This window comes from Arcticibacter eurypsychrophilus (assembly GCF_001730525.1).
Taxonomy (GTDB): domain Bacteria; phylum Bacteroidota; class Bacteroidia; order Sphingobacteriales; family Sphingobacteriaceae; genus Arcticibacter; species Arcticibacter eurypsychrophilus.
Genome location: NZ_MDFN01000028.1, coordinates 1 through 57,671 on the forward strand (window position 1 = coordinate 1; position 57,671 = coordinate 57,671).

Sequence of the window (57,671 nt, forward strand, 5' to 3'; positions counted from 1 at the left end):
AACGGCAAGGATGCTGCTTCGATGGTTGTTCCTTGCTCCTCGCTTCGTGGACGCTTGGTGGTCCGAGTCTAAGCGAACGAGCAAGGGAGATGGGACGACTATGGGTGCTAAATACCTCCTACATTATATATAAGAGAGTTGAACGTGACTCCTAACTTACTATTACAATGTTGTATAAAAATCAACCAAGCAATGCTGTGATGCATCTGCATGAAAGTACATATTCCATCCAATTAATAGCGTTGAAGGAAAAACAACCTACGCTTTTCAAGGTACGGGTTTAATACGAAATAATTTGTAAATTTACTAGTATGTTAATAGAACGCATAGAGAACAATCAGATCAAGATCACGCTTTCTTCAGGCATTGAACCTTTTGGATTTCAGCGCCTTATCGAGTATGTTAATTATTTGGAAGCTACCGAGGAAAGCAAAGCAACACAAGCGGATGTGGATCAGCTTGCCGATGAGGTAAATGAATCCTGGTGGAGCAAGAATAAAAGCCGCTTTACTAAATGAACATTATTGTTGATGCAAATATTATTTTTAGTGGCATTCTGAACACTAATGGAAAGATTGGGGATTTACTCATGAACTCTACATCACAATTAAATTTTATATCACCTGACTTTTTAAGGAGGGAGATTAGACAACACTACCCTAAGCTTATAAAGATATCTAAATTGTCACTTGAACAAGTACAGGAAGCAGAATTTCAAATCTACAGACACATCACATTTATTTCTGAAGAACAGATAAAGCTTTCCTCCTGGTTGCAGGCTGAAAAATTAGTGCATGATGTTGACCCTAAAGACATCTCTTATATTGCGTATTCCATTAATTTTGGCTATAAAGTATGGAGCGGTGACAAAGCTTTAATTAATGGCCTATTAAAAAAGGCTTTATTGAAATTACAGACACGGAAACGATATATAATCTAAGAGAATCCTTGAGGTAAAATCAAATTTTACTAATCTGAATTTTACACTATTACTTTTAAATTTATTCAATTAAACCGCTAAACTCAATCATGATTCTTAAAAAAGCAACTATATTAATTGTTGACGACGATCCGGATGTGCTTACCGCCGTAAAACTTTTGCTTAAAAAAGAAGTGCATGAAGTTATAACAGAAAAGAATCCGGAGAACCTGCATGCTTTATTACAGCGTAACGCGATTGACCTGGTATTGCTGGACATGAATTACAACAGTGCGATCAATACAGGAAATGAGGGGATCTATTGGTTGCGCAAAATAAAAGAATGGAAACCTACTGCCTGTGTGGTTATGATAACGGCTTATGGCGACATTGATATCGCAGTACGGTCTCTAAAGGAAGGGGCAAATGATTTTATCGTTAAACCATGGCATAATGAAAAGCTGATTGATACCATTAAAGACCTGCTGGATAAAAGGGAAGGGCCTAAAAATACTGTTGCCGCTTTGAAAGGAAAAGCTGGTACCACTTCCATTCTTGGGGAGTCGGATGTGATGCTGGATATTTTTCATAAAGTAAAAAAAATTGCCCCTACTGATGCGAATATATTACTCTTGGGAGAAAATGGAACAGGTAAAGACCTGATGGCGAAAGCGATCCATGAACAATCTTTGAGAGCAAAGTTTCCTTTCATAAAAGTAGATGTCGGGGCATTGACCGATACACTGTTTGAAAGTGAGTTATTCGGACATAAAAAAGGCGCCTTTACCGATGCGCGCGAAGACCGGCAGGGACGCTTTGAGGAGGCGCAAGGAGGCACCTTATTTTTGGATGAAATTGGTAATATCTCCTTGCAGCAACAAGCTAAATTATTGACGGTATTACAAAACAGACAAGTCACCCGGCTGGGGACAAACAAAGCGGCAGATATAGACATTCGTCTGATCTGTGCCACCAACTTACCTCTTCATGAACTGGCAAACGAAACGAGGTTTAGGAAAGATTTAATCTACCGGATCAATACGGTAGAAATCACGATGCCGCCACTTCGGAAACGGAAGGAAGATATAGCGGTTTTGGCCCACCATTTTGCCAATTTATATGCGGACAAATACATGAAGCCGGCTGTAGATTTTGATTCGGCAGCCTTACAAAAGCTAATTGCGTATGCTTATCCCGGAAATGTGCGTGAGCTGCAGTATGCGATTGAAAGAGCGGTTATTATGGCCGATGAGCCTATAATTAAAGCAGAGGATCTCCTGTTCTCCATATTGGAAAGCCATCCTGACGTGAGTATAGATCAGGATAATGTACCCCTCAGCGCAATGGAGAAAAATGCGATTCTAAGAGTAATAGAAAAGCATAGCGGAAACATCACCAAGGCGGCAAAAGAACTAGGATTAACGCGAACCGCATTATATCGCAGACTGAGTAAGTATGATATTTAAAAGATATGAATGGCGACTGTTGCTGCGGGTTGCCCTGCTATTGGGAGCATTAGCGGCCACCTCTTTCGCGTTTGTTAAGGGCATGCATTTGTATCTACTGATTACACTGCCCCTGGTAGCGTATATAGTTGTTGACATGATACGCTTTCAGCGGAGGGTTTTGCAGGAGGTAAGCCAATTTATAGAATCAGTAAGTTATCGGGATTTTTCGCGTCATTTTAATGTACTCAAAGCGCCTGCAGAACTCAAATTGATTCGACAGGGGTTTAATGATATTAACGCAACTTTCAAGTTAATCAGCCGGGAAAGGGAGACGCAATACCAGTATCTGCAAAAGATCCTTGAACTTGTTGACACAGGAATTTTGTCTTACGAGATTGAATCAGGAGCGGTCAGTTGGGTAAATGAATCTTTTAAAAGACTGGTTGATATTCCCTATATAAAAACAATTCATTCTTTAGAGAAGCGGGAAACGGCTTTTTACAAAGAGATCATTCAACTTAAACCGGGAGAAAGTAATGTGATCAGCTTGACCCGCAACCAGCAGGTTATTAAGATCCTGGTATCGGCCAGTATCATGCGTACGGACCAGCAGGTGAATAAACTGATTGCATTTCAAAATGTTAGTGAGGCCATTGACGAGACGGAATCAAAAGCATGGCAGAAGCTGCTAAATGTAATGACGCATGAAATTATGAATTCGGTAGCACCTATATCTTCTCTTGCCGATACGCTTAAAAAGCGATTACAGAGTCCCGATTTAGTAAATAGTACGCTTACCGAAGAGTTGGAAGATATTGAACTTGGGATTGACACGATAAAAAAGCGTAGTGATGGTTTGCTTAAGTTCACTGAAAGCTACCGAAACCTGAACAAAATTACTAAACCTGATGTAACCAGGATAAGATTGCGCAACTTGTTTGAGGACTTAAACAATCTGATGCGTCCTACACTTGAAAAGAAGGGAATTGAGCTGGAGATCATACTCCGCGATCCGGGTTTGACGGTCGAGGCGGATGTGCATCTGATCGAGCAGGTGCTGATCAACTTGCTGGTCAATGCCATAGAAGCTGTTAAAGATAGCGAACAGCCTCGAATTACCCTTTCGGCTGAAATACAAAAAAACAAAACGCTTGTCAAAATAACGGACAATGGTTCTGGAATTCCTATGGAATTACTGGATAAGATCTTTATTCCTTTTTTTAGCACCCGCAAAACAGGTAGTGGTATTGGGTTGAGTTTATGCAAGCAGATTATGCTGTTGCATAAAGGAAATATTCAGGTACAATCGGCTAAAAATCAGGGGACGGCTTTTATATTGCAGTTTGCAGGGGTGGTTGCAGGGGCGGTTGCAGGGTAAGGGGGGGTATTTATTGAACTTAGGTTTTAATTATCGTAAATGGATACCTTATTCATTTCTTGGGCAAGTTGATGAAAAACATCTTAATTCATTTTTTCCTGTTTCATATGAACGTCGTGGTTGGATCACTCCTAATGTCGACTAATAACCTGAATTAAAAAAGCAAATTAAAGCCTGTCCCTTTAGAAGGTTTGTCCATTGCTTTAAATCGTTCAATTTCTTTTTTTAGCAGGGCCGCATACTCTTCAACCATAAAGTTTCTGAATCGTTGAATGTCTGCATTCTCTCTGGTATCGATCAGCGCCTGAATATATCCGACTTTATTTTCACTATGAACAATAGCCAAAGGCAAATCATAATAGGTTTGTAAGTAATTCATTAACAGTCTTGAAGTTCTACCATTTCCATCGTAGAAAGGATGGATACTTACCAGGTTAAAATGAGCATCAAAAGACAGGTTTAACTGCTCATCCAATGAGAGGGGTTTACTCATGCGCTCATTAAGTTGATTGACTAGTTCCAATGTTAGTCGTTCTACTTTATCAAAGTTTGGGAAATAAGAACTTCCAGCGGTTACATTGCCCTTACGAAATGCGCCAGTTGTTGAATCCACAGTTCCTAGCATTGTATTATACACTTTGCCAGTACTTTTCATCACCAACGAATTGATTTTTTGTAGTACTGGAACCGTTAAGATTTTCTTTCCTTTAGCCTGCTCTATTGTGAAAAGAAGAGCGGCGTGATGATCCGTAAGCATTAAGCTTTCCTCAAGTGGTTTTCCTTTAGGAGTGAGGCCTTCATTAATCAAGACCTGAGCTTCAACTTCAGTAAGCGTAGAACCTTCAATACGAGTAGAGTGATGATCAATAGCGATCAGATTGAATTTTGTATAATCAATCACTTGCTCTATGCGAAGACGTTTATATGCTGCTACTAGTTCGTTAATATCCATCTCGTTTAATGATCAAAAATAGGTAACAATTACCGGATTATGGATATTACGGCCTTGTGTTTTCTTTATTTCTTACCAGTTCACAATAAAAGGAAGCGTAGCATTTCTATATTTTGGATGCGTTAATTGGCCTTTCATATTCCTGAAACTTTGAAGTGGTCCCTGAGCGGCAAAGGTATTGACCATCCAGGCGGGGATAATACCTCCGGGATCTACCTGCAGACTGTATTCTACCTTAACCAGGTTTTGGTCTAAGGGTATGATTTTCCAGAATCCCTTCGAGTGACTAATTCGTACAATTCCTTTTTTAACAGGTACAATGTCGGATACTGACGGAGCATCAATTGTGACAATCTTTGTTTGAGGATTTTGAAAAACACGTATATGGACCACAAAATCACGGTTTTCCATAGGCCATGGCAAGCTAACCTCTGCATAGTAATAAATATCTGAAGGCGAAACTTTACGTACTAAAACACAAGTCTTGGTATGATATACCCATTGATCCGTTTCATTTACATCCAACAGTAAAGTGACTAATTGAGAAAGAGTCGTTTTTAACACACATTCTATTTTAAGCGCTTTGACTTTTGAGTCGGGAACAGTACGGGAGAATACTCGAATGCCATCCTTTTCCGTGTTTAATTTCCAGGGTGATTGTGCAAAAGCATCTGCAATCGGTAAAAGAAGAAGTAGAAAAATCACCAGGTTTCTATACTTGTAATCATAAATAGGTACCATCATATTAACATTGCATTACCAGTCATAAATGCAATATTATAATTAATATGGCTAAAATCAATGATTTATGGTCTAAATATAATTAACGAGTAACGTAATAGATGGTTACAGTTCAACCTCTAAACTTAGCATTCCTGCTTGTAATGAAGCAGACTCAGCCTTTACGGTCACTTTCCCGCTTCCTTTCTTAGCTTCAATAATTGCGATTACCTTTCCATTGTAAGCGAAACGTTGAGATGCCTGGTACAATTCATGACTTAAAATATCACCATTGTCAACGGCTTTAATTATTGCTGGTCCGGAAATATCAAACTTAATCAGGTTAATCGCATTTGGACATGGAATACCTTTTGCATCCACCAAAGTAGCATAAACAAAGGTAACATCGCCCTTGCCGGAAGAAAGCGTAGTATGGTCGGTTGTCAATATGATTTTTGCTGCTGCGCCTGCTGATTTAAATTCCTCAAAGGCCACTTCTTTCCCTTTATTTTTACCTACCACTTTAATGGTTCCTTCTTCAAATGTAACATCGTACTCTCTGGGAGAGTCGTTTGCTGGTTTAGGCAAAACACCCAGTGTTTTTCCATTTAGAAAGAGCTCTACTTCTTCGCAGTTACTGTAAACCTGAACTTTTGCATTGTCATAGGTATCAAAATCTGTTGGCGTCCAATTGGCTACCCAGGTACCTGCTCCTGCATTATCTGATTTTCTAACGAGATGTACTACCGGTTTGTCACTCCACCAGCTTTGTCTTTGAAGACCTGCTGGTTTCCAATTACCGGCACGGTCAAATAATCCCTGATTGTTGGTTATTTCTGGCCAGTCAGCCTCTCCTAAATAATCAAATCCTGTCCATAAAAACTGACCCGACATGTAAGGATGATCCCTTAAAGCCAGCCACATACTTAATACATGTGTATTTTCAGTACCAATCACTTTCCAGTCCGGATGAGCCTCATGCGCTGCAAGAAGTTCATTTTCCCGATAATTCTGACCTACCACATCCATGGTTTCAGCAAAGCCATTCGTGTAAACCTTGGAAACTGCGGGACGGAAAAGAGCCATTGTAACAGGACGACTTGGGTCAAGTTTGTGTACCAGATCTTGCTGATCTTTATACATCTTAAACCCCTTAGGATCATTCAGGTTGTCATGAATTTCGTTTCCGATGCTATAAATGATGACAGAAGGGTGATTACGGTCGCGCATAACCATATCACGTGTATCCTGTTCCCACCATTTTGCCCAGTACTGGTTGTAACCCATCTCACCGTTATGCTTCGCCTCCGTCCAGGTATCAAAAGTTTCATTCATGACGACAAAACCCATGCGATCGCAAAGGTCAAGAAATTCAGGAGCTACCGGGTTATGTGAGGTACGGATACCATTCACGCCGACCTGTTTTAATAATTTGAAACGTTGCTCCCACACACGAATAGGTACTGCTGCTCCTACAGCACCACCATCATGGTGCAAGCAAACACCTTTAATTTTATAGTGTTTACCGTTTAACAGGAAGCCTTCTGCTGAATCAAATTTGGCATCCCTTATTCCAAAGGAAAGTGTCTGATCGTCCAGAACGGTTCCTACTGATAGTACCTTAGTTACAGCCTGATATAAATAAGGAACCTCAATATCCCATAACTGAGGGTTATTAAGCGTGATTTCCTGAACAAACTGAACGGTTGCACCTGCAGCTATATTTTGTTTACTCTCCTGCGTTTTAACCGTTTTTCCTGCAGCATCCAGAAGGGTTGTTGAGACTATGTATTCTTTACTTTGAGTGCCAGAATTGACTACTTCAGCTTTTAAATTGACCGTTGCTTTTTGAGCAGTGGCGAGTGGTGTCGTGATGTAGGTTCCCCATTGTGAAAAGTGAACAGCATTTACAGAGACAAGACGTACATGACGATAAATCCCTGCGCCGGTATAATAGCGGGATGCAGGCTGAATGGTATTATCAGCCTTTACTGCAATTGTATTTATTTTGCCTTTACCATAATTGAGGTGCTTGGTTAAATCGTAGCTAAAGCTGCTATAACCGTAAGGCCTTTTTCCTAAATGAAAGCCGTTGATCCATACGTCACTATTGGCCATCACACCATCAAACTCAATGGAATGAAGCCTTCCGGCATCGGATTCATTCAAGCTAAAAGATTTACGATACCAGCCTATACCCGAAGGTAAATAACCTCCACCCCTGGCTGTCAGGTTCGTTTGATTGTAAGGTCCTTCAATGCTCCAGTCATGCGGTACATTTAAGATCCGCCATTTACTATCATTATAAACAGGCTTTTCTGCTCCGCTAATATCTTCCTTTATAAAGTGCCAATCACTGTCAAAATTAGTCATCGCACGAACCTGAGCTTTTAAGGCACTGGCAGCAAGGATAAAAAACAGAAGCAAAACAAATGGTTTTATTCCTTCAAAGAAAGCGTTCCTGCTACTTCTTGCCATGTGTGTCATAAAACTGATTGTATTTTTCTTGGATGTTAAATTCACGTTATTCTGGTTTTTTAGGGACAATTAGTACAGCAACCTAAAAATTCAAATTCCGGATATGCTGAAATAGGTCTTAATTGTCTGCATAAAGGTAGTATAATAGTGCATCCAACCTTCAGAAAGAAGGTAACAATCTCACTGTGGAAGTATAAATGTGGTTTGTTATTTTAACCGGCACAATTCTCTACAGCTTTGTGCCGGTTTCTTTATGCAGTAACAGTTAATGCACTTCCGGTAATGGTCACGGTATATTTTTTCAGTGCTGTAACCGCCGGGCCTTTTAGCACAGCACCCGCGGTACTGAATTCACTCAAATGGTTGGGACAAATAAATTTTCCCTGAGCTGTATTGTAATTGATGGATGTTCCCTGATGGGTACAGGCAACCTGTACGGCAGTAAATGAATCTGCCGCATTGGCTTGTGCTAAGCGAACTAGTATTACACCTCCAGCTACTTTAAAATCGCCTATGTTTTTTATTTCGGTATCCAGATTTACACTAATCATCGGACCGGTTCCAGGATCAGGGGTAGGTGTAGGGTCATCACTCTTGGCATCACTGCCGCATGAAGCGAGATTGCAGCCAACGCATACTGCAGCAAGGCTAATTCCTAATTTGGTTAAAAATTCTTGTCTTTCCATGATAATTTGATTTATTTATAAATACTTTTATGCTTACGGTTGAAGTCGAATACACGCGTAACGGTAAACCCAAAACGGTATTGACCTTTTGTCCATTTTGATTCGGTATCACTCAGGTAATTAATAGGCGAAATAGCCTGTGCGTTGGTAAAATTCATAGTAAAAATATGTCCCCCCGTTTCAATCTCTACGGCAATACCAGATGGATCATAAAACTTAGGGCTCTCATTATCACTTCTGAAAGAAGAAAAGGGATGGGCATAATCCAGTACAATACCCATTCGTTTGGTCACTTTTAAACGCCCGGCAGCAGATAAGGCGAAAAAGTCTTTCTCATTTCCAGTCAGATAGGGAAAAGGCAGATTGGTACGCAAAAAAGAAGGAGCTATCTGCAGGGAAAGTCGTGAGGAGAACTTACGGGCGATAACGGCTTGTACAAAGTAATTCAGCCTGTTGGTGTAATCGTCAAATATATTCGTGCTGACTTCATAAGGTTTTAATCCTGTTTTTCCAATCAGAGTTACGGCTACGGGCATGGCATCGTCCACTGTTTGTTGCAGTAAACTGTATTTCAGGCCCAGTTCCAGCAACTGTTCATATTTACTGCGGCCAAAATCTATATCCAGTTTATTGGTCAAACCGAATTCAAACCCAATATAAATGTCGGATGAGTTATCAAAGCCCCAAAGAGTTTTGCCTCCCCCATCGGTCCCTGCAATGTCACCAAAGCGATGTATGACCACGAAATTGAAGTTATTTTTCTTATTGGTTACTGCCGTTTCTGATAAAATGAGACGCGTAGATTTAAAGGAGGCCATCACAGGTTCTGATGTCGAACTGTCAGTCAGGCTGTTTAGCAAAGAGTCTGTTCCTGAATTATTTACTGCGGAGGTATCCTGTGCTCTAATGGCACCCGCAATAAAAACCAACAGTATAAGTATGACCTGATTTTTCATAAATTCTGAATTGAAAGGTTTTTATTTAGTGTAGGTTGAGTACGTTGCAGCCACCTTTATCTGGATGGATTCCGCAATTTTTTTGAATACAAGTTGTGGAATTTTAATTTGGTGATCCTTACATAATACCATGAATTCGGAGGCCATACTTACACTCCCTTTGTTTACCCTGATGTTTCCTTTTATCGTGCGGTTCTGCTTAACCCCATGTACATCCAAAATACCTTTTACGGTAATCGGGTAAGTGCCATCTTTCTGTTCATCCACCTGCTCCTGTATCCTCCCTTTAAATGAGGCTCGTGGGAACTTGTCGCTTTCTAAAAAATTTTCATTAAAATGTTCCTGCATCAGCGATTTCTCGAACTGGAAAGACCTGATGGGTACCTGAAAAGCCAACTCACCTGTTGTTGCATTAAATACGGAAGTTCCCTTAGTAGAAGTGGCATCAATATTTTCCAATGGAGCTTCTGAATAAAGGCTAATTCTGGCATTTTTACAGACATAAGTGTCCTGTCCTGCATAGTTACTACTGAACCAGGCAAGTAAAACAAAAGCGATATATTTCATAAGCTTATTTGGATTTCTGTTTTAAATTTAAGTTCCAGTTTACTCCTAAACCAATACCTGTGGATTGCAAGTCTACACGTCCATTACCGATACCGGTTAATGGCAATTTGATGTAAGGTTGAGCTATGATGCTGAATTTAGAATTCACCCGCCTCATATAGGTAGTATTCAGGTTCAGCACACCCATAATATGCTGATTCCTATTTTTAATCTGAACCGTGCTGTACTCTGGTCCATAGTCATACCGGTAGGTTTCCCTCAGCATAAAATAGGATGATAATCCGGTACCCACAACAAGGGTATTTTTGCCCTTGTTGTATAGCCGGTAATTGAGGTTGAGAGGTATATCCAGAACGCTGCAGTTTGCATCAATATAATTTAGTGGTTGTGCATAAGTTCCATTAGCCGTATAATTCGTGGTATTGGTATTAATATTGATTCCATATGGCTTAACTGCATAAACAGCCCCAGTACTGATACTCCATTTTTGTGACAGCTTAATACCCAATTGGAATCCCAGGTTCCCTCCTATTTGCCCATTATTGAGGGAATTAACCCCATTTATATCGGGTGCTGCCAGTAAACTTAAAGTAAAAACAGGGCTTATTTTAATGAAGGGCTTCTTTGGTTGTGCTTTCTCCCTTTCAACAGGAAGAGAAGGATCTTCCGATGCTATAGGTTCAGGAATAACATTTAGTTTACTCAGCATATTAGGTAATTCTTTACCCTGATTGCTCTTACTGAACAAATCTGCATTTACACCGATCTGCTGAAGCTTTTTAAGGATGTCCTGATTGTAGTAACTACTTGAATTACCGAGAATTAATATAGATTGTACATATTCGTTCTTCGGATTATTCAGCAGCTTACTATCCGATTTCTTTTTACCCACTGGTAAACTAGCTCTAGAATTCTGATCTAAATTATTTTTCAGGTGATCCTGTTGTGATTTAATGACCCGTTTAGTGAATTTATCATTAGGGAGATTGCCTGTATGTTGTTGATCTAGCAAAAACAATCCTATTGTGAGTAATAATATTGCAGCAATACCAGAAGCATAATAAACAAATGGATAGATGGCGCTTATTTGACTGGAGTTTTTTTTAAGTAATTTACGCATCTCCACCCAATCATGCTCCCAAAAAGCAATAGGATTATCAGAGGCGGCTAAGCCGGCTTTGAATAACTGATCCAATTTATTTTCGTTGGGCGCTCTCATTTGACTATAGTATTGATTAAAAAAGACATGCTGATACAAACAGCACCGATGGAGATTATTTTCTGCTGATTTGCTCCGGATTTATAATCTGTAACGTAATCTGCATGGAGAATCATTGTCTTTAATTTTTCCCTGGCTTTAAACAGGTTTGACTTCGACGTTCCGACACTAATATTCAATGTTTTTGCAATTTCCTCATGCGAATAACCCTCAACAGCAAATAAATTGAATACGGTTCGGTATGCATTGGGTAATCGCTGAATCATGGTTAACAAATCATTATAGTTCAACTGCCTGTCCGGAAGATCATCATGCCCAATATCCATTGCCATTTCAATATCTTCAGTAAATGCTAGCTTCATATTACTCCTGTAATAATCCACAGATTTGTTCATCATAATTCGTCCAACCCAGGCAATAAAGGGGCGATCCTGATTATACTGATGCAGATTAGTAAACACCTTTAAAAACCCCTGATTCATAATTTCAGCTGCTTCATAGCGGTTGCCCGCGTAACGAAGGCATATACCCATAGCAAAACCGTAAAGTGCCTTATACAGCATTTTCTGATCTTTTCTGCTTTGCTGTAAACAGCCTGCAATCAGTTGATTTAGTTCTGCCTCTCCCATACGGGCTTCTGCTGTTTTATTTAACGTTAATTTATAGTATCACGTAACATTATTGTTGAAGGTTGCTTTTACCTCAAAATATTTTTTCATGAATTTACAGATTAAAATTGCAGGTTTGTTAGTTGGTCAAATTATGTTATTGAAACATCTTTATTGTGAAATAAATTTCATGTTGAGCAGGAGATAGATAATTAAGCCTATTTTATAAATAAGCAAAAAGCAGAAGATGCCGTAATCAAAATTTGTAAATCCACTAAACAATCCCAGTTGGCTCATCTTTTCAATTAATGGTTTGAAATTAATCCAGCACCCCCTACTTATTAACCGTTTGTATCTATCACGGATGAAAGTTGAAAAAGGTTGCTTAGTTAACTGATTTTTTTTGATAAAAATCATCTTGACGATTTTATGATATCATTACCCCATCCGCAATATAAGTTAACCTCCCATCTGGATGCGTAATTCTTAAATGGGGTCTGCTATCTATAACAATCGGGGACATGACAACTATAAATTCTGCCTCAATTATTTCATAGGCACTAAAAGTAGATAGATCTCCAAAATCAGCTATGGTATGTAGATATTCCTTTGTAGCCAATTGTTCAGTATAATTTAAGCCTATATCCCCGTTTATTACTCCACCCAGGGTTTCTATTTTACTATTTTTGATTAGTAGATGGAAGATTTCTTCAATATTGAAGGGTATATGTAGGTAGTCAATAGGATTTTCATTCAGGTATTCTGAGGAAGCAATCCTGAAAGCAATTATCTTGATATAAGGAGTGGTCAATTGAAAGAATATTCAGCATTCTGATAGGTATTTGAAAAAATCCAGCAATCATCCTTTAAAAAATAGAGTCAATTCAAAAGATGTTGAGTATTTTTCGAAAGTATAACAGTAACGCTTCAAAGATCAAATAAATCAATGAATACAAGAACAACAATCATCATTATTACGCTGTTCGTTTGCACTCTTGCAGCTACAAGTTGTCGGGTTCAGCAGGTCAGCAAAAGTAAAATCCGTAATCTAATCAACCATTCGTCCATCAACACTGACCATTTTACCGGATTTGCCTTATATGACATGAAAAATGGGAAGATGATTTATGATTTAAATGGCGATAAGTACTTTACTCCTGCATCAAACACCAAGCTTTTTACCTTTTATACAGCCCTGAATATGTTGGGCGATTCTATCCCCGGATTACGTTATATAACCAAAGGAGACTCACTTATTTTTTGGGGAACGGGAGACCCATCCTTCCTTCATACCGCATTAAAATCTACTAAAGCGTATGAACTGCTAAAAAACAGCAAGCAAAAGCTTTATTATTCCCGGGGAAACTATTCCGGAAATTTCTATGGAACGGGCTGGCCTTACGGAGACTACGACGCTTATTATCAAGCTGAAATTAATGCTTTACCACTTGAAGACAATGTAGCTGTACTTTCGGCTGATAAAAAAGGCAGGCTCCAGATCTCCCCTTCCTTTTTAAAAATTTATTTGAAGGCAGACAGCTCTTTTCATCCCAAGTCATTTGCAGTAGAAAGAGATTTGATGAGTAATACATTCAGGTATCCTTTAGGGACTGTGCCACTTGATTATAATCAGGAAATTCCATGGAAAACAAGTGATAAACTCACGCTAGCCTTATTGCAGGACACGTTAAAAAAACCATTGGAACTGATTAGCATGAATATGCCTGAAACGGCTAGCACGCTATACAGCATCTCTGCTGATTCTGTATATAAAAGAATGTTATGGCCAAGTGATAATTTCATAGCGGAACAACTCTTACTGGTATGCTCTTCCACCCTACCCGGGCCATTAAATACCGGTAAAATAATTGAATATAGCAAAAAAAACTTGCTGAACGACCTCCCCCAGGAACCGCAATGGGCAGATGGCTCTGGACTCTCCAGACATAATCTCTTTACGCCCTTTACTATGGTTGCTCTTTTGCAAAAGATCTGGAATAAAGTAGGTGATGAAAATAGACTCCTAGGCATGCTTCCTGCCGGCGGGGTTTCGGGTACGCTTAAGTCCGCTTATAAAACAGATAACGGCAAAGCTTTTATATGGGCCAAAACAGGATCTTTGTCTAATAATCATAATCAAAGCGGCTACCTGGTGACACGAAAGGGAAAAAAATATATATTTTCTTATATGAATAACAATTTTACCAGGTCAACAGCTGAGATACGGGCAGAAATGGTTCGAATTATGACTGAGATTCACAACCGGTTTTAAACAAGTACAGGCATCTAATAGAGCCATTCAAGCATGACTAATAATAAATCAATATCATTTAAGGAGCATTTTGCTATCATAAAACATCTGGTTAGATGGACCCTATTTGTAGTACCCATTGCCTTAGTTATAGGAAGCATAGTCGCTTTATTTCTTTGGCTACTTACTACTGCCATTCATTTTCGATTTGAACATAAATGGATTCTCTTTTTGCTTCCTTTAGCTGGTTTGCTAATTCACTTTATCTATCAGTATGTTGGAAAATCTTCCGAAAAAGGAAGTAACCTGATCATGGAAGAGATCCATCAGGAGGGGGGTGGTGTTCCTAAGCGAATGACGCCTGTCATCCTGATCACAACAGTAATTACACATTTATTTGGGGGTTCAGCAGGAAGAGAAGGAACGGCAGTTCAGATTGGGGGAAGTATTGCGGCCATGTTTGGCGGTTGGTTTAAACTAAAAGGTCTGGATATGCGTATGATCCTGACAGCTGGTGTAGCCGCAGGTTTTGGAGCTGTATTTGGCACCCCGGTAACAGGAGCTATTTTTGCCATGGAGGTGTTAGCTATTGGCAGGATTCAGTACGACGCGTTGATTCCTGCCCTAATTGGTGCCGTTGTCGGTGATATGACAGTTGGAGCCTGGCATGTATCGCATGTGCACTATCATATCGAGGCCTTGCCGGACAGCCCTTATCTTCTTTCCAATATCATTCGTCCGGATCTCTTATTGATGGGAAAAGTTATCGTCGCTTCTGCAGTATTTGGTCTGGCTAGCTTTCTTTTCGCGGGGATGGTAAATGAAATCAAAACGATCTGTTTGAAGGTATTCAAATTTAAATGGATGATCCCTGTATTTGGAGGTCTGGTTATTATCGGATTAACGATGCTGATCGGGAAACCGGATTATCTAAGTCTTGGCGTTGATGCCGAATATCCAGGTGCCATTACTCTAACTTCTGCATTTCAGGCAGGCGGATCAGACACCTGGAGCTGGTTATGGAAGACCATCTATACCACTGTAACATTAGGAACAGGTTTTAAAGGTGGAGAAGTGACCCCACTGTTTTACATTGGCGCGACGTTGGGAAATACGCTATCCGGTATACTTAATGCACCTGTGAGTCTTTTTGCCGCTCTGGGCTTTATTGCCGTGTTTTCAGGGGCAACAAATACCCCATTAGCTTGCACCTTTATGGGCGTAGAATTGTTTGGTGGTCAGCATGCCTTATTGTTCGCCATAGCTTGTTTTACAGCGTACATTTTTAGTGGACATTCGGGCATTTACAGTGCACAGCGTATTGCTGTTCCTAAAGTTTCTGATGATTATTTTAGCAATGAGGTTTCTCTAACGGAAGCGATGAAACGAAGGGGTTATGTGTACCGGAAACTAGCAAAATACCATTTATTTAAAAAAAGGAATAAGGAAGGGAACAACACTTAATGAGCAGTCTTTAGCATTCAAATATTCGATTGGTACTATTTTTTTCTAATCGATAATTAGATGGATCTAGTTTTAACCGATGTTAAAATTAAGATTGCAAAATGCAGCTATTTAAAAAATAAGCACTAAAGTTCCAGCGATAATAAGGATCGCACCTACCGCCATTTTTATCGTGAGGGCTTCTTTTAAAATGACCACAGATAATAAGATTGTTAAGGCAACACTTAGCTTATCTACCGGTGCTACCTGCGATACCTTACCTATTTGCAGTGCTTTGAAATAAAAGATCCAGGAAAGGCCTGTTGCTACGCCTGACAAGATCAGAAACAGTACATTTGTTTTTGAAAGATCGGCTATTCCTTTTAGTTCTCCCCTAGATAGTGCAATACCCCATGCCACAAAAAGGATAACTACTGTACGAATCGCTGTAGCCAGATCTGAATTGACTCCGCTTATACCAATCTTAGCAAAGATGGCTGTAAGCGAAGCAAAAACAGCTGATAATAAAGCATATATCCACCACATATTTATTTGTTTTTAACTGTCGGCTCATTAGAAGCAGGATACTTTTTATGCATTTCCTCCAATTTTACTTTTAATTTCGCTTGAAAAGACGGCATGTCATTCGCCATGAATGAAGTCATAAATTCTTTTTGAATGGTAGGTGTCAGTTCAAGCATCTTTTTCCCTGCTGGAGTAGCATAAAAATCAATATAGTATTGTATTTCATCATTTGTAAAATATTTAGAATATAAAGTTACCATGTCTTCATTCATTATTTTTTTCATTAATAACTTTCCCTCTTGAGTAACATAGTTCATGTATTCAGTAAACGCCTTGTTATCTTCGTTATTTTTCAACATACCACCTTGTTGTCCCATTATTGCCATCATGTTGTCCATCATGCCATTCATCATTTTATCTGATTTCATAATCTGAAAAAGCTCAACAACTTTTTCATTGCTTGCTTGAGCAAAGGAGCTGAAAGAGAGACTTCCTAACAAAATAGCTAGTAATATGGTTTTTTTCATAATTTGGTTATTTTTTCGAAAGGTAATATTATTTATACCCCTGGTAGAAAGAAAAATGAAGTATTTTATGGAATCAAAATTAAATGCATTAGGTAGACCCCTAAACGGTATCCTATCCCATTTTAAAGCCTAAGCCAATAAAATTGAATAAATATACCATTTGGTATTTTATTCCTATCTTTGCTTGATATTGAATTTAATTAATTAAAATATAAATGTTAAATAGAGTTGTGGTAACTGGCCTTGGCGCCCTAACACCTTTAGGAAATAATATCGCTACTTTCTGGAAGAACATCATCGCTGGAAAAAATGGAGCGGCAAGGATTACACGTTTTGACCCTTCTCTATTCAGAACACAATTTGCATGTGAACTTAAGGATTTTAATGTAGCAGATTTCCTTGACAGGACAGAAATAAAACGGACTGATCCTTTTACACAGTACGCGCTGGTTGCTTCAGATGAAGCCATAAAAGACTCAGGTTTTGACCTGAATAAAATGGACCCATTTGACGTTGGCGTTATCTGGGGAACTGGACAAGGTGGTATGGAGACATTTGAAGAACAGGTAGAAGGATATGCTTTAGGCGATGGACACCCCCGTTTCAGTCCATTCTTTGTTCCTAAGCTAATCGCTAATATGTCATCCGGAATGATTTCCATCCGCAATGGGTATATGGGTATTAATTATACTACCGTATCAGCTTGTGCTACTTCAAACACTGCTATAATGGATGCTTTTAACTATATCAGGCTGGGAAAAGCAAAAATCATTATAACCGGTGGATCAGAAGCACCCATCACTGCGGCTTCCGTAGGTGGCTTTAGTTCCATGAAAGCGATGTCTACTAAAAACGATGCCCCTGAACAAGCATCCAGACCATTTGATGTAGACCGCGATGGTTTCGTAATGGCTGAAGGCGCAGGAGCGTTAATACTGGAAGATTATGAACATGCAATTAGTAGAGGAGCTCATATTTACGGCGAACTAACCGGGGCTGCCATGACTTCAGATGCGTATCATATGACTTCCACTCATCCAGAAGGTATTGGTGCAGCTAAGGCTATGCAACTAGCCTTACAGGAAGCAGGGATCTCTATTAACGAGGTCGATTACCTGAATATGCATGCAACTTCTACTCATGTAGGTGATCTCTCTGAAATCAAAGCATTGCTTTCTTTAACTGGAAATAATAAGACAAACATGATGATCAGCGCGACAAAATCGATGACGGGACATTTATTAGGTGCCGCAGGAGCTATTGAAGCTATTATCTGCCTGCTCTCTATTCAAGACCAGGTCATTCCTCCAACCATCAATACAGAGAACCTTGATCCGATTATCCCAGAGAGTCTGAATATCGTATTAAAAGAAACCATAGACCATAAAGTGAAGGTGGCAATGAGTAATACCTTCGGTTTTGGAGGACATAATGGGATTGTCTTATTTAAAGCCCTGTAATTCTTATATATTAGCACAATCCTAATGGGGTTGTGCTAATTTTATTTAACCGTCATCTGATCGATCAGCATTTTTACTGTTTTTAAAACTTCATCCAGATTTTTCTGACTATCGGTCACCTTAGCAATCATAACCCCTCCTTCAATTAATGCAATAATGGACAAGGCCATTTGAGCCTCATCTATTACAGGTTTAAATTCTCCAGCTAGAGATCCTTCCTGAATTAACTTCACAATATTTTCCTTCCATTTAAAGATCGCTTCAGCGGCTCTATTTTTTAGCAAACGATTGGTGTCGTCTGCTTCAATTGCGGTATTTAAAATAGGGCATCCTCCTTGCGGAAATGAGCTTTCCATAAAATCATGGTAAACGCTGGAATAGATAAGCAACTTCTCCCGATAAGTGCCAGCCAGATTAATTAATTCACGACTGATGCGAAGAATCGTGGTATAATTATAGTCAAAAACTGCTAAAGCAACTTGCTCCTTATTTTCGAAATTTCCGTAAATACTACCTTTGGTTAAACCTGTTGCTTGTGTTAAATCGGATAGAGAGGTACCCGCATAACCTTGTGTATTAAAAATACTGGCTGTCTTTTCTATAATAAATTTTCTGGTACGCTCTGCCTTTGATAACGTCTCATCCATGATCCAAATATACCAATTGGTATTGTTATATTACTGCCTAAAAAGAATCTCCATCTAACATTTTTGATGGTGCTTTGTATTTACTAAGAACATCAATTATCTTACATTCAATCTTATTATGAAATTCATAACTTCCAAACAGAATGATGGAACCGGGGTGAAATTATTCTATCACGACATAGGGCAAGGTAAGCCTGTTGTTTTCATCCATGGTTGGCCCGTGAACAGTCACATGTGGGAATACCAGTTGGCTGAATTACCGAAATATGGCTTACGCTGTATCGCTTATGACCGCAGAGGATTCGGTAAATCCGACCAGCCCTTTACAGGATATGACTATGATACGCTGACTGATGACCTCAAGGCATTACTTGAAGAACTCGATCTTAATGACGTCACCTTAGTTGGATTTTCAATGGCTGGTGGCGAAGTGGTGCGTTATTGCAGTAAATATGATAGTGCAAGAGTGTCCAAAATTGTTTTGGTTAGTTCGGTAGTACCTTATATGCTGCTAACAGAAGACAATCCTGATGGGATTCCAAGTGAAATGGTGCATCAAATTACAGACGGGTTAAATAAAGACCATCCTGGATTTTTAATGGAATTCTTTAAACAATTCTTCGGCGTCAGTTTGTTAAGTCATCCCGCAAGTCAGGGAATCCTTGATTCTTCTTTGATGTTAGCAATGCAAGCTTTGCTAAAGGGCACTATTGACTGTGTGCACAGTTTTGCTGAAACAGATTTCAGAGAAGAAATTAAGCATATCAGCACTCCGGCCTTGATTATTCATGGAAATGCAGATCAGATTGTTCCAATCAAAGTGACAAGTGATGAAACTGCTAAGTTATTACCTAATGCGCAATATATCGTATACGAAAGTGAACCTCACGGATTATATTACACGTCCAAAGATCGACTTAATAAAGATTTGATTGAATTCATTAACGGAATAAGCTCATCTGAAAATTTGTAATAAAAGCAATAAAAGTAAAGGCCGAATAAATCATGTGGCCTTTACTTTTCTATATCCGACCAGTCAAACTCTTTATGTTCTGGCAAAGTTTTAGACTGTTTCATTATTACCTTAAGTTGATCAGCAATCTTAGAATGAAACGAGATCAGATTCTTTTTTTCACCTATATCATTCTTTAGATTATACAATTCGTAAACCTCAGGCTGAGACTTTCTTTTAAAACGCAAAAGCTTCCAGTCACCTTTTATGAGTGCTTCCTGGAGGTATTTTTCATTAAATTGCCAATAAAAATGGTCATGTTGATTAACCTGTTTTTTACCTTCCAAAGATGCTACATACGAAAGACCATTTATATCCGGTAAAGATTTGGATTGGGTTAATTCTGAAAAGGTAGGAAGAACATCCCAAAAGGCCCATGGGGTATCATTTACTTTTCCTGCAGGTATATTTTTAGGGGACCATGCAATCAATGGAACCCTGATTCCTCCTTCGTAAAGATCTCGTTTAACTCCCCTTAGAGGGCCGGCACTATTGAAATACACCGGATCAGCACCTCCTTCTTCATGTGGACCGTTATCACTAGTAAAAAAAATATAGGTATTATCATCCAATCCAAGCTGTTTAACCATAGCCACTATGCGCCCTACATCCGAATCCAGCTTAGTGATCATTGCAGCGAAAGCAGCATGTGGTTGTTTTTGACTGGCGTAAGTACTACCCCCTTGTTCATAGGGTGTTTCAGGGGGAAACTTACTACTTCCATCTGCATTTTGAAATACCTTCATATCCTCCAGGGGAACCGCAAGTTCAGCATGAGGGATGGTGACAGGCAAGTATAGAAAAAAGGGTTTGTCTTTGTTCTCTTCTATGAAACGGATGGCATGTTGTACAATTAAATCATGACTGTATTGTGTACTGCCAACAGGCATAGGTTTAATCACTCCTTTTTCTACTTCAAACAATTCTTTAACATAATAATGGTGTGCTTTCTGCTGGTTGAGGTAACCATAAAAGGTATCAAAACCTTTTACTTCTGGTGATCCGGTAGTACCCATTTCTCCTAATCCCCATTTACCAAACATCCCTGTGGCATAACCATTTTGTTGAAGAAGCTGAGCCATGGTTGAATCCTGGGGACGTAAAGGAATGCGGGTATTTCCGCGCATGTAAGCACGGCCCATATCCTTTCCCGTCATTAACGCACACCTGGATGGGGCACATACTGTATTACCAGCATAAAATCGGGTAAAACTTGTACCTTGCCTGGCGAGCTCATCAATATGGGGAGTAGGAATCAAGCTCTTAGGATTAAAACTTTTCACATTCCCATAACCGAGGTCATCTGCCAGAATAAAAATAATATTGGGCTTGCGGGTTTGATGCACATTCTGTGCGCTTAATTGTTGCGTAGATTCAAAAACCAGTATACTAAAAAAGATTATGGACCATCTTTTCCTTAACGTTTTCATTATACTACTTTTCATGCTTTGGATTTAGAGTTAAAAAATATTGGTCATAAAGAACCGCACATAACCATCATTAGCTGCGTTAAATATACGTGTACCAATTCAATGTCTCTTATAATAATCTATTTCTTCTCCTCCGCAAGGTTACCATAAGCCGATTTACCATTTTCGCCTACTGCTCTTACCCGGTAAAAACAGGTTTCCTCAGACGTTTTTCTATCCAGAAACATTGTTTTATTTGCTGGCAACCGGGCTATTAATGTAAAATTACTTAATGAATCAGTAGATCGTTCCACTTCATAACCGGTTTCAGAGGGCGAAAGGTCATCCCAACTAATCGTTATGTTTCCTGCTGAATTTATTGCTTTTACTAGTGCAGGTGCATCCGGAGGCATTCCATATTTTAAACGCTCTTTTAATTGAGCCGCGTATAAAGATGGGATCAATGGAAGCTCACCGGTCCCTTCAATATATCCGGCAGGTTGCTTAAAAGGCCCGTCTCCCGAAATAATTCCCTCACTCATAAAGCAATAATTTTGTCCTGTAGGCGGTTTCTGTACGATTATCTTTTTCCCAGGAGCCTTCACATTCCATATTACAGCATGTACGGCTGCCCAACCATGACCGGTACCAAATGATCCCCGGTTATATAGCGCCAATACAGGTTCCGGTGCAGTACCCTTAGCAAACGTAATATTATCATAAAGCAAACCCTGACTCCATCGTCTGTGCCCTTCAGATGTATTCTTTGTAAATTGTGAAAGGCAGTTAACGAAAACCACTCCAGATGCAGTACTTGCACCATTGGCAACGAAGTCATGTCGTGCATTCGTTGCTTCGCAATTTTCAAATAAGATATTATTGGATGCCTCATCGGCATTAAAATTATACCTTCTTCCTCCCGTAACCGCAGAATTTGGATAGAGCGCCTTACAATTTTGTACGGTAATAAATGTGGCATTCTGAGTAATAAATCCAGACTGCCTAAAATGAAGAGCAGTAACACTCTTCGCCCATGCATTTTCTACTACATTAAAGGCTACTGCATTGTTAGCATGCTTCTCACTTTTCGAATCGGAAGATTCAATATCAATTCTTAAATTTTCAACCCCTACATTGGTTACCAATCCGGTACGGTCGTATTTATAAATAAAAGATTGTGAAAGACTACGATTAAGGTGATTATAAACAGGAGCGTCTATAGTGATCATATTACCGTTTATCTCTGTAATATGACGATTATATAAAATATCTAGTTTCCCTGATATCCAAACTTTATCTGCATCAGTTCCCCCACCCTGCACGGCGTCAACCCATGCTTGCGTACTTGGATGTTTTATAATGATATTATCAGCAACCTTAAATAAACGAGCATCGCTTACAGTAAAACTTCGCGAACCTACAGGTAAAAATTCAGTCACAATGTCGGTACGTGTTCCAGTGACTGAGTCAGCCCATTCCCTTTCTTTCTTTCCTCCAATAACTAGTATATTACGTTGATGCGGAACATCTCCTTTACCTATCAATATAGTGTTAGTTGACGAATCACCATTATCTCCAGCACCTCTGAGTACCACACCGCTGGCATTTATATAAAGAGTTCCCTGGATATCATATTTACCTGCTTTTAAAAAGACGGCTCCACGAAATCCATCTGACCCTAAATGAAGGGCCGCCACTTTATCCAGGGCACTTTGGATATGAACGGTATTGTCACCTTCAATCGCTGAAACAGTTTCCATTATTTTTACAGTTGGAATAGGTACTCCACCCCCTTTGTAACCAGCATAACTGAAATCAGGAACCCTATTCCCATCACGGTCGCCAACATAAGTTAGCCTTCCACTCTCCATGTAAACTATTTTAGAAGCAGTCTGACTAAACACCTGTTCAGTGCCCAAAAGCAAAAGAAAGAATAGGAAATAGGATCTATGTGACAAATATACAAGGTCGCTCATTTTTATAATATCGTTATGTGTTAGATAATGATTGAAGCTAATAATTGTTTATTAAGATTTTTGTTAATAAAGTTAATTCAGGTAACAGTTCTATTTCATTTAAGAAGAAATGGAGTATTGTTAATTCTAACACCATTTGTAATCACCTGATCGGTGAAACTTATTTCAGGCGCTTTGATGGCCATATCAATACGAACCTTATTTAAGAACACTTTCGTAATATGCTTATCCGAAACACCAGATATGTGAATACTTTTATCCAATGCTTTCCGGCAAGTAATGTCAGATAAGTAAAATCCGGAAAAGTCTGGCGGAAAATTTCCACCCCTCCAGCTATGGTAGTCCATTTGAAAAAGAATCACATTACCTGAACACACATTTAAATCATAATTCCTGATGTACACCTCTTTAATATAACCCCCACGGTCTAAATTGCATTTAAAGTTGATTCCATTTTCGGATTTCAATGATTGGCAGTTTTCAAAGAAAACATTTTTAACACCTCCCGACATTTCTGAACCAATACAAAATGCATTGGCTATCTCAGAGTTCAACATGCAATTTCTAACAACGATATTTTTTGTTCCCTTTCGCTTCCAGGCATCCTGATCGCGACCAGCCTTAACAGAGATAGCATCGTCATTGGTTGAAATAGTGCAATGTTCAATTAATACATTACTGGATGATTCGGGATCTATACCATCATCGTTAGTCGTTCCCTTAAGAATGGTTAAGTTTTTGATCGTAACATTATTACAAAAAACAGGGTGCACTGTCCAGAAAGGGCTACTCTTTAAAGTAAGACTATCCAGTACGATATTCCTGCATTCGTAAAACTGGACCATATCCGGTCGCAGGTAATGTGGTTTTCCATCTCCAAATGCCGACATAAATTGATCAGAGCCTATTTTACCATTTCCGAAAATCCTTTTATCTTCAGGAACGCCATCGTTACCCATCTGCCGAAGTACAACCTTGTCACTGTCCTGGTTTTTACCACCATTGCCACTTTTCCATAAACTCCAAGTTCCCTCTGTACCGCCATCTATTGTTCCACTCCCCGTTATGGCTATATTTTTCTGTTTATACGCATAGATCAGTGGCGAATAATTATAACACACAACCCCTTCCCAGCGCACTTTAACTAATGGCGTAAAATAAGCTGGATGAGTTCCAAATTTCAGTATAGCGTCCTTCTCTAAATGCAAATTAACATTGCTGAGGAGATGAACGGGGCCGTTTATAAGATAGATCCCTGCAGGAACGATTACTTTCCCCCCACCATTTATTGCGCATTTTTGAATGGCCTTTTTAAAAGCGGCATGACAATCAGTAGTCCCATCGCCTATTGCACCAAAGGAAAGAATCATATACCTCTGCTCTTTAAATGTGGGTTCTTTAATATGCCTTAATATTCCTGGAACTTTTTTCCACGCTTTAGATTCCTTTTTTAAAGCTATTTCAACAGTAAAGGTCTTGTTTTCCTGTGCTTGAATTCCTTCATATGCAACAAAGAATAACACGATCAGAACAAAACCTATTTTTCTGATTTCCATATCAATAAATTAAACAGACACCAACAGCGCATTTAAATTCCTAAGATTAATTCTGAAAAATAACGCAACCATAACCACTGCGAAATCTTAAGCTAATTTAAAAATTTGGTCTAATCTACACTATACTCAATGAAGCTAATTTATCAATTAAAACGTATATCGCTTTATACTTATTTTAGCACTTTTCGTGGAGTTAGTTACTGAATTGATGTATATATAGGCCCGATATTTACCATCACTAGTTTCTACCCATGCTCCTGCCTCTGCCTTTAAATTTAAAGCAAAATTCGGCGCCTCAGAAATATTTAATTGCTGAAAATCCAAATCATCAATATAGACCCCGTATTGCAATCTGGCAAGATTAAAATCGCGAAGATTCCAAGCTTTACTAATTTTTGTATTTCTGGTTACTCCGGCTGGAAGAGTGACGCCTGGAAGGTAGATAGGATCTGCTACCGGTGAAACAAGCGCATGACTAAAGGAGGCTGGGGTTGCCCGATACAGATAAACAAGATCAATCTTATCCGGAATTGAAGCCGCCGCGCTGGCAGCATAGACCGCCATGTCCGCGATAGAAATATAACAGGCAGCCCCATCTACAACATTCAGATCAAGCACCATATCCATACTAGAAACAGTATAAGGCCCCAGGGCATAGGTCACTTTCCCACCATCACTACTATTTGCTGAAAAGGTAAAACTAACGGACTGACCACGCGCTGTTTCGGGAATAACATAATAGTAGCGCAATGTAGCTGCACTGGTATCCTTGTTAAAGGTAACTGTTGTAATCGCCCCATTAGTTATCGAGGGGCTTCCAATAGGAATTCCAACATCAATACCACTACCATTTGTATAATAGGAATTATTTTCCAGATAAGTACCTGTTGCTCCTGCAATTGATGCTTCTACCTGTGCAGAGGTAATTTTACCTTTACCAGCAGGAATAGCCATAGCGTAAGCAAACTCTATTTTAGAGCCTACAAGATTCGGCCCTATTGTTCGTTTAATACCATCATTCGACAGTTCAGATCCAGCCGCAGGGACGCTGTATTGATCATCCTTACAGGCTACTACAAAAAGAAGACTTGTACATAAAAGCGTTATATATAAAAAACAGATCCTTTTCATAATCAATACATTTATTATTGTTGAATTGTAATATAAACAGTATATGGTTTTCTTACTTTCCGGTTGCCTGAAATTACCGTAAAGACGCGGGGATTGCTTAAGTCCGAAAAATTAACAGTACCCGTAACTTTGGGCTCCAGCTTTGCATCGGTTACCAAAGAAAATTGCGGATATAGTTTTTTTAGGTCTGTTCCAAAAAAAACTTCCACATTGATCGTACCAGCAGTGGTATCAATTACCGCATTTTTGGTCCGCACAGTCTGAAAGTCCACTCCTAATAACTCAAAATTACTTACATAACACGACGTTCTTTTTGTAATGAGTAATCCATCCTCATCAACTGGCAAATCTTTAGAACATCCTAATCCTGCAATAATCAGAATTGAAATTGCGAATATCCTTTTTATATATATTTTCATCTTATTTACATTTATAGCCATGGTGTATTCTGTGTCAGATTTGGATTACGGTCACGCTCTCCAGGAGGGATTCTGAAAATATAGTCCTGCTGATATTCCCTTTCTATAGTGTTTTGAAAAAAGCGTTGTTTATTAACGCCATAAGTATCAATTCGCCAAACACCAGCACTTCCGGGCGCACCCCAGACTCTTTCGATTGCTCTCCATCTGCGTAAATCAAAAGAACGTTGACCTTCCCCTACCAGCTCAATGATTCGTTCCTGTTCTATTGCGTTAAAGAAAACTATACTATTGGCATACTTATCTGCTTTTAAAGCAGGTAGATTTCCTCTGCGACGAATCTTATTCAGCAAGTTTATTGCGTCAGCCTGAGGGCCAATAGTTGCATTTGTTGCCTCAGCATACATGAGATATACATCAGCTAAACGCATAATCGGATACGTATAATCACCATCATTTCGAGCTAATCCTGGTGTGTTCCGTACAAACTTACGGAACACATAACCGGAATTATTAGTTGTATTATCCGAACCATAGGTGGTATAGGTTACTCCGTTAATGACAATTGGTTGTGTCCATATCTGGTAAACGTAAGGCACCCAACCGGTAGATTTTAAACCACTAAAACCAATACTTACTTCAAAATCCCACATAATGGAGGCCTTCATACGGTAATCACGGTTGGCATAACTTGCCGGATTAACCGCTGAGTTGAGGGTAGTCCGCGCACTTGGTGTCGTACCCGGATTCAAGGGAATGAGCTTGTTAGCAAAATCACCAGTAGTAATTAACTGATACCTATCGGCGATTTCATAGCGGGGCATTACCCTTAGTTGTGAACTTTCATGAGAACGATTTGCAAAATCGAGTAACATGGCTTCACCCTGACCTGTTCCTGTACCTCCATGGGTAAAACCCATAAGTATTTCAGAATCTGCATTCGCTGCCGAAGTAAACAAGTAATAGTAATTCGGAAGAATATCTGCTTTACCTAAAGCATCTATGTTACCAGGTTCACCACCTCTAAAAAGAGCTAAGCCATAATCAGATATGACCGATTTAAAATCAGCAGCTGCAGCTGTATATGCTGCTGTAGCTGCTGCTGCATCAGGTACAAACCCGGCTAACTCAGGCCAGCCAAATCTGTTCCAGGATGCCCAATAAAGTTGAAGCTTCCCTCTAAACGCAAGGGCTGAAGGTTTTGAAGCACGTCCGATAGCTGATGCTTTAACAGGAAGCTTTTCAAAAGCGTAGGTAAAGTCTGCCATAATGGAATCTTTTACCTGCGCAATGGGAGTACGGGCCAAAGTGGACACTTCTGAATTATCTAACACCACCTTACTGATATAAGGCACATCGCCCCACATCGTAATCAGGCGAAAGTATACGATTCCACGAAGCAAACGAGCTTCACCAATAACCCTTTCCAAGCCCTCAACAGAAGAAGGTGTTGCTACTGCAAGTGCTTTCTGTCCATTTTCAATCACATAGTTTGCCCGGTTAACACCACCGTATAAATAGCGATACATATTATCAAAACTACCAGCATAACCTGTAGGATTCCAACTTGCACCCTGGTAGGCATCACCACCACTAATACTTCTGGTTCTTACATATTCCCCTTGTCCATCGAAATAATAATCACGATCAAAACAAGGCCTGACAGCTGAATAGGCACCCATTAAAGCATAAGTAGCATCTGCCTCAGTTTTCCAGAAATTAGAAGCGTTAACTTCTGTTGTATGTTCCTGATCAAGAAGATCTTTTGTACATGATCCGCTGAAAATCAGTATTCCTGTCCAAACCGATATAAATCCTATTTTTATAATTAAACTTTTCATAGCTACAGACATTAGAGACTCATATTAACACCAATGGAATAAGATTTGACCAGCGGATAAAGATTATTCCTACTACCGGTTTTTTCTGGATCAAGACCACGAAAGGAAGTGAATGTAGCCAGGTTCTCTGCAGAAACAAAAATCCGGAAGCCCCTCACACCTACTTTTTTCAAATAGGATGGTGATACCGTATAACCCATTTGAAGGTTCTTTAAACGAATGTAACTCAGATCATCTATCCAAAAACTGGTCTCTAACCGGTTATTTGAACTTCCCCCTAATCTGGGCCATTCTCCTTCCCGGTTTTCTAAAGTCCACGGATTATTCCAATGATCCCAGGTTGAGGCATAACGCGCTGTAGGAAAGTTTACGTTATTTGAGTTATTCAACCAGTAATCCTTACGACCTGTTGATCCCTGAAATAATACAGCGAGGTCAATACCCTTCCAGGCAAAGTTGGTGTTCAATCCAAAATATGTTGTTGGTTGATCTCGCTGTGTTTCTGAATAAGCCTTCCGGTCGTTACTATTGATTAACCCATCTCCATTCAAATCCTTTATTAAAAGATCTCCTGGTGATGCGCCTTGTGGTGTTGCATCGTAAACATCTTGCCAGGTCTGAGCAATACCGGCATCTTCATATGTATATAAAAAATGGTAGGGCATGTCTAAAAACACATACCCTTTATCAAGGAATTGATTCCATTTTTCAAGTGTAGTGGTGTTGTAAGAGGCATTCAGATTGATGCTGTAATTGAAGTCTCTCGATTTGTCATTCCAGGTAAAGTTCCCTTCAATGCCCCGATTACGGAGATTACCCAAATTTAAACGTGGAGCAGAATACGCTCCGGAAACAAGTATAGATAGATCTGACGGCCGGTTCATACCAGTAGTCAGACGATCATAATAATCAATCTCAGCAGTTAACCTGTTATTTAGAAATCCTAAATCCAAACCTGCATTAAATACAGTAGTTGATTCCCACGAAAGAGCTGGATTAACTATTTTCTGATTGATTACTCCTTTAGCAATTGCCCCATCTATCATATAAGAACTTCCACGAAGAGTAGGTTGCTGTTCATACCGGCCCACACCACTATTATTTCCCAATGATCCATAAGACAACCTCAATTTACCGCTACTCATAAAGTGACTGGAAAATGGCTTAATAAAACCTTCTTCTGTAAAACGCCATCCTAGCGCCACAGAGGGAAAGAAACCATACTGATTCCCCGGTAAAAACTTCGATGAGCCATCATACCGGAAGTTAGCTTCCACCAGGTATTTATTAAAGGCCGAATAATTTAAACGTCCAATATAGGAACGCAGACCTTCCTTACTTGAATTTCCTTCAGTTGTTTGAGTTCCTGGCAAAGCAGCATCAATTTCATGAAGTGTTGGATGTAGACGATCAAGCCGTCCACTCATCTGGTAACGATCATACCAAAATTCTTCATTATAAATCAGCATGCCTTTTATTTCATGATTTTTAGCAATAATGGTGTGATAATTTAACCCTCCATTAAAGAGCGTTTTGTATCCTGTGTTTGTAAAATTTGTGATCCCGGCATTATCTTGTACGTAAACCCTGCTGCCAAAGGCTCCGGTTTGGAAGTTATATGCCCGGTTAGGAATACTAGCTGCATAGCGAAACTGGTTATAATAATTCAGTGCATAGTCTACACGGGCTGTTAATCCTTTAATCGGCGACCAGTCCCAATAAATACTGGGATTCGCTTCCTGTCTGTTCTGATTGTTCAAGTTGTTGACATAAACAGTATAAGGATTATAGGCCAAAATATCTTCATTATAGGCCATAACCCCTCCATAATTTCCCGTAACAGGGTCATAAGGGACTATACCTGCAACAGCATATTGCATATCAAATCCTGCTGAATTATCAGGGTCATCATCAGTGTAACCGTCTTGCAGCGAATAAACAAACTTGGACCAGTTTCCATTAAATTTAACCCCCACATTCATATTCTCCTTCAATTTATAATCATAGTTGAAACGAGCGTTGTACTGTTTGTAATCATTATTAATCTGAAGGCCATTTTCATTCCTAATACCTGCGGAAATAAAGAAGTTTGATTTGTCGCTACCTCCACTTGCTGAAAGATTATAATTCTGGAAAGCTCCATTTCGTGTCACCACATCCCACCAATCTGTATTTGGATACTTCAGAGGATCAATCATTCCCAAGGCTAGCCACTGATCGATGGTGCCATTTTTATACGTTTGATTGGCATCAAGCGTATTAACAGCAGCAGCACGTTGTTGAACCGTTAAAGCACGTGGATAATCGGCCATAAAATCAACCGACTTAACAGGAACCTGTGTGGCTAGCGTACTCGTAAAATTAATACTTGTCCCTTTATTTCCTTTACCAGATTTAGTTGTAATTAAAATTACGCCATTCGCTGCACGCGATCCGTAAACAGATGATGATGTGGCATCTTTTAGAACGGAAATACTTTCAATATCATTCACATTAACTCTATTGATATCCACATCGGGCATCCCATCAACCACGACAAGTGGACTACTATTATTTACAGTACCCAGTCCCCTGATGATTAAACTGGCTGAATTTCTGCCAGCCATACCGGTAGCCTGAGTGGCAGCCAAACCAGGAACAAGACCCGACAATCCAGATGAAATATTTGAAATTGCACGACTGGTTATCTTTTCATCCACTTTTACTGAAGCTACAGATCCGGTCAGATTAACTTTCTTCTGCGTTCCATAACCGATCACGACCACTTCATTTAAAGCATTCGATTCCTCAACAAGCTTGACATTGATAACTTTCCGTCCATTTAAAGGAAATTCCTGAGGAGTAAACCCTATTGAAGTGAATACCAGTATTCCAACATCCACACTTAAATTCAGTGTATATTTTCCATCTACATTTGTTGTTGCTCCCTGTGAGGTTCCTTTAAGCTTAACGCTAACACCAGGAAGAGGGTCCCCATTTGTGTCTGTCACACTCCCAGTAATCAGGGCTGGTGGAAATGCTAACTTATGCTTGTCAGATGCATAGACTTTACCTACTTGAAAAAGAGTTATAATAAATAAAGTAATACTTAATACCTTAAACATATTATCCTTGATCAAGGTTATAATTGAAAATTTAGAATTCGCAACTAACAAATACCTGTTAGGGACACATGCAGAAAGCCTGCATCTTGCCGGAGTAATAAATTTCATAAATTTGAATTTTATAAATTGATATCCCTGTTAATTTTCTTCTTTAACACAACCTGCAAATCACAACCTGAGTTATGATTGCCGGTATTTAGGGAAAATTCCTTTTAAGAATACCGACTATTTGAAAGGAAATACAGCGATTTGTTATGGGTATGCTTTTCATCATATATTGAAGACGAAGCAGTAAATAAAAAGAACCCCTCTTTTGTAAATAATTATAAATCAGATACGCCTTTGAAAAAAACAAATCAAACAGGAATAGTAGCAATATATTAATTAAGTCCGTTCAACTCAGCACGCTTGAGTAAATATGTCCTTATTAATTTCATTCCTTTATATAGTTGTTTTTTGACTACAAATTTAGATATAGCTAATTTTTCGGCAATTTCATCAAGAGTTAGCTCTTCTATAATGCGAAAATTTACAATCTGTTTCCTTTTTTTGGGCAGCAGATTGATCGCATCATAAAGCAATTTATTATTCTGATCGCAGATTATTTTTGTATCTGAGTGCTCATCACTTTCTACATGACCAGGATGAATGAGAATAAAGACTTTTGTCTCCACTTTATTTCTTCTCATCTTATCTAGAAAACAGTTTTTAGACGACCTAAACACATACGCTTTTAAAGAAGCTATGTCTTCTAATGTCTCTCTTCGCTCCCATATTTTCATAAACACATGCTGTATTGTTTCTTCTACTGCTTCTTTAGATTTGGTATATAAATGCAAATAGCGGTGCAAATTGTCGACATTTTGTTTATAAAAAACTGTAAATGCCCGCTGATCTCCGTTTGCAATTCCTCTTGTTAGTTCCTTTTCACTATATATCATTATGTAATTTAAATTTGCTGAAATAGGCTAATACATTACTCACTATCTACGTAAAAATGTGTAAATAAATTTACATATTTTCACGCTATTGATGACATAAAACGACCAATTAAACAAATAAAAAAAGACTATTAAAAAAGCAATGACTTGATAAACAAGACGATGTATTTCAAAATATCAAAAATGCAGACCCTTCTGCTTACTTGATTTAGATATCACAAATAGCTAAGCATAGTAAATATGAAACTTTTCAACAGTACGTCTAAAAACAAGATATAAAATGTTAGAAATACAATTACAATATGTGGCTAAGAAACACATAATTGCTGGATAAGGGAATCCAATTTCGCTTCAATAAGGCAAAATAAGCAGGTCGCTGAAAGCTGTCAACCTGCTTATTTTAATTTATGGATTGGTAGACCACATTGCAGCGTCTTTAATAAAGACCCGCCTGTTTAATTTCAATTGTGCTATAATCAGTTCTGCAAGATCCTCAGGATGCATAACCCGCTCTTCATTGTTATTAATCAGATTGGCACTTTTAGCCAAATCAGTCACAACCGTACTTGGCGTTATAGCTGTAACCCGGATATTATGTTTACGCACTTCCTGCATCAGAGACTCTGTTAATCCCATAACTGCAAACTTCGAAGCACTATAGGCGCTTGTAGTAGCTGCTCCTCTTAAACCGGAAGTAGAAGAAATATTTATGATATCGCCTGTTTGTCTTTCAATCATTTCTGGAAGTACAGCCCGGGTCACATAATACACACCAAATAAATTAACCTTGATTTGATTTTCCCACTCAGCCGGCTCTAGTTCAAGAAACTTGCCAAATGTTGCTGTACCTGCATTGTTAACCAGGATATCGATATTGCCTAACTCCTTTTGGATACTATCGACTGCTGCGTTTACTGATCCAATGCTACTTACATCCGCAATAGCCATAGATACATGTACCCCTAAAGCCTCAACTTCCTTAGATAAATTCTGAAGGTCGTTTTCTGTACGGGCTACTAAACCGACATGAACACCTTCTTTGGCCAGTGCCAATACAATCGCACGGCCAATACCTTTTCCTGCTCCTGTTACTAGAGCAATTTTTCCTTTTAATGATTCCATATGTCAGACTAAATTACAAGAAATTTTAGCTTTTTTAAAATGCCGCCACCCCCTCTTCCGCAACGGTATGATCCTGTTCACCAGATCCGCCACTTACCCCAATTGCACCAGCAAGATGTTCATCCCTTTTCAGTGGTATCCCTCAGGCAAATATCATGATCTTGCTATCATTGGAGGCATGAATTCCATAAAACTGCTGACCAGGCTCCGTCCATCCGCACATGCACTATCAAATTCCCACCGGCATCTGCTATGGTAATATGCATAGGCTGTCCAATTTATTTTGCTTTTACTTCAGCTGCTTCAATTATTTTTTTTCATCTTCTAATCTGATCATTTCAATTTACTTTTATCTCGGTTATATAATTGCTACTTTTGTTTTCATTCAAGGTCAGCCATTTACATGACAGCTACCTCTTTATGTATAAGTTAAAATCAATTTAAAAGTTTTAGCAATTACCTAATATTCGGAATAAACTGCAGCACTTTATAAAGCAAACCCGTCTTAAACCAATAGTTTCATGTTCTCGTAAGTTCAAGCCTAATAGACCTATTTTGATATATCTAAATGAAAAATATAATAAAGAAAACGATCATTTTCCTATGCCTTGCATCAATTACTAGTACAAATTATGCCAGTCCATTTAATGCAATCTTAAGACCAGACTCTAATGATCTTTCTCTTATAAAAAAAAGGCTCTACAACAGGTATTTAAAAAAGCCAAATATGAACAATGAGCCTGTAGCCGCTCTTTTAAAATCAATACAGAAGGATGGAAGTTGGTTAGAATACAATTATAATGAACACCCTAAACTGGGATTGAAGGCAATTGGCCACCTTCAAAAATTAGTTAGCATGTGTATTGCCTATCGTTCAAAAGACAGTACTTTATATAACAACAGTAACCTGAGGGAAAACATCCATACCGCATTAAATCTCTGGTATGATAAGGACCCTGAAACTGATCACCATTGGTTTAACGAAATTGGTGTCCCCAGAGAATTCTCCAAGATCTTAATCCTGATGGAAAATGAACTGTCGCCCACTGAATTAACCAAAGGTATAAGAATTCTAAAAAAAGCCAACATCAAGGGCATACTTCAATATGGGAAAACTAAGGCAACAGGTCAGAATATGATATGGATCGCGCGGATTCAAATGGAAGCCGGATGTTTAGAACAATCTCCGGAATACGTTACCTCCTCGGTTAAGACATTTGAAGAGGAAATTATAGTTACCAATGAAGAGGGCATCCAGGTAGATTGGAGCTTTCATCAACATGGCCCTCAATTATATTCAGGAGGTTATGGATTAAGCTTCACTGTTGATTGCGCAGAATTTGCATCTTTAGTAAATAGCACCAAATATGAATTAGGTCATGAGCAAATCGACATCTTATCTCATTATATACTGGATGGTCAGCAATGGATGACCAGAGGGAGTTTACTGGATTACGGCACAATGGGACGAGAGATTGCCCGCTTGGATAAAGACGCCCTTCCTATTGCTCTTGCTTGCGATGATATGGCTTCCATCAATACCAGCAGAAGACAGGAATTTATTAATTTCAGTACCAGAATTAAGGGTTTGCAATCCATCAGCACAGGACCATCAGGCAACCGTCATTTCTGGAGATCCGATTTCATGGTGCATCAAAGACCACTATTTTATACTTCCGTAAAAATGGTCTCTAACCGGGTTAATGGTACAGAGTCAGGCAACGGAGAAGCTAACTTTAATTATCACCTTCCTGATGGCTGTACATACCTGATTAAAACAGGAAAAGAATACCGCAACATTTTCCCTTTATGGGATTGGCAAAAAATCCCAGGAGTGACAGCTCGCCTATCCAAACAACCCTTACCCATTCTAAATTTCGGTAAACAATCAGCAGGGAAAACAAGCTTTGTAGGCGGAGTTTCTAATGGACAACAGGGTATGTCCGCTTTCGATTTTGACAAAGATTCAGTAAAAGCAAAAAAGGCATGGTTCTATTTCGACAATGAATATGTTTGTTTAGGCTCTGGGATCAACTCAAACACAAATGAAAATGTCATCACATCCGTAAATCAATGTTTCAGCAAAGGGGAGATAACGGTATCCGACAAACAGCTAAAAGGTAAAACTGTAAAAAAGGTATTTGCCTTCAAAGGCAAGGGCTGGGTATACCAGGATGGCACTGCTTATATATTTCCCAATTATACAGACGCGCAATTAAGCGTTGAATTCCGTTCTGCCGATTGGAAAGGAATCAACACCTTTATCGATGAGAACAGATCAGAAAAAGGAAAGGTATTTACCTTATGGATAAATCATGGCATAAAACCAATCAATCAGTCTTATAGTTACATCGTGATTCCCAATATAGGGTTAACTCATATTCCTGCTGAAATTTCGAATAAAAACATTTCGATTCTTTCCAATAATTCAAAGATTCAAGCCGTCAGGAGTCAAACGTTAAACTTAACTCAAATTGCTTTTTATGAAGCTGGAAATATTAAATTGGATGATAAAACTTCCGTTGAGGTCAATCAGCCTTGCCTGCTTATGATTCATCAAACACAACAAGCTACGAGTATTACACTGAGTAACCCCGAAAACAAACCATTATCTGTTAAAGTGAAGCTTATAAGGAAGGAAAGTACGATTCAAAAAAAGCCAGGCAATGAAGTTCAGGTACTATTCGAATTGCCAGATGGTGCTTATGCCGGACAAAGCATTACAAAGTATTTACAACCCTGAGAATATCTTTCTTAAATGAAATTATTCGCCCTTCCTTTGTTGATCATTTCAACCTTTAATAACAGAAGAAATAATAAAGCCGTATAAAAAGTAATTTCTACTATCGATACAGCCTTTACGATTATTCATATTTACAAATAATTAATGAGTTGAAGACTCTAATACCAAATTCTGAGCATCCACTTTTTCAATCGTGTAGTAACTGCTGTTCAAATTAATATTACTTTTTTCAGCTCGTTCAATCATACCAAAATCAGTTAGAAGTTCAGGTTTGCCTTTCTTTACACACACATTGTGTTCAAAATGAACTGCTAAAGATCCATCGTCAGTAACAATCGTCCAGCCATCTTTTAAGACATAAACATCAGGACTTTTCATGGTAATCATTGGCTCTATAGCCAAAACCATATTCTCAACCAGCTTTTTTCCATTACCCCTTCTACCGTAGTTAGGAACTTCCGGTTCTTCATGCATCTGTCTTCCAACACCATGCCCTATCATGTCCTTTACCACCCCATATCCATGGTTACCATTGGTATATTTTTCAATAGCATAGCCAATGTCACCATTCCTATTCCCAACTATAGCCTGTTGAATCCCAACATAAAGAGACTCTTTAGTGATTCTAACCAGATCAAGGATTTCTGGAGTGGTGTCCCCTAAAATAAAAGTATAAGCACTATCCCCATGAAAACCATTTTTATAAAATACAGTATCAATAGATACTAAATCACCCTCTTTTAAAACATACTGGCTAGGGAAGCCATGAACCACTTGTTCATTTACAGATATACAGAGCGAATAAGGATAACCATGGTACCCTTTACAAGAAGAAACACCGCCGTTGTCCTTCATAAAAGTTTCCGCCATAACATCAAGCGACAATGTCGTGATCCCAGGTTTCAATATTTTAGCAACTTCAGCAATCGTAGCATCAACCAACAAACAACTTTCCCGTTGTATGTCTACCTCTTCATTTGTTTTATAAAATTTCATTTCAAAATTTTTTAACAGCATCCAAGTGCAAATTTAACATTTAATTAGGGCTTAGGAAGCTAAAATACAAAATGAACGTGGATTTCAGCACTATATGGCTACTACTCCATTCAGTTTACGAATCACTTTTGCAGGATTTCCAAGGGCAAGCGAATCATCCGGAATATCTTTTACAACCACAGAACCCGCACCAATAACACAACGATCACCAATCGTTACCCCCGGACATATCGTAACACGTCCACCTATCCAGCAGCGCTCCCCAATTGTAACCGGCTTACAATCTTCCCACACATCACGTTCATCAGCATCCAGCGGATGTCCCGCCGTATAAATATGAACCCCCGGCGCAAGCATCGTATGTGCCCCGATTGTTACCTTTGCACCGTCCAAAATAACAGCACCAAAGTTAATAAACACTTTCTCTCCCGCATAAATATGATCCCCATAGTCGCAATAAAAAGGCGGCTCCAAGTGGATGTTCTTAGCTGAATTTGGACAAAGTTCATTCATCACCTCTTGTGACTTTTCTGTATAATATTCAGTCACATTCAATTTATGTAGAATCCGCTTCACTTTAGTACGAATGACAATCATTTCATCACTATGCGCATCATAAGGCTCACCATCAAACATTTTTTCCTTCTCAGTTTTCATTTATCTTCAATTTAAATCATTTTTTTTTACTACCGCAATTTAACAATCCTTAATGAAGCAGCGTTTTATTTTATTGTATCAGGAAGGAATAGAATTACTACTTCTAAATTATGGGTAATTTAGCACCATAAATAAGTGCACATGTCAGCCAATACCAACCGCAATAACGAAATCAAAAACCAGCTTCATCAACGAAACAAACATAAATTTCGGTATAACTTTCCTGAACTGATTGCATCTTGTCCTGACTTATTAAAATTCGTTTCCCTGAATCCATTCAATGACCTTTCTATCGACTTTAAAAACCCTGATGCCGTAAAAACGCTTAATAAAGCATTACTCAATCATTTTTATGGCATCTCCTTATGGGATATCCCAGCAGGTTATTTATGCCCCCCTATTCCCGGACGAGCCGATTATATTCACTATATAGCCGATTTGCTGGCCTCAACTCATGAGGGCGTCATTCCTCTAGGCAATACGGTTAAAGTTTTAGACATAGGTGTAGGAGCCAATTGCATCTATCCATTGATAGGCAACCGTGAATATGGATGGACCTTTGTAGGCTCAGAAACTGATCCTCTTGCAATCCGTTCAGCAAAGAATATAATTGATGCCAACTCTTTGTCCACGTACATCACCATCAGGAAGCAAAGTTCTACGGCTCACATTTTTACCGGACTAATTAAACCGGGCGAACTTTTTACCATCACCATGTGTAACCCTCCCTTTCATGCATCCCTAAAAGAAGCCACTGCAGGAACTGAACGTAAATGGGAAAACCTCGGACAGAAAAGCAAAGCCGGAGGAACACTAAACTTTGGTGGCACAAATGCAGAACTCTGGTGTGAAGGAGGCGAAGAACGTTTTGTCATTCAAATGATTAAGGAAAGTGCAGACTTTGCGCAATCCTGTCAATGGTTTACCTCCCTGATCTCCAAAAAAGATACTTTACAAGGATGTTATCGTACATTAGATCGAGTTAAAGTGAAAGACGTCAAAGTTATAAACATGGCACAGGGACAAAAGATAAGCCGGATCTTAGCTTGGACGTTTACAGAACCGATTCCTTCTTAATAGCCAATTCTTTTCTTATCACGGGTGCTACCTGTGTACCATATAATTCAATAGCCTTAAGCACATCCTTATGCTCGGTAAAACCTGTTACAAGCTGAGCTAAAAAACGTGTATTATGGAACAATTCATACTGACCCATGATCTTATCTATCGCCTGCTGTACGTTACCCACAATTAATGGCCCATCATTCCGAAGAAATTCAAATTGATTTCTATTCATTGGCGACCAGCCTCTATCTTTACCCACCCTGTTCATCAACGCCTCATATGAAGGATAAAAATTATTTGCAGCCTGACCGGAATCCTCTGCTACATAAAACTGCGAACTGATGCCAAGCTGTAATTTGCTCACATCGTGACCAGCCTTACGTGCCGACTCCCGGTAAAGCTCCACAAAAGATAAAAACTGTCTGGGTGGACTTCCTAAAATAGCGATCACCATAGGAAGATTAAGTTTACCTGCCCGAACCGCAGAAGCAGGAGTACCACCAACACCTAACCAAATTGGTATAGCCGACTGCAAAGGCCTGGGATAAACCCCTTTACCTGAGATTTCCATTCTATGTTTACCCTTCCAGGAAACGACTTCCTGTTCATTAATGCGCATCAACAACTCCAGTTTTTCTGTAAAAAGAGTATCATAATCACCTAAATCATAACCAAACAAAGGGAAAGATTCAATAAACGATCCCCTGCCGGCTATAATTTCCGCTCTTCCGCTTGAGATTAAATCAACAGTAGCAAAATTTTGAAACACACGCACCGGATCAGCAGAACTCAACACGGTAACAGAACTGGATAACCTGATATTTTTAGTAATAGCAGCCGCTGCCGCCATTAAAATTTCAGGCGCAGAGATCACAAAGTCGGGTCGATGATGTTCTCCAAAAGCAAATACATCCAATCCAACCTCATCAGCAAGTTTTACTTCTTCCAATAACTCCTGTATTCTTTGATGTGCATTTACGGCCTTTCCTGCAACACCATCCGGTTGAACCTCCCCGAATGTACTTATCCCTAATTCCATGTAAAGTAAATTTATAAAAAATAATGAGTTTCTATTTACCTTGATCTACTTTGTGGATTTAATTGGTGAATTACGTTTTTCTTTAAGGGTTTAGCCGATTTAGCATTTCCATTATGCCAACTGCTAAGAAGGAATTATTGGAAACACCTATTATTATTGAATTCCGCAATAGACATCCTCGTTTTGATATGGCTTACGTATAGCTGAAACTGTCGTTTTATAACTGATCTTATGTTAAATAGCCACAAAGATTTAAAACTTCGGATGTACTCACTATAGAAGAGAAATCTTTGTTTTCTGAAACAAAACCCTTTATGTGATAATTCTAGTGGCATCACATAAACCATCGTATTAGCAGGTTATTCTTTCGTTTTTACTTGATTATCTGATATATACTTTATTATGAAGTCCTTAACTATTGCCTTTTTAGCGTTATCGACAATTAAGTCATATAATGGAATCAATCCATCTTGGTCAAAGTCAATAAATCTGTAGTTCGATTCATTTGCGCTTTTGTTCCAATCGTCAACCATGATTCTTCTAATTCCTGAGACATCCAGCTCTTTTATTTCACGAGGTTCTCCGCCTATAACCTCATACCGTAATTTAACCGATGAGTTGGTATTTAGAGCTTCAACATTATAAGGGCCATCATTGAATGGAAGAACCCCGAATACATTGTATATAACATAGGTAAAGCCTTCTTTGACGGCCAATTGTCTTTCTTCATTCTCCGGTACTTCCGCCTGGTAAATGGCATTGATTCTTGTTCCTATATGAATCCGTTGCATAATATGTGTTCCATACTTTTTTACAAGCTGTTCTGCACTTAATGTTGCCACATCCAATGTAAATGTATTAGTTAGACTATTGCTTCCTTTAGCAGCCTCTATTCTTAACTTTCTACGTATAAAGATTTCCGAAAAATAGCCATAACCATACTTCTTTGATAGGGCATCATTTTCTGGAAAAGAAGATACTATAGTCGATTTAAAAACATTCAGACCGCCAGATACGTCATATTTTTCGGACAATCTGGCCGAAAGAGCAGATGCACTAATTCCATTTAAGCTCATTGAGAAGCATTCTGTACTATTACTTTTGCTAAATGCTTCGCTGTCATTATTTGCAACGAATAAAGGAACATCAATTACCCGTTCCCTAACTGCCATTCTACTGGCATATTTATCTGTAATATCGTACCCATAACCTAATAAATTATAAGTGGCATCACCCTCAGGATTAGTGTTGTTTGGTGTAGTTTTAAGAGCGGATACGGAAATCTCAAGATTAGGAACATCATTATCTTGTATTTTGTTCTCGTTGTTTTTTTTGCACGCACTTAGCGCGACAAGCAGCATCAATACTAGAAGTAGTTTGTTCATTATTGTGTTTAGTGTACGTTCAAACTTAACGAAAAACTTGCAAAGATATGCAGGCAATGTGTCAGCAGCACTTAACACTAACCACTGGATATTTATACGTGTGCGTTAAATTTGGTTAAATAGTAACCAAATACATCATCATATCTATTATTTCCATTACATTTAAATCCTTATTGAAATAGCAACTAACATATGAAACCATTTACTACACTTACCATTCTCGTTTTTTATTTTTTTGCAAATACAGCTGTTGCGAATAACAAAGATACCGAGCAAACGGCGACTTTTATTAAAATTTGGGGCTTCCTTAAATATTATCATCCGACAATTGCTAAAGGCAAAATTGATTGGGACGAGGCATTTAGGACAGGTATCAAGGCGGTAAGATTGTTAGAATCTAAAGAAGAGGTTAATAATTATTATAAGAACTGGATTATAAAACTTGGCAAGATTGAAAGGTGTCAATCTTGTCAAGTTGAGGTAGATAGCAACCGAAAGTATAATCTTAATATGGGGTGGTTGAAGGACTCTGTGAATTTTGACAAAGAGCTAATTATTCAGCTTATTTACATTCAGAAAAACAGAAATCAAGGGCAAAACTATTATGTAAGCCAAGTTAAGGGAGTTGGAAATACAGAATTCAAAAACGAGAAAGTCTATCGAGACTCGATTTACCCCTCTCCTGAACTACGCCTATTAACTCTCGCCCGTTATTGGAACATCGTGGAGTATTTCTATCCTTACAGATATAAGACAGATCAGAATTGGGAAACAGTACTTACGGAAATGGTCCCAAAGTTTGCAACGGCTCCTGATACCACGACCTATCACCTTGCGATTCTTGAATTGACAGCCAAAGTGGACGACAGTCATGCGAAGTTTTCAACTAGAAATACCAATAAGTATTTTGGTTTTAAGTGGGCTCCCTTCAGCTTTAAGATAATTGATAACAAAGCTGTTGTAACTGGATTTTATAATGATAGTCTTAGCGTAAAGGACGATGTGAGAATCGGAGATGTGTTCTTAAAAGTTAACGGTATGCCTATTGCAGCAATCCTAAAAGAAAACTCAAGATATATTGGGGCATCAAATGAAGCAGTAAAAAAAAGAGATATGCACAATATTCTCTTTAATGGTAAATCAGAGACGGTTGAAACGGAATTTGAACGGAATGGAGTAGTTAGCAAGAAAAGAATTTCTAGAATTGGTTATGATAAGCTCAATTATAAATCGAACAGCGATATTATCAAGGATTGCGTTAAAGTTTTTGAAGGAAACGTGGGTTATATTAACCTAGGGAATCTTCAACAGAATCAGGTTAAGTCTGCCCTTGCAGCGGTGAAGAATACAAAAGCCATCATATTTGATATAAGAAATTACCCAAATCAAACCATGTATTTACTGGCAGATTTTTTAAACGATGATCGGAAAGCCTTTGTTAAGGCTACTGTTCCTGACATAAATTATCCAGGGACATTTAACTTTTCTAAAGAAATATATTGCGGACGAAAAAATCTGAACTATTACTCTGGAAAAGTAATACTACTATGTAATGAAACCACGCAAAGCCACGCAGAGTTTACTATGATGGCTTTGCAAACAGCGCCCAACGTTACCATAGTGGGAAGTCAGACCTCCGGAGCCGATGGTAATGTCTCATTAATTACATTACCAGGAGCATTTAAGACTTGGATTACAGGCATTGGTATCTATTATCCCAACGAAAGGGAAACCCAAAGAATAGGTATTATTCCAGACGTGATTGTACGACCAACAATCGCAGGAATTAGACTTAGAAAAGATGAAGTAATGGAAAAAGCTATGGAGATTGTTACCAAAAATTAACAGAACGAGAATTATAAAATAAACCTTCATATAAACGATAATTATAATTAGATGAAATCAACATATATTTCATAATAATAATTATAATAAAAAGCCAAATTCAGGTTTTCTTCTAATCGTTTCATATCTGAATCTTTTATCCTATTTGTATAGCCACGAATACAATCGAACAGGCAGCAGAACACAAAAAAACGCCATTTGATTATTAAAGACCTACTTAAACATAGCTAATCAGGTCATTGTTCATCGAACCGCAGCCAGCAAATTTTCCAAACTTCCGGCTTAAAACTAAAAGCCAATGATAGCTAAAAAAGTTAGAAACACATTTTTAAAATCAATTACAACAAAGCAAGCATAATTTTATTATTACACCTAAAAGCTTGCATTTCATAAATGTTATAAATATCTTTAATTACCAACAGAAGACCTTTATTAATTTTAAACCCAGACCCAATGGCTGCCCAATCAAAGCAAATCCCTGAACAACAAAAAGAAATCTGGAAGAAATCTTCATCCGGATGGGATAAATGTAACACAAAGTAAATGCTGCATTACCTTATAGGGATCGATATTGGCACCGGTAGCACAAAATGTGTTGCTATGGACATAAACGGAGATGTGATTGGCACCTCCCAACAGCATTATACCATCTCCCATCCGGAGCATGGCTATAGCGAACAGGACCCTGAACTCATATGGCAGGCCTTTGTTAAATGCCTCCAGGAGTTATTAGCCAACCTAAAAGAGGACCCTTTGGCCATAAGCCTGAGTAGTGCCATGCATAGTGTAATCCCTACAGATGAAAGTGGAGTGGCACTCTCCAATATGATCACCTGGGCAGATATCCGAAGCGAAAGTATAGCCACTAAACTTCGAAACTCTGCTGAAGGTGAAACCTTTTACCATTTAACCGGCACACCTATCCATCCAATGTCGCCTTTATGTAAACTGATATGGCTTAAGGAAAACAACACCACGTTATTTAAAATTACCAGCCGGTTTATTTCCATCAAAGAGTACATCTGGCATAAACTCTTTCATGAATTTCAAATCGATTATTCCATTGCATCTGCTACAGGCCTGTTTGATATTAGGAATTTAAAATGGAGCGAAGAAGTTTGCTCCTATGCTGGCATCACTCCTCAGAAACTATCCACACCCGTTAATACAAGTTATAGCAGGAAAGATCTTGACCCTCAAATAGTCGCCCTATTCGGTTTATCGAAAAATATTCCCTTTGTGATTGGTGCCAGCGATGGTTGTTCTGCTAACCTGGGAAGTTTTACCACTGAACCAGGAACAGCAGCCCTCACCATTGGTACCAGTGGTGCTGTTCGAATCACAGGTACCGACCCCGTTCATAATTATAACGCCATGATCTTTAATTACCTGCTTGATGAAAAAACATTTGTAAGCGGCGGCGCGGTAAATAACGGAGGCAATGCCGTAAACTGGTTGCTGGAAAACTTTCTTAAAAAAGCCCCTTTGAACGATCAGGATTATGCCAACCTGTTTGATACCATTGAAAAGGTACCAGTCGGAAGCAACGGTTTACTATTCCTACCCTATTTATATGGCGAACGCGCCCCTATCTGGAATGCCAGTAGTAGTGGTGCTTTCTTAAACATTCGTCCAGAACACGATCAATCCCACTTTTCAAGGGCCGTACTCGAAGGCATCTGTTATGCGTTAAACGACGTACTCAAAACCCTCGAGCAATCATCTGCCCCTATTGAAAGGCTAAACGTAAGCGGCGGATTCATCAGCTCACCTACCTGGTTACAAATTCTGGCTGATATCACCAGAAAAAGCCTTTATGTGCTCCAATTAGAAGACGCCTCTGCCATTGGCGCAATTTACCTGGCTACAAAGTCTTTGTTTCCCGAGTTAATGGAAACAATCTCAGATCAAAGCAATGTCAGAGTTATTGTATCCAATAAGAACAACCACGAATTATACGCTAAATCCTTCATCGTGTATAAAAAAGTTTACCAGAACATGAAGGAATCTATGGATCTTTTCACCTCTTTAACCTAACCTATTCATGGCCCTACTTTACGTCCTTGCCGGTATTATCATTCTGTTAATACTGATCTTAAAGAAGCTTAATCCCATGTTGGCCTTACTTATCGTCTCGATTCTAACGGGACTAATGCTGAGCATGCCGCCCGAAAAACTAATGAGTTCTATCGGCAATGGTATTGGTAATACCCTTGGTGGCATGGTAATGATCCTTAGCCTTGGCGCAATGGTGGGAAAACTAGCGGAAGATAGTGGTGCCGCAAAAAAGATTGTATTTATACTAATTAACTGGTTTGGTATTAAAAACATTCAATGGGCGGGATTGCTTACCGGACTTATCGTTGGTATTCCTCTATTTTTCAATGCAGGTTTTATTGTATTAATACCCCTGGTATTCAGTATTGCAGCAGCCACAGGTTTACCTAAACTATATGTAGGTATGCCTATGATTTCTGCTTTATCAATCACACATGGCTTTCTTCCACCACATCCCGGCCCTGTTGCCCTTGCTGCCATCTTTCAGGCTGACATCGGAAGAATTTTAATATATGGCCTGATCATCAGTATCCCAATAGCCATCTTATCAGGAGTCTTTCTCCCCCGGTTAATTATTCCGATCAGTCACAAGTTTAAAACCAGGCAAAGCGTCAGTATCCAGGTAGAAGAGGGACTTCCATCTTCATTGAAAAGTTTTGCGATCACCTTAATGCCTATTTTCCTGATTGCGGGAGGACATATCGGCGCTTTATTTTTCCATGGTCAACTCCAAAAGATCTTTACGTTTCTAGCAGACCCAACAGTTGCCTTACTTTTATCCGTCATCCTAATATTATTCATCCTAAACATAGAGATGAAAAAGGCCATGGAATCTTGTGTAGAAGGCGTAAAAAGCGTCGCCATGATAATCTTAATTATCGCAGCGGGAGGTGCTTTTAAACAAGTACTCATTGATAGTGGTGTTGGTAAAGAAGTAGAGCTCATTGCCTCATCCTGGCATGCCTCCCCCCTATTCTTAGGTTGGGCAATAGCTGCACTTCTACGTATCACACTAGGATCATCTACTGTAGCAGCACTCACCACATCAGGAATGGTTATGCCCTTTGTTCATTCCGGCACGTCACCCGAATTAATGGTTTTATCTATAGGCGCCGGCAGTTTAATGTTTTCACATGTTAATGATACCGGGTTCTGGATGTTTAAGGAATATTTTGGATTATCTGTTAAGGAAACTTTCAAAACCTGGACCTTAATGGAAACCTCCATATCATTCCTGGGCCTCCTATTTGTATTACTTCTGAATACCCTGAAGCTTGGCCTTTAACATATTGATTTATATTAACCCTTCTTAGCTGTTGTGATTTCCTTTGTAAGTGAAGCCACTTCTTTCAGTAATAATGGGAAAGCCGGTTGAGCCATACCACCATGATCAAAACCCTGAAGCTCGTATAACCGGGTACGTTTATGCCCGACCAGCTTCATCATCCTTAACAGGTAAGCGTTTTCTTCATACCGACCAAACAATTCCATTTCACGATCACCGGTAATTAAGAGCATAGGTGGTGCATCTGCCCGAACAAAGAAAAGCGGCGCATACTCATCAATCTGAGGTTGTGTTTCTTTAATACCTCTCTCCTGACGGATGGTGAAATGTGTAATAGCCTGTCCGCTGAATGGAATAAGTCCAGCAATGCGATTGGCATCAATGTTATACTTACTTAAGTACTTTTTATCCAACGTAACCATCATTCCCAGATAGCCACCTGCCGAATGACCGGATACGAAAAGAAGGTCCGGATTGCCACCATATTCACTGATATGCTGGAAAGCCCATGCTATTGCTGCCGCTGCGTCTTCAATATAAACAGGTGCTTTAACTTTAGGCGACAAGCGGTAGCCAACACCTATTACCGCATAACCTTTATCCATAAGCGCCTTTGGTATTTCTTTGCTTCCGCCGGTTATCCCCCCTCCATGAAACCAGATGATGGTTGAATAATTTTTAACCCCTTTAGGATAATATAGATCCAGTCTACACTGTGCGTTTTGATAAGCGTCTTTTTTGTCGGTTGTATTTGAATAATAGGGTAAGTCTTTTTCGGTAATGTAAGTCTGTTGGGCATGAAGAGTCAATGTCCCTAAAAACAAAAATAGCAGTAGCAAGCGTTTCATAATTTAATTTAGGTAAAAATTAACCAATGTAAAGTTACCATTTCATTTCATTTTCTTAGTCCCTAATGCATACTGCACCCCCCCTAACAGATGTTTTAAAAATAGTGGATCAACATACGATTCCTCAGTATGTCCTAATGCGGTATAAAAAGATCGACCACCATCAAAGTCATGATACCAACTCATCGGATGATAATCGCCCATTTTAGCAAGTCCTGCATCATAACTATCCTCATCTATAGTAATCAAGACATGCAAAGGTGCCTTTGTCATCCATTTAAAGTTATACCATTCGTCTTTTCTTTCCCACTGATCAGGTAAATGAGAAGTAGCCAAGCTATTTTTGTCGATTACATTTAATACAGCCGTTTGTTGCTCTGGATGTTTTGCAAAATAAGCACCTACCAAATCGCCAAACCAAGGCCATTCGTATTCAGTGTCTGTAGCAGCATGTACACCGACAAATCCACCTCCCGATTGAATATATTCTTGAAAAGCCGTTTGTTGTTCCGCATTTAATACATCACCAGTTGTACTTAAGAAAACTACTGCCTGGTAATTTTTTAATCCCTTTTTTGTAAATAAGTCTGCCTTACTGGTGGTGTCCACATCAAACCCATTTTCCTTTCCCAATTTAAGGACCGCTATTTTTCCCGTCTCAATAGAGGAATGGTGATACCCTGCTGTTTTACAAAACACCAATAACCTGGCTTTCTTTTGAGCCATACCGGCCACAGTTAAAAATAGGAACAGCAGGAATAAAATCCCCTTCGGGTTGATCGAATTGTTTATCATGGTTAATGAATAGGTTATATGAATTGATTTATATCTTTTATCAAGATAGCGTTTTTTTACTAGTATATTCGGCAGATCCAATTATCTTTTAATCTTGTGCAAAGTAAAATATTAAGCTCTTAATTTTCACGCAGATTATACCCACATCCTCCGCACCTTCTCCGCACCTTCTCCGCACGAAAAGCGAGTTATCTGAAAATCAGGTGGCAATTAAATCAATTTAAGCTCTTAATAAAACTATAGGTTGAGTCTTTTAATATACAAGGGCACATATTCAGCGTGACAACAGCAAAAAGAGTTATACTATATTTACAGCATATCGCACAAAAAGGTAATTTGTCAAAACTCAATTCAGTTCCGGTAGTTAATCAACGCAAAAGTAGCATGAACAAAAAAATTTCCTCTTGGGTTAACAAAGCCATATTTTACCATATCTATCCCCTGGGCTTATTTGGCGCTCCTTTGGAAAATGATTTTTTCAGTCCTATTGTTAACAGGTTGGAACGCCTGCACGATTGGATCCCTTACATGAAAAGTATGGGCTGCAATGCATTATATCTGGGTCCTGTATTTGAATCCGATTTTCATGGTTACGATACAGCAGATTACTGCCTGGTAGACCGGAGACTAGGTACCAATGAAACCTTGAAAAAATTAAGTAGCAGTCTGCATGAAAATGGGATCAAATTGGTGCTCGATACCGTATTTAACCATGTTGGGCGCAATTTTTGGGCATTTAAAGACCTGCAATGTAACGGCGAAAATTCCTTGTATAAAGATTGGTTTGATGGCGTAGACTTCAGTCGTCAAAGCAGTTATGGCGATGACTTTTTTTACGAAGGATGGTACGATGCGTATAACCTGGTAAAATTAAATTTAGAGCATTTGGAAGTTAAGAAGTACTTATTTGATGTCGTATCCTTTTGGGTTGATGAATTCAAAATTGATGGATTACGTTTGGATGTAGCAGAGATTATGAGTAAGCAATTTCTAGCTGAGTTAGCTGAACACAGTCGGGCATTGCAACCAGACCTATGGCTGATGGGTGAAGTGATATATGGTGACTATAATGAGTGGGCAAACCCAAACATGCTCGACTCTACCACCAATTACCAGGCTTACAAAGGCCTTTACTCTTGTCACAATGATTGTAATTACTTTGAAATTGCTTTCACCCTTAACCGCGAGTTTGGTCCGGATGGCGTTTACAAAGACCTGCATCTTTACAATTTTGTGGACAACCACGACACAACCCGAATAGCCAGTGTACTAACAAATGAGCAGCATATGTTTCCTTTGCATGCCATCCTGTATACCATGCCAGGAATTCCTTCCTTATATTACGGAAGCGAATGGGGGATTAAAGGTATAAAAGGGGCGCATGAAGATACCCTGCTCCGTCCTCAGGTTGATGATATACCAGATCCTTCATCGTCTTCAATTAGTCGCTATATTCAGCAATTAGCTAAAATAAAACAGGATTTTACAGCACTTCAGGAAGGCAATTATGAGGAGCTCTTTGTGGATCACCAACAATTTGCATTCAGTCGATCAACAACTACTGAACTCATCGTTGTGCTGGTTAACTCAGCCCCTGAGCCTGTTTCAATAACACTAGTTTATGATCAGGATGAAGGTTTGCAGTTTCAGGATCAATTAGCTCCTGAATATCTGACTGCTGTACATGAGCAGCAGATTGTGGTGAATGATATTCCGGGTTATGGAGCGAGGATACTGACAGGCAAAAGGCTTATTGAAATGGTGTAAATTTGCTAAAATTTAAAGCTGAGAAATTTAATCTGTAACATATACTTTACAGGAATAACTGTAGAAAGTACTGATTCTTATTGATAGTTTTAGGGAACTAAATTATTAACCTTTTAACTGAAAAGCGCTATGCTTCGTAGGAAATTCATACAACAGACAGGCACCGTTATGGCGGGAGCTTTGCTCACATCCGATAGTTTATTTGCATCTACTCTCAACCTTCCTAAAAAAAGAGTTGCGATGGTTGGCACTGGACATCGTGGAACAGGAATGTGGGGTACAGAAGTGATCGCTGAGCACAGTGGGAGAATGGAGTTTGTGGGCTTGTGCGACAAGAATCCGGGCAGAGTGGCAACGGCTAAAAAAATGATGAATTTAAGCTGTCCTACTTTTGTTGACCTTGACCAGATGTTAAAGGAAACCAAACCGGAGATCTTGATTGTCACCACTATGGACAGCACTCATCATGAGCAAATCGTCAAGGGATTAGAAGCTGGTGCCGATATTATTACGGAAAAGCCGATGACTACTGATGAGAAAAAGTGCCAGATGATCATTGATGCGGAAAAGAAAACCGGTAAAAAAGTATACGTTACTTTTAATTATCGCTATTCACCTCATCGTCAGAAGATCTATGAATTGCTGCATAATGATTCCATCGGGAAAGTAACTTCTGTTGATTTTCACTGGTATCTGGATACTTCACATGGAGCAGATTACTTCCGAAGATGGCATCGAAAACGTGAATTTGGTGGTTCTTTGCTGGTCCATAAATCAACGCATCATTTTGATTTGTTAAACTGGTGGCTCAATTCTGATCCGGAAGAAGTGTATGCCAATGGGGCTTTAGAATTTTACGGAAAAAATAATGAATTCCGACATACGCACTGCCGGCCTTGTCCTCATAAAGATAAATGCAAATTCTATTTTGATATCACCAAAGACCCTCGTTTAGTTGCCTTATATGTGGATAATGAGAAATACGATGGTTACCATCGGGACGGTTGCGTATGGAGAGAAGACATAGACATCTTTGATAAGATGGCGGTGCAAATAAAATACGCCAATAAGGTACAGGTAAGTTATTCTTTAACAGCCTATTCTCCTTATGAAGGTTATCGAATCTCTTTTAATGGAACAAAAGGAAAATTAGATGCCTGGATCCATGAAAGACAACCTTGGGAAGTGCCTAAATATGACGAAATTCAATTAACCAAGAATTTTGGCGAAACAGAATATATCCGGATCGACAATTCAGAAGCAGGTCATGGTGGTGGTGATAAGCGCTTAAGAAAACAACTCTTCAATCCTGGATTAGATCCTTATAAACAAGGAGCAGGTTCTCGCGATGGTGCCATGTCTATTTTAATCGGAATCGCTGCCAGAGAAAGTATTGATAAGGGAGAACCAATCAAGATTGCCGATCTGACCTCTTTGAAACCGCATCCAACCAGGGGAACGGTTTAATGTTAACACAGGATAGTGAAAAGAAGTTTGTTACTTATTAAACGGTCTTTTGCACTATCCTGTACCCATTTTATAGTGGATTTTATCGGATAACTACATCCCATACTTTGGCTCTGCGGGACTTCCCTGTCGGTCCATCAACCCAAAGTGTCACGATATACTTTCCCCGTTTTTCATATTTATGAATCGGGTGTTGTTGATCTGAAGTAGTTTGATCACCAAAATCCCATTTCCAGGAGGTAATGTTCCCATAGGATTCATCTTTAAAAGCAACAAGTCGCTGATCCATATCGACTACTTTAAAAGACCAGTTCGCTTCCACTGCTTTTTTAAACTTTTCATCCAGTGGCATTAATTTAAACGGAAGACTATATGATGAGTTCCCGTACATCGTATGTTCTTTCGATAAATTCCAAAAGCCGTTGTTGCCTTTTGCATCCACATCATCAAAATCAATAACCGCCCAGCAAAGGCCTACATTTTTCCCTTCTTTCAAAACTGATTCTACAGCTCTGGAAGGTCCTTCTGCACCGGCATAATCAAAGGGAGTGATCCAGAATTCCAAAGTAAGTTTACCCTTTTCTCCAGGCTTAAAATTATAATTATATGCTGCATTGGCGTAGGGCAGCTCTTTAATCCAGGGTTGACTTCCCCATACCAAAGTCCAGTCTTTTCCTTCGGCTGGTGTAAAAATATGGTAGTTCTGTGCCTGTACTCCATGATAGGAAAAATAGGCATCCAGCGAGTCCAGCTCTTTATTCGGATGAAACCGATCTATAAAAGGGCCACCGGATTGATCACCATCTACTATCAGCTCAAAAATATCATTGTGTAAACCGGTCTGCGTAAAGTCCCAGTAATTATCATACGCTTCATAAAGGAAATAGAGCCGGTTAAGGCCTTTAACCCACCCTACTTTAACCTGTACATTCAGATTCTTTGGATCCGCCTGGGCATGCTTATGACTGTCGTCCCACAACTGATCCATTCCGATGACATAATCATCCGACACAGATTTCCAGTCGAGGTTACTTCCATCAACCACCGGGATTTGATTGGCAGGAAACTGAAAAATCTTGAAACTCCTTTTATCCTGTCCATAGGATTGAACCGAACCGATAATAAGAAAAACGGCGATGAATAAAATAAAATAGCGCTGCTTGCTCATATATTTTTTGATATCTTTATTAGTAGCATTCTGTCTTTATTGCACGTAATGATAAAAAAACGCTAATTATAAATGAAATATAAAATCATTTAATAAATCTTGAAGAATGTCAGCCTTACAAACTATCTACCGCCATCCCTTATTGACTCATCAGGATCTTGAAACTATTTTCAAAGCACATAGAAAAATCACTTTAAATAAAGGTGATTTTTTACTTAAAAAAGGGCAGGTAGCTAATGGCTATTTCTGTGTGGAGAGTGGACTAATCCGTTCGTTTGTGTATGACTATAATGGCAATGATATTACTACAGGGTTCATTGGTAAAAACGAAATTGCCATTGATGTCATTTCCTTGTTTCATCGAATTCCCAGCGTTGAATATTTCCAGGCTTTAACGGATTGTGAATGCTATATTATCGATTTGGAATCCTTTCAAAGTTTATATCATTCTATTATAGGACTTAATGAATGGGGAAGGGCCTGGATGTCGGAAAGTCTATTTGAATTGAAACAACGGACCATTTCTATGATTACTGATTCTGCAACTGAACGCTATAAAAGGTTACAAAGTCTGCATCCCCAAATCGTACAACAATCTCCTTTGAAATTCATTGCCAGTTACTTAGGCATTACCGATACTTCTTTAAGCCGGATCAGGAAAGAGCTTGTAAAAGAAAATTAATGTACATTTCTTGTCTTATGGCAAGTGGATTGAAACTGGATTGTCTTAGTTTTAGATTAAAACTTTAAAACCAATACACATGATAGTTAACCCGTATCTAAATTTCTATGGAAACGCAGAAGAAGCTTTCCAATTTTACCAATCGGTCTTCGGTGGTGAACTGCTCATCCAGAGGATGAGCGAAGCTCCTGGAACAGAAAACTTGTCAGATAAAGAGAAAAACATGGCCATGCATGTATCGTTACCCATAGGTAACGGCCAACACCTGATGGCATCTGATTGTATAGAATTTCAAGGTATGACCCTGACTTTGGGCAACAATAATTATATCTCGCTATCAACGGATAGCCGGGAAGAAACGGATAGGATATTCCATGCACTTTCAGTCGGGGGAATTGTTGAAATGCCCTTGGAGGATATGTTTTGGGGAGACTATTTTAGCTCATTTAAGGACAAATATGGTGTCTGCTGGATGTTAATGTATACCAATAAATAATATTATTATGAAAAGACTACTGGTTTTTTTACTAATTACGCTCCTTTCAGGCTATAACCTCTCTGCAGAACAAACCGATACAAAAGATTCGATTCGTACGCCTTCAGTAAACGGAAAAGAATTTTTGCTTCATTATTATCAGCAAACGCTTGATTCACTCCAGAAATGTGTAGACGGGTTAAGCGATGCACAGTTGCAATTTAAAGCAGCACCCGATAGGTGGTCTATCAGTCAGCGTTTAGAACCTGTTGTGCTTACCGAAAAGGCACTCTTTGATTTTGCTACTAAAGGAATGAATGCTGCTGCAAATCCGGAACGTAGAAAAGAGATTAAAGTCACAGATGAAACTATAATAAAGGGAATAAATGACAGAAGTCATAAAGCAAAAGCAGATGCAGCATTGACGGGAAAAGGAAAATATAGTACGTCTGCTGATGCAATTGCAGAATTACAAGATTACCGGAAAGTCATTCTGGACTATATCAACTCGGTTTCATTACTTGATCTGCGCAATCATATCAATGACTCCCCTTTTGGTGCAATAGATGGCTTTCAGTCTTTCTTGTTTGTTGCCGAACATACCTCCAGGCATACCTTACAGATTAAGGAAGTAAAAGCAGATGCGATCTTCCCGAAACAGTAAAAAAAAACGAGCCTGCGCAATTAAGGCAGGCTCGTTTTAAATTTAAAAAACTCTAATCTTTTATTTCAGTTTGAAAGCGATAGTGCTACGAATATCAGTTGATGATGCCCCAACTAAAGCATTAAAATCACCCGATTCTGCAACCCAATCATGCTTTTTAGGATCGAAGAAACTCAAAGCAGTTTTATCAATGGTGAAGGTGACACGCTTTGTTTCGCCAGCTTTTAAACTAATCTTATTAAAAGCTTTCAATTCTTTTATTGGACGAGGTAAGGATGATTTCACATCATTGATATATAACTGAACGATTTCCTGTCCTTCCCTTTTACCGGTATTCTTAACACTTACAGAGAAAGTCATTTTACCATCGGCAGTCATTTGTTTTTTATCAGCAGTCACTTTGCCATACTCAAAAGTGGTATAACTTAAGCCATGACCGAAACTAAATAAAGGTTTAATCTTTTCTTTATCTATCCAACGATAGCCAACAAAAATACTTTCATTGTATTTCTCTTCACCCTTTCCTGGATATACACCCAGTTTATGTGCTCCGTTGTCAGCCAGTTTTGCCGGAAAAGTAAAAGGTAACTTACCTGAAGGATTCACATCGCCTACTAAGATAGCAGCCAAAGCATTTCCAGCTTCTGTTCCCAAATACCAACCCTGAACAATAGAAGGAACGTCATTCACCCAAGGCATTGCTACTGCATTCCCTGAAATCATTACTACAGCCAGGTTCTTGTTTACTTTAGCCAGTTCAGTGATTAATTTATCCTGGTTATAGGGCAATCCTAAAGATGCCCGGTCATTACCTTCACTATCCTGTTTATCATTTTTATTTAAGCCACCGACGTAAATTACAAAATCTGCACCTTTAGCCAATGTTAAAGCTTCCTTCATCAGTTGATCCGCTGAACGGTTATCGGTGATACTATCTCCTGTGCTCAGTCCATCCTGTGCTTTAGGTTGTTCACCTATATAACCACGCGCATAAACAACCTCAGCTTGTGTGCCGATCCGTTTCTTTATACCATCCAAAGGAGAAACTTCATATTTGGCTTTTAATGAAGAACTTCCTCCGCCTACAGTCATCAGCTTCACTGCATTTTCACCTACTACAACAATTTTCTTTGTTTTAGCTAAGTTGATAGGCAAGGTGTTATTATTGTTTTTCAATAATACGATTCCCTCCTGTGCAATTTTGCGACCGGCTAAAGCATGTTCCTCAGTTGCGAAAGATCCCCAGGGACGTTTCGTATTCATATTGGTCCGGAAAACCAAACGGAGAATATTGCGCACTTTTTTATCGACTTCTTCTTCCTTTACTTCCCCTGATTTCAATAATTTAAGAAAAGGGTCTGCCAGGTAATAGTTATCGTATGCATTGGAGGCACCCATAGTCAGACCATTGGTCCATGATCCAAATTCCATGTCTAAACCATGGTAAATGGCTTGTTTGGTATCATTTATACCGCCCCAATCAGAGACAACTACTCCATCAAATTTCCATTCACCCCTTAAAATATCGTTCAGGAGATACTGATTTTGACCGGCCCATTGTCCTTTATATTTATTGTAAGCACCCATGATGGCCCATGCTTTACCTTCCTGTACCGCCGCTTTAAAAGCGGGTAGATAGATTTCGTAAAGTGCGCGGTCATCCACATCCACATTGACGGTATGACGATCAATTTCCTGATTGTTTAAAGCATAGTGTTTCACACAGGCAGCAACTCCATTCGATTGAACACCTTGTATATAAGGCACGACCATTCTGGAAGAGAGAAGCGGATCTTCGCCCATATACTCGAAATTTCTCCCATTAAGTGGTGTCCGGTAGATGTTTACACCCGGTCCAAGTAAAACATTTTTATTACGGTAACGGGCTTCCTCGCCAATTACTTTACCATAAAGAGACGATAGATCCGTATTCCAGGATGCGGCCAGACAAGTTAAAGCCGGAAAGGCGATACATGAATCATTCGTCCAGCCTGCCTGATCCCATTTGTCCCAGAATACTTCAGCACGGATCCCATGCGGTCCATCTGTCATCCAGTTTTCGGGAATCCCTAAACGCGGCACTCCTGCTGAACTAAACTTCGACTGTGCATGACACATCGCTACTTTTTCCTCCAGGGTCATTCGGGATAATGCATCTTCAATGCGTTGCTCTATTGAAGCAGATTCATTCAAGTAAACAGGTAACGTGCTTTGTGCTTTAGTCTTAGCCCCTATACTGACCATTAACAAAAGAATTAAAATTGATTTTATTGGTTTCATCATCATGTATATATGTACTTTGTGGTTCTAATCTGAACGCAACATAAACTTAATTACCTGTTTACTATTAATTATTTTTTAACAACGGTTAACACTGCCTTATCATTTCCAGCACTTAGGTCAACAGTTAACACATAAGTCGCACCAGCTTCAAGAGTTGTCCCTGTAGTAATTCCTAAGTTACCGGAATCACGGCCATTTGTGCCATCGCCAACAAAGAGGATATTACTTGTAGTGGTTAAACCTGTATGTTTAAACTCGCCTCCCCAGTTTTTTTGGTGGAAGAACTTGAAATTGATCACATCTGCTTTTACAGTCGTACCGGCCAATACAGTCATTTGGTATTTCTTATTTCCTATCGGAGCCATACAAAGCGCCTTTTCAGTCGTCCAGCCTACTTGATTTGTAGCCACAGCGGGTTTACCGATTCCTTCACCGATAATCCAGATTGCACCAGTGCCATCATTCTGTAAGGTAGCCAGGGCAGTTCCATTTAATGCTTCCACAATAAAGTACTTCAGGGTAAAGTTTGCAGTGACACGGTAGTTTCCTGTAATAGGAAGGAAAGTGATTTTACCGTTCGCATCTTTGCTGAAGTAATCAGGATCAATCCACCAGTTTGCCAGGTCTTCGATACCATCAATTGTAACTTCTTCCCCTTTAGTGAGCGCTAAATCAGCCTTAAAATTGTTATCATCTACACGACTCAACACGTTACCATTCACTGCATAAGCGATAATAAATGGAGATGCTTGATAATTAAAGGTATTGAAGGCAATTGAGTAGGTACCTGATGAGGAATTAGAGAAAGGAATATTGGTCATTGAGCCATTAATAACGGCATTATCTTCCCAACCAAATGTAATCTCATTTCCAGAAGTTCCTACTACAGGTGCCTTAATGTAACCCTTAACAGTAAAAGGAAATACCTGGGTAGCTGCATAATTGTATAAACTTTTACGCTCCATCCTGTACTCATGATCTTCAGTAACTAAAGTCAGGTAAGGATAATCAGGTCTTGTTAATGGTAAATCGTACGATTTTTCGGTAATGGTTAAATGAATATTTTGCAACACAAATTTCAATGTTGCTGTTCCATTCGGAATATTCGCATAGTAAGGGATATAAATTTTGTTTGTATACTCACCGTTTGTTTT

General features: G+C 39.0%; 50 protein-coding genes (1 of these 50 running past the window's edge). 18 read left to right on the forward strand and 32 right to left on the reverse strand.

Going from position 1 to position 57,671, the window contains the following annotated elements; genetic code table 11:
• The first annotated feature begins 311 nt into the window (after positions 1–311).
• The 4 genes from BFL47_RS14790 (at position 312) to BFL47_RS14805 (ending at position 3,745) form a co-directional block, all read left to right on the forward strand.
• A complete protein-coding gene (locus BFL47_RS14790) occupies positions 312–518 on the forward strand; it encodes a hypothetical protein (protein ID WP_069660576.1) in 207 nt (68 codons plus the stop codon).
• Complete coding sequence (locus BFL47_RS14795) at positions 515–940, forward strand: PIN domain-containing protein (protein ID WP_069660577.1); 426 nt, start codon at positions 515–517, stop codon at positions 938–940. The genes BFL47_RS14790 and BFL47_RS14795 overlap by 4 nt, the downstream gene beginning before the upstream one ends.
• 89 nt (positions 941–1,029) lie before the next feature.
• Complete coding sequence (locus tag BFL47_RS14800; protein WP_069660578.1) at positions 1,030–2,385, forward strand: sigma-54-dependent transcriptional regulator; 1,356 nt, start codon at positions 1,030–1,032, stop codon at positions 2,383–2,385.
• Positions 2,375–3,745, forward strand: coding sequence for a sensor histidine kinase (locus BFL47_RS14805; RefSeq protein WP_069660579.1), 1,371 nt, complete (start codon positions 2,375–2,377; stop codon positions 3,743–3,745). Before BFL47_RS14800 ends, BFL47_RS14805 begins: the two co-directional genes overlap by 11 nt.
• Before the next feature lie 154 nt (positions 3,746–3,899).
• Here BFL47_RS14805 and BFL47_RS14810 read toward each other — a convergent pair whose 3' ends face one another.
• The 9 genes from BFL47_RS14810 to BFL47_RS14855 all read right to left on the reverse strand — a co-directional run bounded on the left by BFL47_RS14810 (position 3,900) and on the right by BFL47_RS14855 (position 12,742).
• Complete coding sequence (locus tag BFL47_RS14810) at positions 3,900–4,697, reverse strand: Fic family protein (RefSeq protein WP_069660580.1); 798 nt, start codon at positions 4,695–4,697, stop codon at positions 3,900–3,902.
• Between the two features lie 72 nt (positions 4,698–4,769).
• The gene (locus BFL47_RS14815; protein WP_083257206.1) at positions 4,770–5,441 is read right to left on the reverse strand and encodes an START domain-containing protein; all 672 of its coding nucleotides are present in this window, start codon (positions 5,439–5,441) and stop codon (positions 4,770–4,772) included.
• A gap of 102 nt (positions 5,442–5,543) precedes the next feature.
• Positions 5,544–7,895, reverse strand: a complete 2,352-nt coding sequence (locus tag BFL47_RS14820; RefSeq protein ID WP_083257207.1) for a glycoside hydrolase family 2 TIM barrel-domain containing protein — start codon at positions 7,893–7,895, stop codon at positions 5,544–5,546.
• A 251-nt stretch (positions 7,896–8,146) separates the two neighbouring features.
• Positions 8,147–8,581 carry a QcrA and Rieske domain-containing protein gene (locus BFL47_RS14825; RefSeq protein ID WP_069660581.1) on the reverse strand — a complete coding sequence of 145 codons (435 nt, stop codon included), beginning with the start codon at positions 8,579–8,581 and terminating at the stop codon, positions 8,147–8,149.
• An 11-nt stretch (positions 8,582–8,592) separates the two neighbouring features.
• Positions 8,593–9,537 (reverse strand): DUF5777 family beta-barrel protein, encoded by a 945-nt coding sequence (locus tag BFL47_RS14830; protein ID WP_069660582.1) that lies wholly within the window; start codon positions 9,535–9,537, stop codon positions 8,593–8,595.
• 21 nt (positions 9,538–9,558) lie between these two features.
• Positions 9,559–10,104, reverse strand: a complete 546-nt coding sequence (locus BFL47_RS14835; RefSeq protein ID WP_069660583.1) for a YceI family protein — start codon at positions 10,102–10,104, stop codon at positions 9,559–9,561.
• Positions 10,105–10,108: 4 nt separating this feature from the next.
• Entirely contained in the window at positions 10,109–11,323 is a 1,215-nt protein-coding gene (locus BFL47_RS14840; protein ID WP_069660584.1) for a hypothetical protein, read from the reverse strand.
• Positions 11,320–11,952 (reverse strand): RNA polymerase sigma factor, encoded by a 633-nt coding sequence (locus BFL47_RS14845; RefSeq protein ID WP_069660585.1) that lies wholly within the window; start codon positions 11,950–11,952, stop codon positions 11,320–11,322. Before BFL47_RS14845 ends, BFL47_RS14840 begins: the two co-directional genes overlap by 4 nt.
• A 406-nt stretch (positions 11,953–12,358) precedes the next feature.
• Positions 12,359–12,742: a hypothetical protein gene (locus BFL47_RS14855; protein WP_069660587.1), complete on the reverse strand. Its 384-nt coding sequence runs from the start codon at positions 12,740–12,742 to the stop codon at positions 12,359–12,361.
• Between the two features lie 135 nt (positions 12,743–12,877).
• Between BFL47_RS14855 and BFL47_RS14860 the strand changes: the two genes are divergently transcribed.
• Both BFL47_RS14860 and BFL47_RS14865 read left to right on the forward strand, forming a co-directional pair.
• On the forward strand, positions 12,878–14,203 hold the full coding sequence (locus tag BFL47_RS14860) for a D-alanyl-D-alanine carboxypeptidase/D-alanyl-D-alanine-endopeptidase (RefSeq protein ID WP_069660588.1): 1,326 nt from the start codon (positions 12,878–12,880) through the stop codon (positions 14,201–14,203).
• Between the two features lie 33 nt (positions 14,204–14,236).
• Positions 14,237–15,646 (forward strand): voltage-gated chloride channel family protein, encoded by a 1,410-nt coding sequence (locus BFL47_RS14865; RefSeq protein ID WP_069660589.1) that lies wholly within the window; start codon positions 14,237–14,239, stop codon positions 15,644–15,646.
• Between the two features lie 111 nt (positions 15,647–15,757).
• Here the strand turns inward: BFL47_RS14865 and BFL47_RS14870 are convergent, their stop codons facing one another.
• Positions 15,758–16,171 (reverse strand): EamA family transporter, encoded by a 414-nt coding sequence (locus tag BFL47_RS14870; RefSeq protein WP_069660590.1) that lies wholly within the window; start codon positions 16,169–16,171, stop codon positions 15,758–15,760.
• Positions 16,172–16,173: 2 nt separating this feature from the next.
• Entirely contained in the window at positions 16,174–16,677 is a 504-nt protein-coding gene (locus tag BFL47_RS14875; RefSeq protein ID WP_069660591.1) for a DUF2059 domain-containing protein, read from the reverse strand.
• A 215-nt stretch (positions 16,678–16,892) separates the two neighbouring features.
• Between BFL47_RS14875 and fabF the strand changes: the two genes are divergently transcribed.
• The gene (fabF, locus tag BFL47_RS14880; RefSeq protein WP_069660592.1) at positions 16,893–18,137 is read left to right on the forward strand and encodes a beta-ketoacyl-ACP synthase II; all 1,245 of its coding nucleotides are present in this window, start codon (positions 16,893–16,895) and stop codon (positions 18,135–18,137) included.
• Between the two features lie 41 nt (positions 18,138–18,178).
• Here the strand turns inward: fabF and BFL47_RS14885 are convergent, their stop codons facing one another.
• A complete protein-coding gene (locus tag BFL47_RS14885) occupies positions 18,179–18,784 on the reverse strand; it encodes a TetR/AcrR family transcriptional regulator (protein WP_069660593.1) in 606 nt (201 codons plus the stop codon).
• A gap of 118 nt (positions 18,785–18,902) precedes the next feature.
• On the opposite strand from BFL47_RS14885, the gene BFL47_RS14890 reads away from it, so the two are divergent.
• The gene (locus BFL47_RS14890) at positions 18,903–19,757 is read left to right on the forward strand and encodes an alpha/beta fold hydrolase (RefSeq protein ID WP_069660594.1); all 855 of its coding nucleotides are present in this window, start codon (positions 18,903–18,905) and stop codon (positions 19,755–19,757) included.
• 41 nt (positions 19,758–19,798) lie between these two features.
• Here BFL47_RS14890 and BFL47_RS14895 read toward each other — a convergent pair whose 3' ends face one another.
• From BFL47_RS14895 to BFL47_RS20530, 11 genes are all read right to left on the reverse strand, one after another.
• Entirely contained in the window at positions 19,799–21,241 is a 1,443-nt protein-coding gene (locus BFL47_RS14895) for an arylsulfatase (protein WP_211480975.1), read from the reverse strand.
• Positions 21,242–21,345: 104 nt separating this feature from the next.
• Complete coding sequence (locus tag BFL47_RS14900; protein WP_245681382.1) at positions 21,346–23,181, reverse strand: fibronectin type III domain-containing protein; 1,836 nt, start codon at positions 23,179–23,181, stop codon at positions 21,346–21,348.
• Between the two features lie 95 nt (positions 23,182–23,276).
• Positions 23,277–24,737, reverse strand: coding sequence for a glycoside hydrolase family 28 protein (locus BFL47_RS14905; RefSeq protein ID WP_083257209.1), 1,461 nt, complete (start codon positions 24,735–24,737; stop codon positions 23,277–23,279).
• 147 nt (positions 24,738–24,884) lie between these two features.
• Positions 24,885–25,868 carry a DUF4466 family protein gene (locus BFL47_RS14910; RefSeq protein ID WP_069660595.1) on the reverse strand — a complete coding sequence of 328 codons (984 nt, stop codon included), beginning with the start codon at positions 25,866–25,868 and terminating at the stop codon, positions 24,885–24,887.
• 14 nt (positions 25,869–25,882) lie between these two features.
• Positions 25,883–26,287: a hypothetical protein gene (locus tag BFL47_RS14915; RefSeq protein ID WP_069660626.1), complete on the reverse strand. Its 405-nt coding sequence runs from the start codon at positions 26,285–26,287 to the stop codon at positions 25,883–25,885.
• 11 nt (positions 26,288–26,298) lie between these two features.
• Positions 26,299–28,128 carry a RagB/SusD family nutrient uptake outer membrane protein gene (locus BFL47_RS14920; RefSeq protein ID WP_069660627.1) on the reverse strand — a complete coding sequence of 610 codons (1,830 nt, stop codon included), beginning with the start codon at positions 28,126–28,128 and terminating at the stop codon, positions 26,299–26,301.
• A gap of 11 nt (positions 28,129–28,139) precedes the next feature.
• The gene (locus tag BFL47_RS14925; protein WP_069660596.1) at positions 28,140–31,340 is read right to left on the reverse strand and encodes a SusC/RagA family TonB-linked outer membrane protein; all 3,201 of its coding nucleotides are present in this window, start codon (positions 31,338–31,340) and stop codon (positions 28,140–28,142) included.
• A gap of 272 nt (positions 31,341–31,612) precedes the next feature.
• On the reverse strand, positions 31,613–32,173 hold the full coding sequence (locus BFL47_RS14930) for an RNA polymerase sigma factor (protein WP_069660597.1): 561 nt from the start codon (positions 32,171–32,173) through the stop codon (positions 31,613–31,615).
• 405 nt (positions 32,174–32,578) lie between these two features.
• Complete coding sequence (locus BFL47_RS14935; RefSeq protein ID WP_069660598.1) at positions 32,579–33,295, reverse strand: 3-ketoacyl-ACP reductase; 717 nt, start codon at positions 33,293–33,295, stop codon at positions 32,579–32,581.
• Positions 33,296–33,329: 34 nt separating this feature from the next.
• Positions 33,330–33,434 carry a heme-binding protein gene (locus BFL47_RS20525; RefSeq protein ID WP_394332413.1) on the reverse strand — a complete coding sequence of 35 codons (105 nt, stop codon included), beginning with the start codon at positions 33,432–33,434 and terminating at the stop codon, positions 33,330–33,332.
• 28 nt (positions 33,435–33,462) lie between these two features.
• Complete coding sequence (locus BFL47_RS20530) at positions 33,463–33,561, reverse strand: hypothetical protein (RefSeq protein WP_394332412.1); 99 nt, start codon at positions 33,559–33,561, stop codon at positions 33,463–33,465.
• Between the two features lie 302 nt (positions 33,562–33,863).
• On the opposite strand from BFL47_RS20530, the gene BFL47_RS14940 reads away from it, so the two are divergent.
• Positions 33,864–36,038: a polysaccharide lyase 8 family protein gene (locus tag BFL47_RS14940; protein WP_069660599.1), complete on the forward strand. Its 2,175-nt coding sequence runs from the start codon at positions 33,864–33,866 to the stop codon at positions 36,036–36,038.
• 141 nt (positions 36,039–36,179) lie between these two features.
• Here BFL47_RS14940 and map read toward each other — a convergent pair whose 3' ends face one another.
• Together map and BFL47_RS14950 are read right to left on the reverse strand one after the other, a co-directional pair.
• A complete protein-coding gene (map, locus tag BFL47_RS14945; RefSeq protein ID WP_069660628.1) occupies positions 36,180–37,034 on the reverse strand; it encodes a type I methionyl aminopeptidase in 855 nt (284 codons plus the stop codon).
• A 90-nt stretch (positions 37,035–37,124) separates the two neighbouring features.
• Complete coding sequence (locus BFL47_RS14950; protein ID WP_069660600.1) at positions 37,125–37,691, reverse strand: sugar O-acetyltransferase; 567 nt, start codon at positions 37,689–37,691, stop codon at positions 37,125–37,127.
• A 141-nt stretch (positions 37,692–37,832) separates the two neighbouring features.
• Between BFL47_RS14950 and rlmF the strand changes: the two genes are divergently transcribed.
• Positions 37,833–38,768: a 23S rRNA (adenine(1618)-N(6))-methyltransferase RlmF gene (gene rlmF, locus BFL47_RS14955; RefSeq protein WP_069660601.1), complete on the forward strand. Its 936-nt coding sequence runs from the start codon at positions 37,833–37,835 to the stop codon at positions 38,766–38,768.
• Here the strand turns inward: rlmF and BFL47_RS14960 are convergent.
• Positions 38,746–39,795 carry an Atu2307/SP_0267 family LLM class monooxygenase gene (locus BFL47_RS14960; protein WP_069660602.1) on the reverse strand — a complete coding sequence of 350 codons (1,050 nt, stop codon included), beginning with the start codon at positions 39,793–39,795 and terminating at the stop codon, positions 38,746–38,748. The two genes, rlmF and BFL47_RS14960, sit on opposite strands and share 23 nt — an antisense overlap.
• A gap of 359 nt (positions 39,796–40,154) precedes the next feature.
• The gene (locus BFL47_RS14965) at positions 40,155–41,180 is read right to left on the reverse strand and encodes an MAC/perforin domain-containing protein (RefSeq protein WP_069660603.1); all 1,026 of its coding nucleotides are present in this window, start codon (positions 41,178–41,180) and stop codon (positions 40,155–40,157) included.
• Positions 41,181–41,372: 192 nt separating this feature from the next.
• Here BFL47_RS14965 and BFL47_RS14970 point away from each other — a divergent pair, with 192 nt between their 5' ends.
• From BFL47_RS14970 to BFL47_RS14985, 3 genes are all read left to right on the forward strand, one after another.
• The gene (locus tag BFL47_RS14970; RefSeq protein WP_069660604.1) at positions 41,373–43,025 is read left to right on the forward strand and encodes a S41 family peptidase; all 1,653 of its coding nucleotides are present in this window, start codon (positions 41,373–41,375) and stop codon (positions 43,023–43,025) included.
• A 543-nt stretch (positions 43,026–43,568) separates the two neighbouring features.
• On the forward strand, positions 43,569–45,062 hold the full coding sequence (locus tag BFL47_RS14980) for a gluconokinase (protein ID WP_069660606.1): 1,494 nt from the start codon (positions 43,569–43,571) through the stop codon (positions 45,060–45,062).
• Positions 45,063–45,069: 7 nt separating this feature from the next.
• Positions 45,070–46,368: a gluconate:H+ symporter gene (locus BFL47_RS14985; RefSeq protein WP_069660607.1), complete on the forward strand. Its 1,299-nt coding sequence runs from the start codon at positions 45,070–45,072 to the stop codon at positions 46,366–46,368.
• 14 nt (positions 46,369–46,382) lie between these two features.
• On the opposite strand, the gene BFL47_RS14990 is transcribed toward BFL47_RS14985, so the two are convergent.
• Entirely contained in the window at positions 46,383–47,216 is an 834-nt protein-coding gene (locus BFL47_RS14990; RefSeq protein ID WP_069660608.1) for an alpha/beta hydrolase, read from the reverse strand.
• 42 nt (positions 47,217–47,258) lie between these two features.
• Positions 47,259–48,011: a ThuA domain-containing protein gene (locus BFL47_RS14995; RefSeq protein WP_069660629.1), complete on the reverse strand. Its 753-nt coding sequence runs from the start codon at positions 48,009–48,011 to the stop codon at positions 47,259–47,261.
• 384 nt (positions 48,012–48,395) lie between these two features.
• Between BFL47_RS14995 and BFL47_RS15000 the strand changes: the two genes are divergently transcribed.
• Together BFL47_RS15000 and BFL47_RS15005 are read left to right on the forward strand one after the other, a co-directional pair.
• Complete coding sequence (locus tag BFL47_RS15000) at positions 48,396–49,778, forward strand: alpha-amylase family glycosyl hydrolase (protein ID WP_245681383.1); 1,383 nt, start codon at positions 48,396–48,398, stop codon at positions 49,776–49,778.
• A 129-nt stretch (positions 49,779–49,907) separates the two neighbouring features.
• Complete coding sequence (locus BFL47_RS15005) at positions 49,908–51,245, forward strand: Gfo/Idh/MocA family protein (RefSeq protein WP_069660610.1); 1,338 nt, start codon at positions 49,908–49,910, stop codon at positions 51,243–51,245.
• Positions 51,246–51,327: 82 nt separating this feature from the next.
• Here the strand turns inward: BFL47_RS15005 and BFL47_RS15010 are convergent, their stop codons facing one another.
• Positions 51,328–52,413: a PKD domain-containing protein gene (locus tag BFL47_RS15010; RefSeq protein WP_083257210.1), complete on the reverse strand. Its 1,086-nt coding sequence runs from the start codon at positions 52,411–52,413 to the stop codon at positions 51,328–51,330.
• A 106-nt stretch (positions 52,414–52,519) separates the two neighbouring features.
• Between BFL47_RS15010 and BFL47_RS15015 the strand changes: the two genes are divergently transcribed.
• The 3 genes from BFL47_RS15015 (at position 52,520) to BFL47_RS15025 (ending at position 54,234) form a co-directional block, all read left to right on the forward strand.
• The gene (locus BFL47_RS15015; protein ID WP_069660611.1) at positions 52,520–53,095 is read left to right on the forward strand and encodes a Crp/Fnr family transcriptional regulator; all 576 of its coding nucleotides are present in this window, start codon (positions 52,520–52,522) and stop codon (positions 53,093–53,095) included.
• A gap of 79 nt (positions 53,096–53,174) precedes the next feature.
• A complete protein-coding gene (locus BFL47_RS15020; RefSeq protein ID WP_069660612.1) occupies positions 53,175–53,591 on the forward strand; it encodes a VOC family protein in 417 nt (138 codons plus the stop codon).
• A gap of 7 nt (positions 53,592–53,598) precedes the next feature.
• Positions 53,599–54,234, forward strand: coding sequence for a DinB family protein (locus tag BFL47_RS15025; RefSeq protein ID WP_069660613.1), 636 nt, complete (start codon positions 53,599–53,601; stop codon positions 54,232–54,234).
• Between the two features lie 60 nt (positions 54,235–54,294).
• On the opposite strand, the gene BFL47_RS15030 is transcribed toward BFL47_RS15025, so the two are convergent.
• Both BFL47_RS15030 and BFL47_RS15035 read right to left on the reverse strand, forming a co-directional pair.
• Positions 54,295–56,478, reverse strand: a complete 2,184-nt coding sequence (locus tag BFL47_RS15030; RefSeq protein WP_245681384.1) for a glycoside hydrolase family 3 C-terminal domain-containing protein — start codon at positions 56,476–56,478, stop codon at positions 54,295–54,297.
• 107 nt (positions 56,479–56,585) lie between these two features.
• Positions 56,586–57,671, reverse strand: partial view of a DUF5125 domain-containing protein gene (locus tag BFL47_RS15035; protein WP_069660614.1) — the 3' portion only. It continues 249 nt past the right edge of the window; only the last 1,086 of its 1,335 coding nucleotides appear in the window; its start codon lies off the right edge, out of view; the stop codon is at positions 56,586–56,588.

Bases quoted from the DNA above. Each gene is read 5' to 3' on its own strand.
- BFL47_RS14790 (WP_069660576.1), top strand. From the start codon at position 312: ATGTTAATAGAACGCATAGAGAACAATCAGATCAAGATCACGCTTTCT.
- BFL47_RS14795 (WP_069660577.1), top strand. From the start codon at position 515: ATGAACATTATTGTTGATGCAAATATTATTTTTAGTGGCATTCTGAAC.
- BFL47_RS14800 (WP_069660578.1), top strand. From the start codon at position 1,030: ATGATTCTTAAAAAAGCAACTATATTAATTGTTGACGACGATCCGGAT.
- BFL47_RS14805 (WP_069660579.1), top strand. From the start codon at position 2,375: ATGATATTTAAAAGATATGAATGGCGACTGTTGCTGCGGGTTGCCCTG.
- BFL47_RS14810 (WP_069660580.1), bottom strand. From the start codon at position 4,697: ATGGATATTAACGAACTAGTAGCAGCATATAAACGTCTTCGCATAGAG.
- BFL47_RS14815 (WP_083257206.1), bottom strand. From the start codon at position 5,441: ATGATGGTACCTATTTATGATTACAAGTATAGAAACCTGGTGATTTTT.
- BFL47_RS14820 (WP_083257207.1), bottom strand. From the start codon at position 7,895: ATGGCAAGAAGTAGCAGGAACGCTTTCTTTGAAGGAATAAAACCATTT.
- BFL47_RS14825 (WP_069660581.1), bottom strand. From the start codon at position 8,581: ATGGAAAGACAAGAATTTTTAACCAAATTAGGAATTAGCCTTGCTGCA.
- BFL47_RS14830 (WP_069660582.1), bottom strand. From the start codon at position 9,537: ATGAAAAATCAGGTCATACTTATACTGTTGGTTTTTATTGCGGGTGCC.
- BFL47_RS14835 (WP_069660583.1), bottom strand. From the start codon at position 10,104: ATGAAATATATCGCTTTTGTTTTACTTGCCTGGTTCAGTAGTAACTAT.
- BFL47_RS14840 (WP_069660584.1), bottom strand. From the start codon at position 11,323: ATGAGAGCGCCCAACGAAAATAAATTGGATCAGTTATTCAAAGCCGGC.
- BFL47_RS14845 (WP_069660585.1), bottom strand. From the start codon at position 11,952: ATGGGAGAGGCAGAACTAAATCAACTGATTGCAGGCTGTTTACAGCAA.
- BFL47_RS14860 (WP_069660588.1), top strand. From the start codon at position 12,878: ATGAATACAAGAACAACAATCATCATTATTACGCTGTTCGTTTGCACT.
- BFL47_RS14865 (WP_069660589.1), top strand. From the start codon at position 14,237: ATGACTAATAATAAATCAATATCATTTAAGGAGCATTTTGCTATCATA.
- BFL47_RS14870 (WP_069660590.1), bottom strand. From the start codon at position 16,171: ATGTGGTGGATATATGCTTTATTATCAGCTGTTTTTGCTTCGCTTACA.
- BFL47_RS14875 (WP_069660591.1), bottom strand. From the start codon at position 16,677: ATGAAAAAAACCATATTACTAGCTATTTTGTTAGGAAGTCTCTCTTTC.
- fabF (WP_069660592.1), top strand. From the start codon at position 16,893: ATGTTAAATAGAGTTGTGGTAACTGGCCTTGGCGCCCTAACACCTTTA.
- BFL47_RS14885 (WP_069660593.1), bottom strand. From the start codon at position 18,784: ATGGATGAGACGTTATCAAAGGCAGAGCGTACCAGAAAATTTATTATA.
- BFL47_RS14890 (WP_069660594.1), top strand. From the start codon at position 18,903: ATGAAATTCATAACTTCCAAACAGAATGATGGAACCGGGGTGAAATTA.
- BFL47_RS14895 (WP_211480975.1), bottom strand. From the start codon at position 21,241: ATGAAAAGTAGTATAATGAAAACGTTAAGGAAAAGATGGTCCATAATC.
- BFL47_RS14900 (WP_245681382.1), bottom strand. From the start codon at position 23,181: ATGAGCGACCTTGTATATTTGTCACATAGATCCTATTTCCTATTCTTT.
- BFL47_RS14905 (WP_083257209.1), bottom strand. From the start codon at position 24,737: ATGGAAATCAGAAAAATAGGTTTTGTTCTGATCGTGTTATTCTTTGTT.
- BFL47_RS14910 (WP_069660595.1), bottom strand. From the start codon at position 25,868: ATGAAAAGGATCTGTTTTTTATATATAACGCTTTTATGTACAAGTCTT.
- BFL47_RS14915 (WP_069660626.1), bottom strand. From the start codon at position 26,287: ATGAAAATATATATAAAAAGGATATTCGCAATTTCAATTCTGATTATT.
- BFL47_RS14920 (WP_069660627.1), bottom strand. From the start codon at position 28,128: ATGAAAAGTTTAATTATAAAAATAGGATTTATATCGGTTTGGACAGGA.
- BFL47_RS14925 (WP_069660596.1), bottom strand. From the start codon at position 31,340: ATGAAATTTATTACTCCGGCAAGATGCAGGCTTTCTGCATGTGTCCCT.
- BFL47_RS14930 (WP_069660597.1), bottom strand. From the start codon at position 32,173: ATGATATATAGTGAAAAGGAACTAACAAGAGGAATTGCAAACGGAGAT.
- BFL47_RS14935 (WP_069660598.1), bottom strand. From the start codon at position 33,295: ATGGAATCATTAAAAGGAAAAATTGCTCTAGTAACAGGAGCAGGAAAA.
- BFL47_RS20530 (WP_394332412.1), bottom strand. From the start codon at position 33,561: ATGCATATTACCATAGCAGATGCCGGTGGGAATTTGATAGTGCATGTG.
- BFL47_RS14940 (WP_069660599.1), top strand. From the start codon at position 33,864: ATGAAAAATATAATAAAGAAAACGATCATTTTCCTATGCCTTGCATCA.
- map (WP_069660628.1), bottom strand. From the start codon at position 37,034: ATGAAATTTTATAAAACAAATGAAGAGGTAGACATACAACGGGAAAGT.
- BFL47_RS14950 (WP_069660600.1), bottom strand. From the start codon at position 37,691: ATGAAAACTGAGAAGGAAAAAATGTTTGATGGTGAGCCTTATGATGCG.
- rlmF (WP_069660601.1), top strand. From the start codon at position 37,833: ATGTCAGCCAATACCAACCGCAATAACGAAATCAAAAACCAGCTTCAT.
- BFL47_RS14960 (WP_069660602.1), bottom strand. From the start codon at position 39,795: ATGGAATTAGGGATAAGTACATTCGGGGAGGTTCAACCGGATGGTGTT.
- BFL47_RS14965 (WP_069660603.1), bottom strand. From the start codon at position 41,180: ATGAACAAACTACTTCTAGTATTGATGCTGCTTGTCGCGCTAAGTGCG.
- BFL47_RS14970 (WP_069660604.1), top strand. From the start codon at position 41,373: ATGAAACCATTTACTACACTTACCATTCTCGTTTTTTATTTTTTTGCA.
- BFL47_RS14980 (WP_069660606.1), top strand. From the start codon at position 43,569: ATGCTGCATTACCTTATAGGGATCGATATTGGCACCGGTAGCACAAAA.
- BFL47_RS14985 (WP_069660607.1), top strand. From the start codon at position 45,070: ATGGCCCTACTTTACGTCCTTGCCGGTATTATCATTCTGTTAATACTG.
- BFL47_RS14990 (WP_069660608.1), bottom strand. From the start codon at position 47,216: ATGAAACGCTTGCTACTGCTATTTTTGTTTTTAGGGACATTGACTCTT.
- BFL47_RS14995 (WP_069660629.1), bottom strand. From the start codon at position 48,011: ATGATAAACAATTCGATCAACCCGAAGGGGATTTTATTCCTGCTGTTC.
- BFL47_RS15000 (WP_245681383.1), top strand. From the start codon at position 48,396: ATGAACAAAAAAATTTCCTCTTGGGTTAACAAAGCCATATTTTACCAT.
- BFL47_RS15005 (WP_069660610.1), top strand. From the start codon at position 49,908: ATGCTTCGTAGGAAATTCATACAACAGACAGGCACCGTTATGGCGGGA.
- BFL47_RS15010 (WP_083257210.1), bottom strand. From the start codon at position 52,413: ATGAGCAAGCAGCGCTATTTTATTTTATTCATCGCCGTTTTTCTTATT.
- BFL47_RS15015 (WP_069660611.1), top strand. From the start codon at position 52,520: ATGTCAGCCTTACAAACTATCTACCGCCATCCCTTATTGACTCATCAG.
- BFL47_RS15020 (WP_069660612.1), top strand. From the start codon at position 53,175: ATGATAGTTAACCCGTATCTAAATTTCTATGGAAACGCAGAAGAAGCT.
- BFL47_RS15025 (WP_069660613.1), top strand. From the start codon at position 53,599: ATGAAAAGACTACTGGTTTTTTTACTAATTACGCTCCTTTCAGGCTAT.
- BFL47_RS15030 (WP_245681384.1), bottom strand. From the start codon at position 56,478: ATGGTCAGTATAGGGGCTAAGACTAAAGCACAAAGCACGTTACCTGTT.